This is a genomic window from Polynucleobacter sp. IMCC30063, assembly GCF_021395235.1.
In the GTDB taxonomy this organism is placed as follows: Bacteria; Pseudomonadota; Gammaproteobacteria; order Burkholderiales; family Burkholderiaceae; genus Polynucleobacter.
In genome coordinates, this window is the sequence record NZ_JAJVCQ010000006.1 from 1 (window position 1) to 57,671 (window position 57,671).

Genomic DNA, 57,671 nt, shown 5'->3' on the forward strand with positions numbered 1-57,671 from the left:
TTAACATCAACCGAGCTGCTTTGAATGAAATGGATTCAGGGTCAAAGGGCGCTAGGCCAGCGGCAATGAGATCGGCATTGATAAAGCGTAATGTTAAGGCTTTGACTGATGGCGTTTATGAAATGCGCGAGAAGTTTGGACCTGGTTGGCGCATGTATTACGTGGTGAGGGGAAAAACGATTATTGTGATGCTGGGTGGCGGGGATAAGTCCAGTCAATCGAATGATATTAAAGTGGTAAAAAAATTAGCCAAGCTATTGGAGGATTAAATGAAAACCGTAAAAACAGAAAAGAAAATAAAAGTTAGTGGTTTAGCTGAATTTGACATGACTCGCCATCTGAAAAGTAAGCGCGCGATGACTGAGTATTTGAATCAAGTTATTGCTGATGGTGATGATGCCGAATTGGCGACTGCCTTGGGACATATCGCTAGGGCAAAAGGCATGGCTGAGATTTCTAAATCAAGCGGCATTACTAGAGAAGCCTTATATAAAGCTCTAAAGCCTAATACAAAACCTCGCTTTGATACTGTATCCAAGGTCCTTGGTGCCTTAGGTATGAGAATCACAATCCATGCCTAATAGTTTGGAAAATAAAAAAACCCCTAGATCTACTCTAGAGGCTTGGTGGGTCGGGCGGGATTGGCTTCCACATAACTTTGCTACACAAAGTTAGTGTCCACCGCTTTTCGCTTTGCTCAAAGTCGAACCAAGGTTCTCATCCAACACAACATATCAAATAAAAATAGCCCCAGAAAGGGCCATTTGTACGACTCGACACATAGTTAACACTTTATACCGGACACATACTTTACAGTTTTAGGCATAGGGGTAAACCATAAGTATTTAATAACAAGAACAACAGATAGTATTTAACAAATGCCGATGCAATTTCATTGCTAAATTAAATACGGCATTTTTAGTTTCCCTAATTGATTTACATTGGAGGGGTAAATATGAAAATTTTTCACTTTTTGATTTTAATTGGCGCATATCTCATATCTGCAGCGTCTTCAGTTAGCGCACAAGAAGCCAAATTCAATGAATATGGGTGGCCAGCAAATCAAGATAAAAAAGTCTCAGCAAGTTCAGTAAAGTGGCTTCAAGATAAAGGTTGGTGGCCACTACAAATTGCTTATCAAGCCCCTTGGTCTGGGCAAAATACACCAAATATAATCATGGATAAAAAAGGTCTTTTGGTTAAAAGAGGTATCGAGGCTAAATTTCAATCATTTGGTTCTGGCCCAGCTATTAATGAGGTGATTATTTCAGGCCGTTTTCAATTTGGTAATGGCGGAAACTTTCCATTTACATCATTAATTGATAAAAATATTCCAGTTAAAACAATTGCGGTAATTAATACCAATGTTTTACATGCCACAGTTGTTCCAATAGATTCAAAAATCAAATCAATGAAAGATTTTAAGGGTTCAAATCCGCCCGCTACTATTGGTCTTGTCACTGGATCTGGGGCAGAATTTTATATTCAAGCCTCAGCCAAAACTAATGGCCTTGAGATTGGCAAAGATATTATTCTAAAAAATATGCCTATTAGTGAGCAACTGGGTATGCCAAAGGGGTTAGATGCAGCAATTCCATGGGATCCTGCCGCAACCATTATGACTCAAGAGCGAAAAAATTCTCGATATATTGACGATATCTATCCCTACAATATCTATGAAGGCACCTTTTATGTTCGACAGGAAATAATTGATAATGCTCCAGATGTTGTTCAGGCATTCACAGATGCAATTGCAGAAGCAACTTTATGGATACGAAAAAATCCTGATGCTGCTGCTGAAGTATTACAGGAAGAGCCAAATTTAAAGAATTATTCCAAAGAAATTTTAAAGCAACAAATATTGGCTTATAACAATTTATATAAGCCCACTTATATATACCCAATCCCTCTTTTTTGGGGTCAAGCAAATGAGCCTATTTATAATTGGCTCTACGAAAATAAAAGGATTCAAAATAAGCTTACTGCAGCAGACTTTGCTAAGGCAGTTGATACACGGTTTATGGACAATACCTTTGCTAAATTAGGTTGGGCCATACCCAAAAGACCTCCATTCTTGCCTGCTAGCTGGAATGCGCCATTAGATAAAACTCCTTACCCCCCATATATGACACCTATAAGCACAACACAGGCTCAAGCTTTTCCTGAAAAAGGGGACTTAGTGCGGGACTGGGAATTTGATGGCAAGAAATATAAAAAGTAAAAGTATTGAAAAATATTTTTGATATTTCTGGTAAGCGCATTCTTATTACTGGAGGAGCCAGGGGGATAGGATTTTCTTTGGCAAAAATGTTAGCGGAACAGGGCGCCCGAATTTTTATCGCAGATGTTCTTGATGATTTGGGTTCGAGATCTGTTAAAGAGATTCATGGCGGGAATCATCTATATTTTCATTTGGATATTACAAATGAAGCTAGTGTTCAAAATTTAATTAATGATATTGCGCATCTCCATGGAGGTGTCGATATCGCTTTAAATTGCGCAGGGATTGCCGTTTTTTCCCCAGCTTTTGAAATGTCTTACGCGGATTTTTCTAAAACACTTGAAATTAATCTTAATGGAGCTTTTCTCCTCTCAAAATATTTAGCTTTATATATGACTAAAAATAATGTAGCGGGGAAAATTATTCATTTGGCATCTGTTTCTAGTTATGTCGCAAATCCAAACTATGCCGCCTACTCTAGCAGTAAAGCGGGCCTATCTCAATTGGTAAAAGTTTTAGCTAGAGAATGGGCGGAAAAAAATATTACAGTTAATGCGATTGGCCCAGCTATAACGCCCACCTTGTTAACCAAGGAAATTTTTAAGGATAAAAATTGGGAGGCTAAAAGTTTGTCACAGATTCCTATGGGGCGGTTTGGTACGCCAGAGGATTTATTAGGAGCAGTTCTGCTTCTAGCGTCACCTGCAGGGAGTTATATTACTGGGCAAACTTTATTTGTCGATGGGGGGAGAACCTTAGTTTAATAGAGCAAAAATGCAGTCGTATTAATTTAATATCAGTATTTGGTGGGTAGCGGACTTAAAGCATTTGTCCATTACGGACCAAGTGTGCAACGCGCTTATCGACTCGAATACCAAGATCTATATGGGATTGATGGGTAAAACAGCGGATTAGTGGAAATTGTTCCAGGCTAGGATTATGAAACGGCCCGCAAAGCCCTATCCTATATGGTGGGTCGGGCGGGATTGGCTTCCACATAACTTTGCTACACAAAGTTAGTGTCCACCGCTTTTCGCTTTGCTCAAAGTCGAACCAAGGTTCTCATCCAACACAACATATCAAATAAAAATAGCCCCAGAAAGGGCCATTTTTATTTGGTGGGTCGGGCGGGATTCGAACCCACGACCAACGGATTAAAAGTCCGCTGCTCTACCGACTGAGCTACCGACCCAGAAAGAAAGAAATTATAGCAATTTGTTGCTGGACTTCTTGAAGATCGCTACCCACCCCAATGAATCAGGAGTTAACACGTCTTGCTACTGGTGGATTTTTGGCAAAGTAGTCTTTAATTCCCTTCAAAATGGCTTCCGCAATGCGATCCTGGTAGGCCTCATCATTCAGTCGGGCCTCTTCTTCTGGGTTACTGATGAAGGCAGTTTCTACCAAAATAGAGGGAATATCGGGCGCTTTTAAGACTGCAAAGCCGGCTTGCTCTACTTTGCCTTTATGCAGGGGGGCAAACCCACCGATTTGTTGCAGTATGGCCTGCGCTGCTTGCATAGAGTCTTTAATTTGTGCGGTTGTTGACATATCTAAGAGCAAATTGGCTACTTGAGCATCTTTAGTTTTGATATTGATGCCGCCCACTAAATCTGAGGCATTTTCTTTATTAGCCATCCAGCGGGCAGCAGTGCTTGAGGCTCCTTGTTGCGAGAGGGCAAATACCGAAGCGCCTTTTGCATGTGGTTGGATAAAGGCATCAGCATGAATTGAGACAAATAAATCGGCCTGTACTTGGCGTGCTTTCTGAACTCGTACGCCTAGTGGCACGAAATAATCGCCATCCCGAGTCAGGTAGGGGCGCATATAGGGAACATTCTCGATTTTATCTTTTAGACGCTTAGCAATTGCGAGCACTACTTGTTTTTCTTTTGAGCCCCGCGCACCAATGGCGCCGGGATCTTCGCCGCCATGACCAGGATCAATAGCAATAGTAATTAAGCGTTTATAGCGGTTATTGGCCGCTTCTTTATTTGTTAAAGCCGAACTTTTATTAGGCGGTAATTCTTTATTGGCAAATTCAGCAATTAAATCGGGCTGGGCATTCAATTGTTCGAGGGCTTTTTCTTTGCGGGCACTGTTTTTTACTAACTCCATTAATGGGTCGGGTGGGGCGGCTGAATAGAGATCAAACACCATGCGGTATTGGTATTCGGCAACTGGGTCAAGGGTAAAAATTTGTGGTTTGACGGGTTCTTTTAAGTCAAACACCAAGCGCACTACATTAGGTTGAAATTGGCCCACCCGGATTTGTGACACATAAGGGTCATTAGGCTTCACCTTGGCCACCAAATCCTTTAAGGTTGGATTCAGCTCTAGCCCTTGTACATCAACTACTAGGCGATCGGGATTCGTGAGCATCTGTTGGGTAATAGGCAACGGTGTATCAGACTCTAAGGTAATGCGAGTGTAATCTTCAGAGGGCCAAATTCGCACACCCATTATCTTGGCGCCGTAAGCGATTTCATTGATACCCAGCAGAATTAAAAATCCCGCCTTTTGTAGCCCCCCTAAACCCAAAACTGCTTTAGCAGACCGTCTTAAGGTGCGACGCTTAATCTGATTAACTGCAGAAGTTTTAGTCATCGCGTTTAACTTAGGCTTTCAAGCTTTAAGAAGATGATTTGCCCTGTGGGCGAGTGAGCGGCGATATGAATCTCGCGTTCACATTCAATCGGCAACGCTGTAATGCTAATAGAGAGATCAAAGACCGGTAAGGTATCTTCGGCTTTTTCTGGCCATTCAACTAAACAAAGGCCTGGTGTGGTAAATAAATCAGCAAAGCCAGCCTCTTGCCACTCTAAGGGGGAGCGCATGCGAAATAAATCAAAATGATGCACAGCAATCGAGTGTTGCGCTACCGCGATCGAGTAGGGTTCGCACAAGGCATAACTAGGGCTTTTCACTTTTCCCAGATGCCCCATGGATTGAATGAGGCTGCGGGCAAAGCTGGTTTTGCCAGCGCCTAGCTCGCCGCTGAGAGCCAAATTGACCTGCCCATCTGGTGACTCCTTGAAATATTGAGCCAGCGCTTGCCCTAGGGACCTAGCTAGATCACCCGTTTCGCTTTCCTGCCTACAATGTTTACTTAATTGATTCAATGTGTACTTTGATATGAATATTGCTTGGTTGCGTGAACAGGCTACTCTTTTCGGCTTTGACCGTTTGCGCATTACCGACACCTATCTTGGCGAGGCTAGCGAACGCTTGCGTCAGTGGCTGGCCGAGGGTCGCCACGGACACATGGATTATATGAGCCGTCACGCACTTTTGCGAGCCGACCCAAAATTACTCTTACCGGGTACAGTGCGCGTCATTTGCGTCAGTTTGAACTATCTACCCGACGATCATGACATAGACCAAGAATGGCGGCAATTAGCCAATCCACGTGCTGGAGTCATTTCAATGTATGCCCGCGGTCGCGATTATCACAAAGTTTTACGTGGCCGTTTAAATGATTTTGCCAAAGCAATTGAAGGTCAAATCGGTCCCTTTGGATATCGGGTCTTTACCGATTCAGCGCCTTTAATGGAAGTAGAACTGGCGCGTAAAGCGGGCTTGGGTTGGCGTGGAAAACATACCGTACTTTTAAATCGCGAATCGGGGTCCTTCTTTTTTCTCGGTGAAATCTTGGTTGATCTTGCTCTACCCGTTGACCCTGAGGAAGTGCAGCACTGTGGCACGTGCACGGCTTGCATTGATGTTTGCCCTACACAAGCAATTACAGCGCCTTATCAGCTTGATGCGCGTAAATGTATTTCCTATTTAACCATTGAAAATCCCGCCGCTATTCCGCTTGAATTTCGGCGACCGATGGGTAACCGTATCTACGGGTGTGATGATTGTCAATTAATTTGCCCATGGAATAAATTTGCTAAACGCTCCAGCGTGCCTGATTTTGTAGAGCGCCATGGCTTAGGCGAGCAAAGTTTATTGGCATTATGGTCTTGGACTGAAGCCGAGTTTGAGCAGCGGCATGAAGGCAGTGCAATTCGGCGCATTGGTTATAGTCGCTGGCGGCGTAATTTAGCTGTTGCCATGGGGAATGCGTTAGCTAATTCGGCATTAAATGAGATTGAACATGCTGAAATGAAAAGCGCACTAACGGTTGCCATGCCTATGGCCGATGATCTTGTGCGCGAGCATATTCAATGGGCATTACAGCCAGAATCTACAATCTAGCCATGACTGCTGCTGCGCCACCCCCACTTCCCCCCAAAGCCTTCCTGGTGCCGAATTCTGCAGAGCTAGATGGGAAAGGACCTCAGCGTTACACCAGTCGCAAACATGCGTTCTGGAGTGGCTTTCGGCATGCTGCTGGAGCTCCGGCAATGGTACTGTTCGCCGGCATGGTGGGCTTTGGGGCAATGGCTAAAACCAATAATATTGATATGTGGTTCACGTCTTTAAGTAGCTTGTTGATGTTTGCCTTACCAGGGCAAGTGGTGTTATTGGATATGGTACTTTCTGGTTCATCAGTAGTGGCAATTATCCTAGCTGTAACGTTGACATCTACTCGTTTCGTTACGATGACAGTTACTTTGTTTCCACAACTACATCCGCGTGATCGCAATCGCAAACTCTATGCTTCAGTGCACTTATTAGCAATGACCGCTTGGGCGGTATCGATGCGTGAGTTTCAGGCAATTGAGTCACACCATCGTCTCCACTATTATTTGGGCCTTGGCATTTTATGTTGGGCGATTAGTTTTCCGGCAACCATTTTGGGTTATTTGTTGGCTGGTTTAGTACCCAAGTGGATTGCCTTGGGACTTGTTTTTATTAACCCCTTATTTTTTCTATTAACGTTTACTGAGGTTAAAGCCACGATCAATCGCGTAGCAATTATTTTGGGGGGCGTCTTAGGACCCTGTTTTTATTTACTAGATCGCGACTCGAGCTTGCTCGTATCTGGTGTGGTTGCAGGTACGGTAGCCTACCTTATTGATCGCCAGTTTTTACGTCGTCGTTTTAAAGATCAATCATCATGAACACTGCCCTACAGGGTTGGGGTATTTGGCTAGCGCTTTTCGGTGCTTGTATTGGCACTTATTTATGTCGCGCCATAGGTGTTTTACTCTCAGGGAAGATTAATCAAGATAGCCCGATTTTCGAGTGGCTTTCCGCGGTTACTTACGCAATGGTGGCAGCGCTTACAGTGCGGATGATTATTCTACCTTTTGGCTTATTAGCAACTGTTCCAATGTATCTGCGCATTGGTTTATGCGGTCTATGTTTAGCAATAATGCTATCAAATCCTCATAAGCAGTTAGTGCCAGCCTTATTAACTGGAACCTTGCTGATGATGACTTACGGATTAATTTTTTGAAAACTATTTATCAAAATATCCATCTGCCAAGTCATTTTTTTCAATGTAATATAAGGAACCTACTGGTTTTCATTTTGTAACGCCCTGGAGATTGGAAATGACTTTAAATAGAAGGTTAGTACTTAAATCGCTAGTTGCCATTTCAGGCACACTTTTTTCTTTACGTAATTGGGCTCAATCATGGCCAGATAAGGCGATCAAACTTGTACTTGGCTATACCACTGGCGGAGCCTCAGATGCGACTGCACGCATTATTGTTAGGCCTTTAGAGCAAAATTTAAAACAAACTGTTGTGATTGACCATAAGCCAGGTGCCGGCGCATCGATAGGCGCTGAATTTGTGGCCAGAAGTACGCCTGATGGTTACACTATTGGCCTCACCGATACTGGGCCCTTGTGTATCATGCCGCATTTGCGCAAAGTGGCATATGACCCCCTAACTGACTTCACCCCCTTATCTTATGTATGCTCTACTGGGCTGGTCTTAATTGTAAATCCAGCATTGGATGTTAAAAACGTACAAGAATTAATCACTTTAGCGAAGGCTAACCCAGGTAAGTTTAGTTATGCAAGTTCTGGCGTGGGATCTGTACATCATTTAGCTGGCGAACTTTTTAAAGCTAGAGCCGGGGTTTTTATTGTGCACATTCCCTATCGCGGTGCTGGCCCAGCGTTAACTGACTTGATTGGGGGGCAAATTCCTATTATGTTTGCCACAATCGGGCCTGCATTACCCATGATTGCTTCTGGGAAAGCTAGGGCATTGGGAGTGACATCTATTGTTCGGTCTAGCTCTTTGCCGACTGTTCCAACCATTGCTGAGCAAGGGCTAAAGGACTATGAAGCAGTTTTACGATTTTATATGGTTGGCCCAATCAAAATGCCGGCGCCTGTTACCACCTTGTATCAAACTAATTTTAAGCAGATCATGCTTGAGCCCAATGTGATTAACGAACTTAAAAAATTGGGAAATGATGACATTGTTCCTAAAACCCCAGCCGAAATTCAGTCGATGATTCAGTCAGACTATCGAAAATGGGGGGCAGTGATTAAAGAGGCGAAAATTACACTTGACAGTTAATGGTGTCGTGAAGAAAAAGTTCCCATGAAAAAATGGAATACGCTTGAGCTTAATTTAGCTCAACGCCTCGAGCGGGCGCGCACAATTACAAATAATAAGTACGTTTCACAAGAGGATATAGTTCGCCTGCTTGAGCTGGTCATTGAACCTGGAGATAAAATTTGCATTGAAGGTAACAATCAAAAACATGCAGATTTTTTGTCGCAATCTTTGGCGGCGGTAAACACTCAAATAATCCACGATTTGCATATCGTGCAATCAAACATTGCCCTTCCTGCGCATTTAGATATTTTCGAAAAAAAAATTGCAAAAAAACTAGACTTTTGTTATTCAGGTGAGCAAGGTGTTCGCTTAGGAAAGTTAATTAAAGAGGGGCTAATTGAGGTTGGTGCGATTCATACCTATTTAGAGCTGTATAGCCGTTACTTTGTTGATTTGACCCCTCGCGTATCTTTTATCGCCGCTCAAAGCGCAGATTCTCAGGGCAATCTATATACCGGACCAAATACTGAGGATACGCCGCCAATTGTTGAGGCCACAGCATTTAAAAATGGCATAGTAATCGCCCAAGTAAATGAGATAGTTGAAAATGTACCGCGTATTGACGTACCTAGCGATTGGGTTACTTTTATTGTCAAGGCGCCTAAGAATCACTATATCGAGCCAATCTTTACGAGAGATCCCGCATTAATTACTGAGGTGCAGATCTTGATGGCCATGATGGTGATTAAGGGAATTTATATTCCTTATGAGATTAATCGACTAAATCATGGTATTGGATTTGATACTGCAGCCATTGAGCTAATTTTGCCGACCTATGGCGAGTCGCTTGGATTAAAGGGTAAGGTCTGTGAATACATGAGTGTTAATCCGTGCCCCACCTTAATACCCGCAATAGAGTCGGGTTTTATTAAAAATATTCATTGTGCGGGGTCTGAGCTCGGGATGGAGGATTATGTTGCGGCTCGCCCTGATATTTTTTTTACTGGCCCAGATGGATCGCTTCGCTCGAATAGGGCTTTTTGCCAACTTGCTGGCCACTATGCCGATTTATTTATTGGTTCAACTTTACAAATTGACACTGAGGGAAATTCATCTACAGCAACTTTAAATCGAATTGCTGGATTTGGTGGCGCACCTAATTTTGGATCAGACTCCAGGGGTAGACGCCATGCTAGCAAAGCGTGGTTAAAAGCTGGTGAGGAAAGTATGCATCCAGGAAAATCAGTAATACCACGCGGGAGGAAGTTGGTAGTACAAATGGTAGAAACCTTTAAAGACAAGATGCAAGCTACTTTTGTAGATAAATTAGATGCTTGGCAATTAATGGAAGATTTTCAGTTAAGCATTCCGCCGATCATGATTTATGGGGACGATGTTACTCACTTAGTTACCGAGGAAGGTATTGCACACCTTCATCGATGTCGTAATTTGGCTGAAAGAGAACAGGCAATTAGAGGTGTGGCAGGATATACCCCTGTAGGACTAGCTAGAAATAAAAAAGTCGTAGAGGAATTGATTAGCAAAAAGATTATTCAGCGACCTATAGATTTAGGAGTTGATCCGCGCATGGCAACGCGCAATTTATTGGCAGCAAGGTCGATTAAGGATTTAGTTTTTTGGTCTGATGGTTTATATAAACCACCTAAACGCTTTAGGAATTGGTAACTATGGAAGCTTTTGAATTTAAGTTTGGCCCTTGGTCAAACCCTTCTCAATTAAGCAATAAAAAACCGACTATTGTCGGTGTAGTTGGGTCGGGTAATTTAGAGGTTTTGGTGGAGGAGGTTGATTTAAATGGGTGCACTCAATTTTCTTTAGAGACTTCGATTGATGGTTTTAAGAAAACATGGCAAGCAGTACTTTCAGACTTTGCCGAACAAGAGCAATTTGCAAATACCATCATTACAATTAATGATGGTGGAGCAACGCCAGCAGTAGTGCAGCTACGTCTTGCTCAGGCGGCACAGCAATGGAAAGAAACCACATGAGATTAGAAAATATTTCCGGTCTTTATGAATCTTCAGCACGTGAACGTATTTCATTAATATTAGATAGAGCTAGTTTTAAGGAGATTCTGCCTCCATCTAAGCGGATCTCTAGCCCACACTTAAAAACGCTGGGTATGCCAATTGCATTTGATGATGGCATCGTCATAGGGGTTGGTTTGTTGGAGGGAGAGAAGGTATTTTGCGCAGCTCAGGAGCCCGGTTTTATGGGCGGCTCAGTTGGAGAAGTGCATGGTGCAAAATTAACCGGTTTACTTGAGCGAGCTGCGATAGAAAAGCCGGCTGCCGTTATTTTAATTTTAGATACTGGCGGCGTCCGTCTACACGAAGCCAATGCCGGACTCATTGCCATATCTGAAATACAAAGAGCATTATTTAAGGCGCGCTCAATGGGCGTAGTTGTAATTGCAATTTCTGCTGGTTCAAATGGAATATATGGCGGCATTGGAATTGTGGCGCGATGCTGTGATTACGTTTTAATTACTGAACAGGGCCGCTTATCTGTTTCGGGCCCTGAGGTAATTGAGTCGCAAAAAGGGGTTGAAGAATTCGACGCCCGTGATAAGGCCTTAGTGTGGCGCACCATGGGGGGTAAACATAGATACTTGCAAAATGAAGCGCAAGCCTATACAAAAGATTTAATTGAAAATATACGCGCGACCATCGCAGCCTATTTCAGTAAGTCAGTTCCGCTTAGCCTTGAAGAATTATTAAGGCAGCATAAAAGCCTGGGCCTGAGATTAGAAAAATTTAGTGACTGTGCTGATGCCCTTGATATCTGGGCCAAAATGGGCATTCAGAATCCCGATCAAATTCCTAGTCTTGATGATGAATCTTTTATTGCCATTGCTAATCGAGTAAGAGATCATGACTAATGCTAATTCTGCTTGTGAGCAATTATTCCCTTTGGGCTTTAATTTAGCGACTGCAGGGGAAATGATTTATGGTGAAGCAAAAACAAGTAGGGGCGTCGTTGCTTTACTTGGCACAATTAATAGCGCACCCATTGGGGTCGATTTGGCTTTTGGATTAGCTGGGAAAGTGCTTGAAATTATTCAAAATCATCCCCAAAGACCAATCATTATTTTGGTTGATACACAAGGGCAAAATTTGTCACGGCGTGATGAGTTGCTTGGCAATGCAGGCTACTTAGCCCATCTTTCAATGTGCTTCGAGCTTGCGCGAATACGTGGTCACAAGCTAATTAGTATTGTTTATAAGGAAGCTGTAAGCGGTGGTTATCTTGCATTAGGAATGATTGCCGACAGATCTTTTGCCTTGGAGAACGCCCAAATTCGCGTGATGGCACTTTCTGCAATGTCACGCATTATGCAAATTCCATTAGAAAGACTAGAGGAGCTATGTACTAGCTCACCTATATTTGGACCTGGAGCTAACAACTACGTTGCACTTGGGGCATTAGATGCGGTTTTGGTAAATGATTTATCGTCACCAATTGAGGGGGCCTTAGGTCAAAATGAGCAGCTTGATCAGCGCGCAAAACTCGGCCTTGAAAGAGGTGGCAGAACATTAGCCTTTGAAGTAATAAATTCAGTTATTAATACCCATGTATGAAATTGCCTCCCTAGCGCCGTGGCGACATCGGCAGATTTGGATTCGACCAGAAGATGCTGGCGAAGTTTTTTTTGAGCGCGACGAATCTAGGGAAAAAGTTAACTATTTAGTATCTTGGATCAAGCAAAATAAGCCTTTAGTAGGTAGAGCTTTTGGGCAAGCTAATCTAGCCTCAACGGGCTTGAGACCAATTGGTTTGCTGCAACTTGGATCACCCAAGAGCAAGCAACGCCTTTATCTATTAGTTAAAAACACAGTTATCGATAAGGTTGAGCAACCCCTTTTATTAGCCTCAGTTCTAGCGTATTTGCCTCTCCAGCATTGTTTATGTGCCACCCATTTATTGGCTTTACTTCAAGGAGTTGAGGTTGAAATTAGGGTATATGGATCTGCATTCTGGAGTCATGCACAAAAATCTACATGCATGACAGAGGAGTCAGATTTAGATTTAATCATCCAAACACATGGTCGCAATAATATTGAAAAGACTTTTGTTGCGCTCAATAAATGCAGTAATTTATATGCCATTAGACTCGATGGCGAATTAGAGTTGCCCGATGGTAATACTGTTGCTTGGCGTGAACTATCGATCATGCCAGACAAAATATTAGTGAAGTCAGATCACGGACCTTCACTGCAAAATTGTAGTGAAATTTGGGCGCAATTAGCATGAGGCCATTAAGTCTCAAACAGGCCCTGCATGAATCTATTGGCCCACTAGTAAACGCGCAAACAACTATTAGAGATGCTTGTTTATGGGCTCTTTGGCATGAGTTAATTACCTTTCCTAAACCTGGTTTAGTTAGCCTTGAAGACTCTGGCAGCCATTCTGATATGTCGGCTAGCCACTTTTCAAGCAGCATAGTTGCCTTGCGCTTTTATTTTTATCAAATTGCCGAAGCGGGTTCTAGGGGGCTTAAATTTGAAGTATTACGTGAATTGGGAATCTCGGGCGAGCAAAGAATGCTGGCCGCCACCAGTGGCCGCAATACCCATAGGGGAGCTATTTTTAATTTAGGCTTATTGGCTGCCGCAGCTGGCTATCAATTAAAGAATAATATTCAATTGAAATCCCTTGGTGAAATTGTGACTGAGCTTTGGGGTGAGGAATTAATCAAACATCAGCGGAGCAGTGATAGCAATGGCTTCAAAATCTTTAAAAAACATGGTACGGGCGGAGCATTAAGTGAGGCGCAGAGTGGTTTTAGAACTGTCTATCAAATTGGTTTACCAGCCTACCAGAAGCTTTTATTTCAGACCCAAGATCCTGAATTAGCCCGCATCCACACTTTTTTTAAACTACTTTCAGTTACTGAAGACACGAATTTATTGCATCGGGGGGGATTAGATGGACTTTTATTTGCCCGGAATGAAGCCCTTTCTTTCTTAAGCGAAGGTGGCGTTTTAAATCCCGGGTGGCATCAACATGCTGTAGCTATTCATCACAAATTCATAGCACGAAAACTAAGTCCTGGAGGCTGCGCTGATTTATTAGGAGCCTGTCTTTTGATTGATTATCTTGATCTGACCCTTGATGTCTAATTTTGCGCCTAACTTTGCAATTGTCTGTTCAGGCCAAGGAAATTTAAGTGCAGACACCTTAGCATTTTCAAAGATACAGCACGACGGCGCAGAGGTAATAGAAATTTTTTCCTCAATTTTTAGTTCTAATCTTTATGCCGAAATAGGTAAGCTATCACAGCAAGGCTTTAATCCGCTATCGCAGCCACTCGCGGTGGCCTCGGCGATTGCTAATTGGCGCATTCTTCAAGAAGCTCTGCCAATTCCCAAGATGTTTGCTGGATATAGTGTCGGTGAGGTTTCTGCATGGGGATGCGCAACATCATTACCAATTGAGCAGATTGCCCAGATTGCCTACAACAGATCATCCTTGATGGATCAATATGCTCCGCCTAATTCTGGCATGCTCGCAGTTCGGGGAATAGATTTACTCAAGCTTAATCAGCATTTAAATGGTGGTTTAATATATGTGGCAATTATTAATGAAGATACCCATTTTGTGGTTGGTGGCAATAAAGATGAGTTAAAGAAGCTTGCTGAGGTGCTAACAGCTTCGGGCGTTTGGTCAAAATTATTGGATGTCTCTGTTCCTTCTCATACTCCCTTGATGGTAAAAGCCAGTAGTGAAATGAATATCTATTTACGAAACTCCTTTTCAACAACTGTCGTACCCTGCAATTCTCCAGTTTTACTGGGCATTAATGGCGCGCGTTGTACAGATTTTGTAGTGGGGATGCAATCTTTAGCCAGAGCAATTGCTGAACCCATTTATTGGCAACATGCTATGCAAACTTTATCCGATAGTGGCATCAAAGTAGTTTTAGAGCTTGGCCCAGGCGGATCATTGGCGAAAATGATTACTGAAGTTCACCCGCATATTGCGGCAAGATCTATAGCTGATTTTAGGACCCCCAAAGGCGTTGTAGATTGGGTCTTACGGCAATTGGATGAAGGCTAAGAATTTATTTTCAGTGCCTTATCGCCTATTTAATTGAGGGCTTTACTAGCTATTTTTTAGTTGATAATCATTCTCATTTAAACTAAGCACTGGCGTTTTGCGGTGCAACCTTTGGGGAGGGGGCACCGCTTTTTTATCTGCACTCAATTACCCAGCTAAATCAAAGGTGGGCTGCCAGAATGCGTGCAATATGCACCGCCTCTCGTTGTACACCATCTTGAATTTGATGGCGACAACTCGTACCATCGGCAACGATCCATGCATTCGGTACTTGTCGAATCGCAGGTAACAAAGTAAGTTCTGCCATTTTTTTTGAAGCGGTAATGTGTTCAACTTCATAACCAAAACTTCCAGCCATGCCGCAGCAAGAAGATTCAATCAGTTGGGGGTTGGCATTGGGAATTTGTTTTAATAGTTCTAATGTTGGCGTCAATTCAGCAAATGCCTTTTGATGACAATGTCCATGTACTAAGACGGGCTTTATGGCTGTCTGTAAATCAAAGTGACAACGACCTGCTTTTAATTCTGCAACTAAAAATGTTTCGAGTAACTGTGCTTGTTGACTTACGGTAATCGCTTGCTCGCCAAAACCCATGACTAAAGCCTCATCTTTAAAGGTGAATAGGCAGGAAGGCTCTAGGCCAACAATTGCAATGCCGCGCTCGGCATAGGGATGTAAATGCGTTAACAGGGCGCTTAGTTGTTCTTTTGCTTCATCCACCATGCCTGCAGCTAAATAAGTTCGTCCACAGCAAAATTGCTTGCCGCAACCTGCTTGCTTGGCCCGAGCTGCTTTAGTGGATTGCGGAATATGAATGCGATAACCCGCGGTTTCAAGTAAACGAATTGCCGCTTGGAGATTTTCATTTTCAAAATACGCATTAAAGGTATCGGCAAATAAGACCACGCCTTTACCATCACCTTGAAGCAATGCATCAGGTGAATGCGTATATTTCTTTTGCAGAATGGCTTGGTTTTTCCATAATGTTTTAGCGCTCCAGACTGGCAAGCTGCGGGCTGCAGAAATTCCTGTGAGCCATTGTTGCAGTTTGGCGATAAAAGGAATTTGATTACGTAAATTGAGTAGGGCTGGCAAGCCTGGTATTGCGCTGATGACGGGGGCATAGCGTGGTAAATAAGCAACCAGTAAATCGCGTACGGAATGACCGACCCGTTTTTTATAGCGCTGCAAAAATTCAATTTTCATTTTCGCCATATCAACCCCGGTGGGGCATTCGCGGCGGCAGGCTTTGCAACTCACGCATAAATCCATGACTTCTTTAACTGCATCACTGGCTAATGGGTCGCTTAAACTAATCTCATCTTGCTCCAATTGACCCGACATCGCTAAGCGCAAGGTGTTGGCGCGCCCGCGGGTCAAATGTTTTTCATCCCTAGTAACCCGATAACTTGGGCACATCACCTCGGCGTCAAACTTACGGCAATGGCCATTGTTATTACACATTTCAATGGCTTTTGTTAAACCTAGAGCTGGATCGCCACCCGTGCCTGGAGCAGAGATTGCCTCGGTAACGGGATTATTTTGCACATCCCAGGCCGACCAATCGAGCGCAGGTTTTAGGGGAATGATGGCGTAGTTAGGTGGATATCGAAATAGAATCTGCTCATCCATTTTGGGCGGATCAATGATCTTGCCGGGATTAAATAAATGATGTGGATCAAAAGCAGTTTTGATGGCGCCTAAAGCGGCTGTTATTTTGGGACCAAATTGCCAAGAAATCCATTCTCCACGACACAAGCCATCGCCATGCTCACCGCTATACGCGCCTTTATAGCGCCGCACTAATTCTGCAGCCTCTTCGGCTACTGCGCGCATTTTTTGCGCTCCGTCACGGCGCATATCTAAAATTGGCCGCACGTGTAATGTGCCAACGGAGGCATGTGCATACCAAGTACCGCGTGAGCCATGTTTAGTAAAGACTTCAGTTAGGGCTTGGGTGTAATCCGCTAAGTGTTCTAGGGGTACTGCGCAATCCTCAATAAAGCTGACGGGTTTGCCATCACCCTTTAAGCTCATCATGATATTGAGACCGGCTTTACGCACTTCCCATAAATTCTTTTGCAAACCAAGATCGATCATTGGCACAACGGTATTGGCTAAACCGAGGTCACCCATTAAATCTTGCAGGCTTTTTAATTGCGCTAGCAAAGGCGCCTGACTTTCCCCTGAAAATTCAACCAACAAAATTGCTTCTGGGGTCTCGGCTTGGGAGTCGACTAAGGCAGTTTCGATTACTTGCTTGAAGCTAGGATTGCTGCGGGCTAAATCGATCATAGTGCGATCGACTAATTCCACTGCGCTGGGGCCTAACTTTACTAGGTGCTGCGCACTTTCCATCGCGCGATAAAAGCTCGTGAAGTTGATTACTCCCAGCACTTTATGTTGCGGCAAAGGGGCTAGCTTTAAGCGCAGGGACTTGAAATAGGCGAGGGTACCTTCGCTACCCACCAGCAAATGCGCTAAATTGACACTACCGTCATTGGTATAGGGCAATTCACTTTGGGGATGAAAAACATCGAGGTTGTAGCCTGCTACGCGGCGTAATACCTTGGGCCAATTGGCTTCTATTTCAGGCTGAAGTTGCTCAGCCAGACCTTTGACAAAGATGCCCAATTCTTTAGCGACGCCTGAGCTTTGGGCATAAGGTCCAAATTGGCCAAGCTTGCCATTAGCCAACCAAGCTTCGATACCAATTACGTTATGCACCATATTGCCGTAGGCAATTGAGCGACTGCCGCAGGAATTATTTCCAGCCATGCCGCCAATCGTGGCTTGGGCACCGGTTGACACATCCACTGGAAACCACAAGCCACTCGTTTTGAGTTTGGCGTTGAGGTGGTCTAGCACCAAGCCCGGCTCGACCTCCACCTCTGCTCGCTTTAGATCTATTTCAAGGATATGGCGAAAGGCGTGGCTATTGTCGATTACCAGCGCAGCCCCTGTGGTTTGGCCGCATTGACTCGTTCCACCACCACGGGGCAAAACAGGAATAGCAAATTCTGCGGCTACTGCCAAGGCAGTTTTAAGGTCTTCAGCGTCTTCTGGAATAAAGACAGCCAGAGGAAATTGCTGGTAAATCGACGCATCGGTAGCGTACCGACCCCGATTGGCCATATCGGTCAATAAGGCGCCCTTGACGTTTTTACGTAGGCGGGCGGCAATTTCAGGGGGAAATGCAGGTTTTATCAGCATATGGCAAGATATGGGAGAATGCTGCAAAATACGGTATTTAGCAATTTATCAATAGTATTAATAATAATTTTATTTCGGAGACTTCATGTTGAAACTTGATTCACACCCTTCGGGCCACCATTTTCTCAATATTCCTGGGCCGAGCCCAGTACCACCCCGTATTTTGCGCGCAATTAGCTTTCAAGTCATTGACCATCGCGGCCCAGAATTTCAAGCTTTAGCTTTAAAGGTCTTAGAAGACGTTAAAAAAATCTTTAAAACTAAGCAACCCGTCATTATTTACGCTGCCTCAGGTACTGGCTCTTGGGAAAGTGCTTTAGTCAATGTTTTAAATCCTGGCGACAAAATCTTAGGCTACGAAACGGGTCAGTTTGCGCATCTTTGGATGGTGTTAGCAAAAAAACTCGGCTTAAATGCCGAAATCATTTCTAAACCTGGCGATGCTGCTTGGCGTTGGGGAGTTGATGCCAACTTAATTGAAGAGCGTTTAAAGCAAGATACTAAACACGAAATTAAAGCAGTGTGCGTGGTTCATAACGAAACTGCCACTGGTATTACTTCCAACATTCCTGCAGTGCGCAAGGCCATTGATAACGCCAAGCATCCGGCCTTACTATTAGTCGATACCGTTTCGGGTTTAGGTTCTGCTGATTACCGTCACGACGAGTGGGGCGTTGATGTCACCATTGCGGGTTCACAAAAAGGCTTAATGCTGCCGCCAGGTTTAGGCTTTAATGCAATTTCGCAGAAAGCCATTGAAGCTAGCAAGAAAGCGACCATTCCTCGGGCCTATTGGGATTGGGCCGATATTATGGAATTTAATAAACAAGGCTTTTGGCCCACCACGCCTAATACCAATTTGCTTTATGGTTTGCATGAGGCCTTAGATATGATGATGACCGAGGGCTTGGATAATATTTTTGCGCGTCATCAACGCTTAGGTGAAGCTTGTCGGCGTGCTGTGGCAGCCTGGGGTCTTGAAAATCAATGCTTAGATGCAAGCGCTTATTCACCAGTAAACACTGCTATTTTGGCCCCGGAGGGTATGGATTCCGATGCCTTGCGCAAACATATTTTAGAGCGCTTTAATATGGCCTTAGGTACTGGTTTAGGTCGCGTTAAGGGTCGTGTATTTCGCATTGGTCACTTGGGCGATTGCAACGACTTAACTCTCATGGCAGCCTTAAGTGGCGTCGAAATGGGCCTACAAACAATGGGTTACAAACCCAAAGCCAGTGGCGTAGTGGCTGCGCAAGATTTCTTAAAATCCGCTGTTTAATCAGATCAAAAGCGCAGCTATTAACCCTATTCTTATTTGAAAACAAATTACCATGCTTGCTAAAAAGCCCTATCTCACTCAAGCTGATGTGCAGAAAATTTTGAATGCGGCAGATGTTTTTGCAGCGGCTGGTAATTTTGCGGTGACGATTGCCGTATGTGACGATGGGGGTCATCTCTTAGGCTTAATTCGTCGTGATGAATGCGCCCCTGTTTCAACCTATATAGCCGAAGAGAAAGCTCGTGCTGCCGCAATGGGCAAACGTGAAAGTCGCGTCTATGAAGAAATTATTAATAATGGACGCATTTCCTTCTTATCAGCGCCGCATATTGGCGGTATGTTAGAGGGTGGGATCAATATCGTCGTCGATGGGTTTACTATAGGGGCTGTAGGCGTATCTGGCGTTAAATCTGCTGAGGATGCTAGCATCGCCCAAGCCGGCATTGCCGCTCTTTCGTAAGCCGCTAATTTAAAAGGGCTTTTTTGTATTTTATAAGGTATTTTGATTAATTCTGCTCCTGAAGTAAATTCCCCTGCCAATTCCCCGCCCAATGGCGGATCTGAAGACTCTCCCAATGCCCCAGTGGCAGCCTTTACTGATTTTGCTTTAGATCCCCTCATACTGAAGGCGATTGCTGAGCAGGGCTATACAACCCCCACCCCAATTCAGGCAAAAGCTATACCAATTGTGTTGACTGGGCAAGATGTGATGGGCGCAGCACAAACAGGTACAGGTAAGACTGCTGCTTTTATTTTGCCGATTATTCAAAAATTATTACCCCTATCAAGTAGTAGTGCTTCCCCAGCACGTCACCCAATTCGGGCTTTGGTATTGACCCCCACGCGCGAACTCAGTGATCAGGTTGCAGAGAATGCCGCCAATTATTCGCGCCATACCGATTTACGTACTGCGGTCGTTTTTGGCGGGGTTGATATGCAACCGCAGGTAGCAGCTTTACGTGCTGGTGTCGAAATTTTAATTGCCACCCCAGGGCGCTTACTCGATCACCTGGGTTCAAAGACCGCAAATTTATCGCAAGTAGAAATCCTCGTCTTAGATGAGGCCGACCGGATGTTGGATATGGGTTTCTTGCCGGACTTGCAGCGCATTATTAATTTGATTCCGGCTAAACGGCAAACTCTGCTGTTCTCAGCAACCTTTTCACCAGAAATTAAAAAACTCGCCCAAAGTTATTTGCGCAATCCCGTGACAGTTGAAGTAGCGCGCCAAAACGCTGCCGCTGATACGGTGAAGCAGGTGGCTCACTTAGTGGCATCTGAAAATAAGCAAGCAGCTATTGTGAGCATTATTCATGAGCGTACTCAAGCGGGCTTTCCGCGGCAATATTTAATTTTTACTAATAGTCGTTTAGGTTGCGCACGATTGGCTCGCGCCTTAGAGCGCGATGGCATTAAAACCGGTGCTTTGCACGGTGACAAAAGTCAAGGTGAACGCACCTTAACTTTAGATGCTTTTAAATCTGGTGTCATTGAAGCTTTAGTCGCGACCGATGTGGCAGCTCGAGGCTTAGATATTCCGGATATGCCTTGTGTTATTAATCATGAGTTACCCTTCAGTGCCGAAGACTTTATTCATCGCATAGGCCGCACCGGCCGAGCTGGCAGCAAAGGCGATGCGATTGCCTTAGTCGACTCTAGTGAGAAGCGTTTGCTTGATGATATTGAGAAGCTATTAAAACGGCAGTTGGATATCGCGCCCTTACCAGCGTCTGACTTTGCTCCAGCTAAGGCCCTGACTAGAGGGCGAAGCACCAAGTCGGTACCGCCGCCAAAGCAACCCGTTGACCCTTTCTTCTATCAGCCCTATCAAGCCTCGCCTAAAGCGAGTAGTGAGGCTGCTGCTGAACCGATGAATGAGGCTGGAATTACCCCTGCTAAGCCGCTCGTTGGCGCACTCTTGGGTGGCAGTAGAAAAAAATCTCACTAATCTAAACAAGCAATTCAGCGCTTTAGATTTTCTGCTCCCGCCAAGCGTGGGTGGCAGCGTGTAACCATTCGGCAATTGTGAGATGGTGGTGATTGGATAAATTAGCAAGGCCTAAATGATTTGCTGCTGCTTGCAGTGCTTGCAAAGTGAGTTGCGGATTTTCTGTGGCGATGGCAGTAGCCAGGGTTTGCTTGCTGAGCTTTTCCCCCCGCTGATCGAGCACTAAGGGTAAGTGCAGATAGTGTGGGGTAGGATATCCCAAAACGCCTTGTAAATAGACTTGTCGAGCCGTATTGCTGGCTAAATCGGCACCCCGCACGATATGCGTGATATTTTGGGCAGCATCATCTACCACTACGGCCATTTGGTAGGTAAAAAAGCCATCTGCACGCCGTAAAACAAAATCCCCTACGCTTTGCTTGAGCTCCTCTGCTTGAAGCGCAAGACGCCAAGCTACTGGGCTGGCCAAATTAAAGAATTCCGAGTTGGCTAGCGAGTGGGGAATCTGGGTTGGGCGACAAATACGCGGATAAATGAGCTCTTCATGCCGTTCAGAATGGCTACCCTGGGCTGCTAAGGCACTCATAATCTGCTGTCGCGAGCAGGTGCAGGCATAGGCCAAACCTGCTTGAAAGAGCTGCAGCAAAGCAGTTTCATAGTATGAAGTGCGTTGAGATTGGTAGATGAGCTCTTCGTCCCATTGCAGGCCACAGGCACTGAGTTGATGCAGAATGGTTGTCGTTGCCCTTGGTAATGACCGTGGCCCATCGACATCTTCAATTCTGAGCAACCATTTTCCTTGGTGGGCGCGAGCGTCAAGCCAGCTTCCTAGAGCCGTAGCAAGGGAGCCTAAATGCAAAGGCCCAGTGGGTGAAGGCGCAAAGCGCCCCCGATAGCTAGAGCCAAAAAATGTGGCAGGTTGAAGTGTAGACACAGCTAAAATCATCTCATGACCGCGCCCCAATTTGTTCATTTACGCCTTCACTCCGAATTTTCAATTACGGATGGCGTGGTGCGGATTGAAGAGGTAGTGGCTGCAGCCCAAAAAGATCAAATGGGCGCAATTGCCTTAACCGACCTGAGTAATATATTTGGCTTAGTCAAATTTTATAGTAAAGCTCGCGCCGAAGGAATTAAGCCGATTGCCGGTAGTGATGTGTGGATTAGTAATGCCCAGGAACCCGAACAAGCCTATCGGCTTTTATTGTTGGTGCAGAATCATGCGGGTTATCTCAATTTATGCCAACTCCTAACGCGTGCTTCCTTAGATAATCAAGCGCGTGGGCGGGCTGAAATTCAGCCGGAATGGTTTTTAGAACCTGCTGCAAAAGCGTCTGATCGAGCGGCAGGTAAAACCCTAGCTAGTGGTTTAATTGCCCTGTCAGGCGCACACCTTGGGGATGTGGGTCAAGCGCTTTTAAATGGCCAAGAAGCCATAGCTCAAGCAGCTGCTAAACGTTGGCAAGCTATTTTTCCTGATGCTTATTACATTGAAGTTCAGCGCGCCGGTCATGCCCAAGATGAGCAGCATCTGCAACTTGCTTGCCAGCTTGCTAGTGCAATGGCTTTGCCGGTCGCGGCAACGCATCCCGTGCAATATATGAAAAAAGACGATTTCACGGCACACGAAGCGCGCGTTTGTATTGCGGAAGGTGAGTTACTAGGTAACCCGCGGCGCCAGAAAAAATTTACTACCGAGCAGTATTTTTTAACCCAAGCTGAAATGGCTACTCGTTTTGCCGATTTACCTAGCGCTTTAGCGAATACGGTAGAAATTGCTAAGCGCTGTAATCTGTCATTGGTGTTGGGGCAACCGCGCTTACCTGAGTTTCCTACCCCGCCAGGAATTACCTTGGGTGATTATTTATTGCAACAAGCTGAAGTGGGTTTGGTACGCCATCTCGAGCGCAATTTTCCTCTGCCTGAAGAGCGTGCAGCGCATGAGCAGCGCTATCGTGAACGCTTAATTTTCGAAGTCAAAACCATTGAGCAAATGGGTTTTCCAGGCTATTTTTTAATTGTGGCTGATTTCATTAATTGGGCGAAAAATAATGGTGTGCCAGTTGGTCCAGGGCGTGGCTCAGGCGCCGGATCTTTGGTAGCTTATTCATTAGGCATTACTGATCTTGACCCCTTGCGATACAACTTACTTTTTGAACGGTTCTTAAATCCAGAACGGGTTTCCATGCCCGACTTTGATATTGATTTTTGTCAACATGGGCGTGACCGAGTCATTCAATATGTAAAAGATAAGTATGGTGCCGATGCCGTTAGCCAAATTGTGACCTTTGGCACGATGGCTGCGCGGGCGGCAATTCGTGATGTTGGGCGCGTGCTCGAGCAAGGCTATACCTTTGTCGACGGCATTGCGAAGTTAGTACCCAATAAACCAGGCCAGGTTGTCACGATTGAAATGGCTAAAAAAGAAGAAAAGCAATTAGCCGAGCGCGAAAAAAATGAAGATGAAGTTAAACAATTATTGGCTTTAGCTCAGCAATTAGAGGGCATCACCCGCAATGTGGGGATGCATGCTGGCGGCGTTTTAATTGCGCCAGGTAAGTTAACTGATTTTTGTCCGTTATATACACAAGACTCTAAAGACCAAGATAGCAATTCGGTCATTAGTCAGTTTGATAAAGACGATGTCGAGGCAATTGGCTTAGTGAAGTTTGACTTTTTAGGCTTAACTACCCTCACCATTCTGGCTGCTGCTGAACGCTGGATTCGTGCACTGCATGCTGACCGCAAGCACTGGAGTATTGGTGAAATAGTACTTGACGATCCTGCACCCTTTGATATTTTGAAAAAAGCCAATACCGTTGCAGTCTTCCAATTGGAAAGTCGCGGCATGCAAAGTATGCTGCGCGAAGCTAAGCCCGATCGCTTTGAGGATATTATCGCCCTCGTTGCTTTATATCGTCCAGGACCAATGGATCTGATTCCCGATTACATTAGTCGTAAGCATGGTAAACAAAAAGTCGAATATCCCGACCCTCGGATTGAGCCAGTATTACGCGAAACTTACGGCATTATGGTTTACCAAGAGCAGGTGATGCAAATGGCGCAAACCATTGGCGGATATTCTTTGGGTGGCGCCGACTTACTGCGTCGGGCGATGGGTAAGAAAAAGCCTGAGGAAATGGCACAGCACCGTAAAATTTTTAGCGATGGTGCAAAGCAGGGCGGCATTAGTGAGAGTAAAGCGCACGAAATTTATGATTTGATGGAGCGTTTTGCTGGCTACGGATTTAATAAATCCCATGCGGCAGCCTATGCCTTATTAGCTTATCAAACTGCTTGGCTTAAAGCGTATTATCCCGCTGAATTTATGGCTGCCAACTTATCGTTAGCGATGGACGATACAGACAAAGTCAAAATTTTGTATGACGATTGCTTGCAGAATCGAATTACTGTTTTGCCACCGAACATCAATACCGGAACGTATGAATTTACCCCTCTGCGCTTGGCTGAAGACGCTATTGACTTACCACTGCATCAAATTCGCTATGGCCTAGGGGCTGTGCGGGGTACCGGTGAAGCAGCTATTGCAGCTTTAGTGAAGGTGCGGGAAAACGGTGGCCCCTTTAAAGACCTGTTTGATTTTTGTGCTCGCATTGATCGGCGCCAAGTAAATCGGCGCGCGATTGAAGCTTTACTGCGCGCGGGCGCTTTTGATGTTTTATATCCTGTAGAGCAAAACTCGGGAGCAAAACGGTACGATATTCGGGCCACCCTTCTAGCATCATTAGCACGGGCAATTGAGGCGGCTGAACAGGCTGAGGCATCGATTCATCAGGTGAGCCTATTCGATTCGGTAGATGATGGTGATCGCCATTTACCAGAGTTAGTGCGTGAGCCAGTATGGCCTGAAAAGAAACGCCTCCAAGAAGAAAAAACTGCCTTGGGCTTATGTCTCACTGGTCATCTTTTTGATGCCTATCGGCTCGAGGTTGAGCACTTTGTGCGGCAACCTTTGCGTAAAATTACCGAAGGTAAGGATCAATTGGTGGCTGGCATTATTACTTCGGCGCGAATGCTAACTGGGCAACGTGGCCGCATGATGATTGCGACGATTGATGATGGGACCGCAGCGCTTGAGGTCACTTTATACAGCGAAGTGTATGAACCCAATCGACCTTGGCTCAAGGAGGATGAGTTACTTATTGCCAAAGTCAATGTGATGCCAGATAAATTTTCTGGCGGAATGCGGATTGTCGCGGAGCAAGTAATGGATATTGCTGGCGCCCGTTTACGCTTTGCCCGTAATGTTCATGTTTGCATTGATGCGGGCCTCGACTTAAAAATGTTACGCAGCCAAATGGACCCCTACTTAATTGCTAATCGGGTGAAACCCAGCAATGATATGGTGCGTGGCTTACCCTTGACTGCAGCAGTTACTGCACAAGGGGGTGCATGCTTAATGCAATTTCCTGATGAATTGCGTTTATATCCCGATGATGCATGTTTGCATAGCTTGCATCAGTTATTTGCTGCTAAGCAAGCCAATGCAGTAGTTGTACAGTATCAGTAACTTGCTTCGATTGCACTAATGACTTCACTTGGCTCCAAGAGGTCGAGACATTCGCTGCGGCTATCGGCGCGATCATCGCAACCTGCTTTACGGCAGGGCACACACTCTCCAGGCCCTTGCAAAATAGTCACGTTTGCCACAGTTTGACTGCGGGCCCGTAGCGCATAGGGCGTCGTACCGATAAAACCATTCGGCCATGGACCAAAATTACTCGGTGGGGTAGGCCCAAAAAGAGCAATCGTAGTGGTACCGCAGGCTGCGGCTAAATGGGTAATTGACGTATCAATACCAACATACAGTTTTGCTTGCCGCAATAAACTACCCATTTGGGGAATCGATAAAGCACCTTTGGTATCGACTACATGAGCTCGTATGCTGGGATCTAACAGAGATATTAAAGCCTCATTTAATTCTAAATCTTGGGGTGCAGATGATGCGCTTAATACGACTTGCCAACCTTGCTTTACTAAATAGACCACTAAAATTTGCCAATACGTTAGAGGCCAACGTTTGTAGGCCATTAGTGGACCGGTATGCAGTATCGCTAATTTATTAGTGCGCAGTCCTTCAGTAATTTGCGCTACAAATGCTGGGTTGAGATCTGCTGGTGAGGGTGGAATAACTGCAAGAGGATTGGCAAACAAAGTGGCATTACTTACAAAGGGCTCTAGTAAGCGCATTTTTTCAATGACGACATGCTGATGAAAATAATCAACCTCAATGTTTTGCAGACTAATCCATTTTTTCCACGCATTTTTTAAACTAGTTGATTTTTGGGTGATCTCGCCTTGCGGATGGTTGGCTACGACACCGACGCGTCGTGGAGCTGCTATCAGACTATAGAAATAAGCGCGATCGCTGGGCTGGGTCACTAAGGCTAAATCATAGCGTTGAAAGAGACGCTTAAAGAGGCTGAGATATTCCCTAAAATTAGGCCGATCAGCGGTTTCAATCCATTCTTGAATGTCTGCATTCCCTTTGAGCATATCCAATTTGCCGCGATATCCAAGAAAGTGAAATTCTGCTTTTGGCCATAATTCGCGTGCTTGTCGAATGAGGGGGGTGGTGACCAAAACATCTCCAATTTGGCGGGTAGCGATGAACAGCACGCGTTTGGGTGGTTTCAAATCAACGACCGCTTTCGCCATAATTTGCGCGCGCACATGCGCGGCATTTTCGGCAGCATTGGCTTGATCATGAATGCGATGAAATAAATGCAGCACCTCAGTTGACCATGAGCCAGATTTACGGATCACCCCATTTTTTTGTAAACGAAAGATAAAATCAGCATCCTCGTGACCCCAACCCGTCATGCTTTCATCAAAACCCTGAATGGCTAACGCATCGCTCCGCCAGCAGGCCATATTGCAACCCTTGATGCGGCGCCAGACAAATTGGCGGTAATGTCGCCAAGTGCCATCGGCGAATTTCAGATGCAAAGGTAAATACTTGTTAATTCCGTGGCATAAGCGGTAGACAAAGCTATGCGCTAAAAATTGGGAAAAATCCCATTGCGGCCACTGCAAAATGCGTTGGGTTAATTGATCGTTAACCAAGATGCGACTACCAGTCACTAAATATCCTGCTTGAGCAAGCTGACGATGGCGAGCGACAAAATCGGGTTGCACAATGCAATCGCCGTCGAGAAAAATAAAATAGTCGCCACTGGCAGCCTGAATTGCTTGATTTAGTATTTGGGTTTTGCGAAAGCCAATATCAGCTTGCCACAGATGCGTAATGGCCACTGGAAATTGTTTTTTTGCCGCATCAATAATTGCTCGTGTGCTGCCTTCCGAACCATCATCAGCAATAATAATTTCAAAATCAAGATCGGTTTGCGTGCGCAAAGAATCGAGGCAAAGCGCCAAGGCTTTAGGCCAGTTATAGGTTGCCAATAAAATGGAGATCATGCCTGCGGTGTTTCCTTGGCAACTGCTTGTTGTTGATTGAGGCGCCATAATTTGATATAGCGGTAGTAGGTGCCTTGCATATTCGAAATGGCTAGACTAAAGCCTTGCGAGCCATCGAGAAAACCAGCTTGCAAAATATAAGTACGGATGAAAGTCCATGCGCCATGTGTGATTGCTTTAAGTGGAGAACTTTTTTTACCTCGGGCAAAAGCCTGTTCAGCTGCAGCGGTGGCATAGCGCTGCATTTTTTGTTGCACCTGTGCTGCATTCATAAAGCTGTAGTGCAGCATCGGCTGCTTCAATTTGCCAATAGGTTTGCCATGGGTTGCGCTGCTCATTAACTGCTCATGGACTAGGTCATTTGAAAAGCGCGCAGTACCGCGTAAAAATAAGCGATTGACATAGTCTGGAGTCCAGCCCGAATGACGCATAAAGCGACCACAATACCAAGACGAGCGCGGAATGGCGAAACAGGTTTGGCCAAGGGGGTGCTCGATAGCCTGCTGAATTTCAGCTCGCAGTTCTGGGGTGAGGCGCTCATCGGCATCAAGGGATAAAACCCACTCGCTATTCGCAAGGTCAAGAGCCCGGTTTTTTTGGGGGCCAAAGCCTGGCCAATCGGCGGGTTGGGCGATGGTTGCACCAAACTCTGTGGCAATTTTTAGGGTCTGATCTACGCTATTTGTATCGACTACCACGATCTGCGTGGCTAAATCTCCAAGGGAGTTTAGGCAGTCGGCCAAATTGGCTTCTTCATTGCGAGTTATGAGTATGACTGATAAGGTGGGCATAATTCATTATATGAATGCTGAAGACCGTGTAGCCCTGACCCGTTTAGTTCAATATTTACGGCCCCATGCAGCCCTTATTGTAGGGGCGATTCTCTCTATGGCCTTGGTTGCAGGGTCAGAAACTGCCATTCCAGCTCTGATGAAGCCCTTATTGGACCGGGGCTTTACAGGACAGTTGAACGACAAATTATGGCAAGTTCCGGCCTTTTTAGTGGGTTTAGCCATTATTCGCAGTTTTGCCCAGTTTTTTTCCAATTACCTCTTAACCAGAGTCATTACTGAGGTTTTGCTCAAATTGCGTGAGCAAATGTTTAATCGCCTTTTACGGGCCAAAACCGATTTTTTCCAAAAAAACTCGGCCTCGAGCTTAATTAATGCAGTAGTTTTTGAAGTGAATAATGTCCTGTCTATTATGGGCGGCATGCTGATCAGTTTGGTTAGAGATTCGTTAACCGTGGTGGGGCTAATTGCCTATTTGATTTATCTCAATTGGCAACTGACCTTGTTAGTACTCATTATTTTTCCCATTATTGCTTTTATCATGGGGCGCATTAATCGTCGACTGCGCTCCTTAAATCGCCAGCAGCAAACCTTAACAAGTGATTTGGCTTATATCGTCGAAGAAACAGCTGGTGGTCACAAAATTATTAAAGTGCATGGCGGTGAAGATTATGAAATGCAACGCTTTATGGAAAAGGCCAATCGCTTGCGCGAGTTTGGTTTGAAGTCGGCAATTGCGGGTGGTTTAAATCAACCCATTACCCAACTGATCGCCTCGATGGCTTTATCAGTTGTTTTGGTAGTGGCTTTAATGCAATCGGCAACGGAGGGGGTCACGGTTGGTGGCTTTGCCGCTTTTATCACCGCAATGATGTTAGTCATTTCACCTTTAAAGCATTTGGCTGATATTAACCAACCTTTGCAACGCGGACTGACTGCAGCGGAAATGATTTTTGCTCTAATCGATCAGACGATCGAGGAGGACGACTCTCGACAGCTTGGGGCTACACCGCTAAATAAAGCCCGCGGTGAAATTCAATTTAGTCATGTTTCGTTTTCTTATGAGCAGGAAGAGGGGCGTCAAGACGCCTTAAAGCAAGTGGATTTTCATATTCAGCCTGGTGAAATTGTGGCTTTTGTTGGGCCTTCAGGCGGAGGTAAGTCGACGCTAGTTAATTTATTGCCACGCTTCTTTAGTCCTACGCAAGGGTCTATTACCCTCGATGGCATTCCCTTAGAAGAACTCTTGTTGACTGATTTACGACGCCAAATTGCCTTTGTTAGTCAAGACGTGGTTTTATTTAATGACTCGATTGCCGCAAATGTAGCTTATGGTTCTGCCGCTAAAGGCGGAATTGATCGGGGTCGGGTTATTGAGGCTCTGGAGGCAGCCAATCTTTCAGCATTAATCCGTGAACTGCCCGAAGGGATTGACAGTTTGATTGGTGATAATGGCAATCGTTTATCTGGTGGCCAGCGCCAACGCTTAGCGATTGCTCGGGCGATTTATAAAAATGCCCCCATTTTGATTTTGGATGAGGCGACTTCCGCATTAGATTCTGAATCCGAGCGTCAAGTACAAGACGCGCTTGAACGTTTAATGAGTGGACGTACTACTTTAGTGATTGCACATCGCTTATCGACCATTGAACACGCTAATCGCATCATTGTTCTAGAGCATGGCAAAGTCATCGAGAATGGAACCCATGCAGAGCTCATTGCACATAATGGCATGTACGCCAATTTACATCGCTTGCAGTTTGCTAATGCCTAAGGTAGCAAGAGAAGTTTTTGAGCAAACTTTAATTTAAGACAATATCGTACTGATCTTGGCGAAAGCTACCTTCTGCCTGTAGACGAATCGGTTTTTTAATAAAGTCACCCAGCATGGCTAAAAATTGATTTTCTTCCTCTAAAAAAAGATCAATCACATCGGGGGCAGCAACGATGCGAAATTCTTTAGGATTAAATTGGCGGTGTTCGCGAATAATTTCCCGCAAAATTTCATAACAAACAGTTTGAGGGGTTCTGACCTCTCCCTTGCCCGTACAAATTGGGCAGGGCTCACACATAATGTGGGCTAATGATTCCCGAGTGCGTTTGCGAGTCATTTCGATTAAGCCCAGACTAGAAAAATCGTTCACCGTAGTACGGGTATAGTCACGCTCTAAATACCGTTTCAATTCATAAAGCACCGCGTCTTGATGTTCCTTACTATCCATATCAATGAAATCAATAATAATGATGCCACCCAAATTACGTAAGCGTAGTTGCCTGGCGATTGCTTGAGCAGCCTCTAAATTGGTTTTATATACCGTGTCGTCTAGATTACGCGCGCCGACAAAACTACCCGTATTAACATCAATCGTGGTCATCGACTCCGTTTGATCAAACATCAGATAGCCTCCCGACTTAAGGTCAACTCGGCGCCCTAGGGCTTTATTAATTTCGGCGTCAACATCAAATAAATCAAACAGCGCACGTTCACCCCGATGGAGGACTAACTTATGGGTTAAATTGGGCGTGTAGGCGGTAGCAAACAAAGTTAATTTGGCAAAATTTTCAGCTGAATCGACCCGAATTTGGGTAGTAGTTTCTCCAGCTAAATCGCGTAAGACGCGTTCAGCTAGACTTAAATCTTGAAATAATAAAGCGGGCGCACTAGTTTGACTGGTGGCTTGATGAATGTTGTGCCAAGTTGTTGCAAGGTATTGAAAATCTAATTGAAGCTCGGCATCACTCGCATCTAAAGCGCTGGTGCGCACAATAATGCTACCTTTTTCATTCGCTGGCATTAGCGTACTAATGCGTGCCTTAATGGCTTCGCGTTGTTCGGGCTGATCAATTTTTTGGGAAATACCAATATGGGGTTCAGTTTGATCAGCTCGCCCCAGATCTGGTAAATAAACTAAATTACGTCCAGCAATACTGAGCTGGGTGGTGAGGCGCGCACCTTTAGTGCCAAGCGGGTCTTTTAAGACTTGCACTAATAAAGTTTGACCTTCAAATAACAGTTTCTCAATTTGCGTTTGGTTATTACTTTGATTGATATCGGCTACATGCATAAAGCCAGTGCGCTCTAGACCGATATCGATAAAGGCCGATTGCATGCCAGGCAAGACACGAGCAACTTTAGCGAGATAAATATTACCGACAATGCCACGTTGGCGGGTGCGCTCAATACGTAGTTCTTGTACAGCGGCATTTTGAATAATCGCTACCCGCGTCTCTTGGGGAGTGATATTTATGAGGATTTCTTCATTCATGCTAATTAGTGTTGGTGTAATTGAGGGCAAAGCTAACTTTAGCTTGAGTCAGTAGCTGAGCAGTTTCATAAAGGGGTAGACCCATGATACCGCTATAACTGCCAGCCAGCGATTCAATGAGGGCACCGCCGAGGCCTTGAATCCCATAGGCACCCGCTTTGCCAAAGGGTTCACCACTGGCAATATAAGCATCAATGGTGGCTTTATCGAGCTTGGCAAAACGTACCTGCGAAGTTTGTATGAGACAGTTAGGGGCTTGATCTGGTGCAGCTAAGACGCAAACTGCAGTGAGCACCCGATGCTCTTTGCCGCTTAGCATTTCTAAAATGCGTTGAGCGTCATAGGTATCTTGGGGCTTACCAATAATTTCTACTGCATCATGACTCACCGTAGTATCAGCACAAAGAATCGGCGCCCACGGTAGATTTTCACCCTGGTGCACACGGCTTTGCCAGCGTAATTGGGCGGCTCTGATTTTGGCTTGGGTAACTCGTTCAACATATGCATATGCAGTTTCATGGGGCAAGGGGATTTCTAAAGCCTCAACATTTTCATTGCTTGATGCTAATAGCGGCACAAAGCGAACTCCCAATTGAGTGAGCAACTCTTGACGGCGAGGACTTTGCGAAGCAAGATAAATAAAAGCAAACATGATTATTCGCGGTGGTAGGGATGGCCTTGCAGAATAGTCCAGGCCCGGTACAGTTGTTCGCTGAGTAAAACGCGGACGAAAGCATGCGGCAAAGTAAGACTAGATAACTTCCAGAGCGCATTAGCCCGCGATTTTAAGCTTGGGTCTAAACCATCAGCGCCACCAATGAGAAAAGTGATGTTAATACCATCTTGGCGCCATTGCGCCAAATGATTAGCCAAGTCTTGGGTACTAATATCTTGGCCACGTTCATCTAAGGCAATGACATGGGCGCCTTTAGGAATTGCTGCCTCAATCTGGATTGCGTCTTTAGCAGAATTTAGCGCCGGCTTCAGTTCTTTAATAGCAATACTGCAATCGGCAGGCATACGCTTGATGTAATCGTTGGTGGCCGCTGTAACCCATGCGGGCATCTTATGTCCTACCGAAATAATAGTGAGGTGCATCTAAATGAAGTCTGTTTACAGTAACTCGACTTACTCGCTAGCCTTAACTAATTTTTTAGTAGTGGCCAGCTTCACCCGCACAGGCTTGGCGCCCCACATACCCTCTAGTTGATAGTATGCCCGTAGCATGGGTTGCAAAATATGGACGATGACATCGCCACAATCGACTAAGACCCACTCGCCAGTTTCCAATCCTTCAATAGAAATGACTTCACCGCCATTGGCTTCAACCTCCTCCTGAACGGATAACGCTAGGGAGCGGGTTTGCCGATTACTCGCACCAGTAGCAATAACCACGCGGTCGAAGAGATCGCTAAGGCCACTAGTATCGAAGACGCGAATATCTTGGGCTTTTACATCTTCTAGGGCATCAATAATGATACGTTGTAGTTTACGCAGTTCCATGGGCTCTTAAGTCAGTTGAAGATAGTCGGTATTGCATTATCGGTGTTTATTGTTATTTGCTTTGATATAGGCCTAATTGCCTGATTAAGTCACTGATATTTTTTGGCAACCCAGAGGATAAATCGGGCTCAGTGATTTTCTGACGCAGGACAGAAGAGGATAAATCGACTGCAAATTGATCGTCGAGAAGAATTTTTCCTTTAGGCAGCTTTTCTAACTCAGAAGCTGAATGCGCTTCATGTGCTTTGACAAACTCAGCTAATGCGGGATTTCGTTCGAGTTCATAGGGATGGCCAGGCCGACTAGCAACAGCTAAATGTACATAATGCAGCAATCCTTGCCAATCGTGCCAAGTGGGTAATTGCATCAAGCTATCAGCTCCCATCAACCAAATAATACTAAGCTCGTTACCAAGCACATGGCGTAGGGCTTGCACGGTATCGATCGTATAGCTAGGCCCGCCTCGTTCAATTTCCATTGGGTCGACAGTAATTACAGTGTTGATTTGCTTGGTTGCTAACTCTGCCCTTAAAGTAAGCGCTGCTGCCTCGGCTAATTGCAGTCGGATAGGTGCTGGGGTAATTTGCACACTTTTTTGCCAAGGCTGACCACTTGGTATCAAAATGAGTTCATCGAGATTAAATTGTGCGCAAAAATATTTGGCTAGCTCGAGATGACCCCAATGTGGCGGATCAAAGGTGCCACCCAAAATACCAATAACTTGCTGCAAGCGACCATTTTTTTCTGATGACATAAATTAAGCCAACCAATTACGCGGTTGTAGATAATAGTCGTAGAGCTTTGCTTCGGGAGTATTGGGCGTAGGGTGCCAATTATAGCGCCATTTAACAATGGGCGGCAGTGACATCAAAATCGATTCTGAACGCCCACCTGATTGCAAACCGAAAATAGTGCCGCGATCAAAAATGAGATTGTATTCAACATAACGTCCACGGCGATATTCTTGAAAATCTTTTTCTTCGGGAGTATAGGGCTCTTGATAGCGGCGTTGCAGGATCGGTAAATAAGCGTTGATAAAGGCATCGCCGACTGCACGCATCATTGCAAAGCTCTTGTCAAAACCCAGCTCATTAAAGTCATCAAAAAATATACCACCAATGCCGCGTGGCTCTTCACGGTGCTTAAGGTAGAAATAATCATCACACCATTGCTTAAAGCGGTGGTGTAAATCAGCACCAAAAGGATCTAGGGCATCTTTAGCGGTTTGGTGAAAATGACGGCAGTCTTCGTCATAGCCGTAGTAGGGGGTTAAATCAAATCCCCCGCCAAACCACCAAATAGGTTCTTGATTAGGTGCTTGAGCAATAAAGCAGCGCACATTCATATGGGTAGTCGGCGCTTTCGGATTATGCGGATGAAATACTAATGACACGCCCATTGCCTCAAAGCCGCGACCTGCAACCTCAGGACGATTTTGGCTGGCGGCACCAGGCATTTGGTCACCATGCACATGAGAAAAACCAACCCCACCTTTTTCAAGCACATTACCATTTTCTAAAATACAAGTGCGGCCTGAACCCCTCAGTTTGCTATCTGGAGGCTTCTGCCATTCATCTACGATAAATGCTTTGCCGTCTAATTCGCTCAGCGCTGAGGTAATGCGATTTTGTAGGCCTAAAAAATAGTCTTTAATAAGGGCGATATCGATTGTGGTGGTGGTCATATTGATTTAATGGCGTGATAACCAATGTCATGGCGATATTGCATGCCATCAAAGTGAATCTTGTCGATGGCTGCGTATGCTTTGCTTTGTGCTGCCCGTACTGAATCAGCGAGACCCACGACGCACAAGACGCGTCCGCCAGCAGTAAGAAGGGTATTACCGTTAAGCTTGGTACCGGCGTGAAAGGTAATATGCTCTGCAGAGTCAGCGGGAATCCCAGTAATAGTATCGCCGCCGCGCGGTGTATTGGGATAGTTATGCGCTGCTAAAACAACCCCTAGGGCGGTGCGCCGATCCCACTCAAATTCCACTTCGTTTAATTTGCCGTCGATGGCTTTATCTAATGCCGGCACTAAGTCGCTACGTAAGCGCGCCATAATGGGTTGGGTTTCTGGGTCGCCCATTCGGCAGTTAAATTCTAAATTTTTAATTTGCCCGTTGGGGCTAATCATCACACCTGCATATAAAAAACCGGTATAAGGTATGCCATCATCAGCCATTCCTTTAACGGTTGGCATGATCACTTCACGCATGATGCGCGCGTGAATTTCTGGAGTGACAACGGGCGCAGGCGAGTAAGCCCCCATGCCACCTGTATTGGGACCTTGATCACCATCCAGCAATCTTTTGTGATCTTGGCTCGTCGCTAAAGCAAGCATATTTTTTCCATCAACCAGCACAATAAAACTCGCTTCTTCACCGCTTAAAAATTCTTCAATAATGACGCGCGCACCGGCATTACCAAATTGGTTATCGGCCAACATCATTTCGACTGCTGCATGTGCTTCGGGAAGGGTCATTGCTACCACTACGCCTTTACCTGCTGCAAGACCATCGGCTTTGATCACAATGGGGGCGCCTTTAGCGTCTAGATAAGCATGCGCAGCAGCTAGATCGCTAAAAGTTTGGTAGTCGGCGGTCGGAATGCCGTGGCGCTTCATGAAGGCTTTTGAAAAATCTTTCGAGGATTCAAGTTGAGCAGCGAGTTGGCTAGGGCCAAAAATACGCAAACCCTGTTGCCGAAAGAGATCGACGATGCCAGCAGCTAGCGGTGCTTCTGGTCCCACGACGGTAAAGGCGATATTTTCACGTTTGACAAAATCAGCCAACGCTTGGAAATCGCTAATGGCAAGATTTTCAATGCCAGCTTGTTGTTGAGTGGCCAGCGCAGTGCCGCCATTTCCAGGGGCAATAAAGACTTTTTGAACCAGTGGTGATTGCGCCATTTTCCAGGCTAAAGCATGCTCGCGACCACCTGAACCAATGAGTAATAATTTCATGCGTAGGATTTCATAGTTCAGTGTTTGTATAAACGGCTTGCACGTCGTCCAAATTTTCAAGTGCATCGAGTAATTTTTGCATCGCTTCAAGCTGATCGCTGGTGAGGCTGATATCGGTTTCGGGGCGCATGCTAACAGCCGCTAATTCAGCCTTGAAATTGGCTTTTTGCAAGGCCTCTTGGATCTTGGAAAAAAGCGCCACCGAGCTGATTACTTCAAGGGCACCATCCTCATGACTAATCACATCATCGGCGCCAGCCTCTAAAGCCACTTCCATTAACTGATCCTCATTCGTACCTGGGGCAAATAAAAGCTGACCGCAATGCCGAAATAAAAAAGCCACCGAACCTTCGGCCCCCATATTGCCGCCATTTTTAGTAAAGGCATGGCGCACTTCCGCTACAGTACGAGTGCGGTTATCAGTGAGGCAGTCAACAATAATAGCGGCGCCATTAATGCCGTAGCCTTCATAGCGAATTTCTTCATAGTTCACGCCCTCAAGCGAGCCAGTGCCACGTTGCACTGCCCGCTGAACATTGTCATTGGGCATATTGGAGTCTTTGGCTTTATCTATCGCTAGCCGTAAACGTGGGTTCGTAGCGACATCACCCCCACCAAGTTTGGCGGCAACGGTAATCTCGCGAATTAGTTTGGTCCAAATCTTGCCGCGCTTTTCGTCTTGACGACCCTTGCGGTGTTGAATATTGGCCCATTTTGAGTGACCTGCCATGCAGAAGTATCCTTTTTAGGGTATTTTACAGTTCCTACGGCGTATTTCAGCTGGAATAGAATAAAAGCAAGAAACGCAGGCTTTTGGCTTACAGCCATAATCCTCGGTAATTAAACGCGACATCAATGAAGAAAAGTGGGTAATAGCATGGCAAAAGAAATGGTAAAGGCAATACGTGTAGACGAAGCAGGTGGACCTGAAGTAATGAAATATGTTGATGTGGAATTAGGTGAGCCTGGACCTGGAGAAGTATTAATTCGTCAGCATGCCTGCGGCTTGAATTACATCGATGTGTATTTTCGGATGGGTTATTACCCGCAACCTCTGCCTGCTGGCTTAGGTATGGAAGGGGCTGGCGTAATTGAAAAAGTAGGCGCCGGCGTAACCCATGTCAAAGTTGGCGATCGAGTGGCATATGCTGGACGACCCACAGGTGCTTATGCCGCGGCCCGAGTAATGCCCGCCGATATCTTAGTTAAATTACCCGATGCTATTTCGTTTGAAACTGGCGCAGCGATGATGTTGCAAGGTTTAACGGTAGCCTATTTATTAACTAGTACTTATAAAGTGCAAAAGGGCGACACCGTTTTGTTTCATGCTATTGCTGGCGGAGTTGGTTTAATTGCCTGTCAGTGGTTAAAGGCGATTGGTGCTACGGTCATTGGTACAGTTGGTAGCAAGGAAAAAGCTGAGCTGGCCAAATCGTACGGTTGCGATCACATTATCTTGTATCGTGAAGAAAATTTTGTCAAACGTGTGCAAGAAATTACCGGCGGTAAAGGCGTACCAGTAGCGTACGATTCAGTTGGTAAAGATACATTTATGCAAACACTCGACTGTATTTCACCCTTGGGCTTGGCAGTTTCTTTTGGCGGTGCATCGGGCTCGCCTCCCTTGCTTGATTTGAGTATCTTGGCTGGTAAGGGTTCGTTAAAAGTGACTCGTCCGACGGTGTCAACTTATGTTCTGAACCGTAGCTTGCTTGAACCTATGGCTGCTGAACTATTTAATATGGTACAAAGTGGCAAAGTCAAAATTGAAATCAATCAAAAGTACCGTTTGGCTGATGTGGCTCAAGCCCATACTGATTTAGAAGGGCGCAAGACTACAGGATCGACGATTTTGATACCTTAGTTTGTTAAACTCTAGCCTCTAAAGCGTTTTCACCAGCCTCGGTGATGGAATTGGTAGACGTGCCGGACTCAAAATCCGGTGCCGCAAGGCGTGTCGGTTCGAGTCCGACCCGAGGCACCAAGTTAATAGCATTATCCCCATAACTTAAGGCTACGCAGTTTCCTTAGAGTTTCATCTTAGGTGCTATGAGCTTAGGTGAAGAATATACAAATTTACTCATTTATCATTCATGGGCCTCATGAATCCCCCAGCCTACCTAACAATCGTCCCAGTTTATAAAGTAACGCCTTCAAAAAGTGAGGCATTCTCTTTTATGCAGCTGCGTGAGCTCCAAATTCAAAATGTCACTCTGATGTGTCCAGAAGGACTTGATATTGGGGCTTATGAAGCACTATGGCCAGAGATTAAAATAGCGCGGTTTGCGCCTGAGCACTTTTTAAGCGTTCAAATTTATAACAACTTCATGTTAGAGCCTAGTTTTTATGAAACCTTTGCCGCTCGTTATCAATGGATGCTGGTCTACCAACTCGATGCTTTTGTCTTTAGCAATCACGTTCAAGAATTTTGTGAGCTAGGGTATGACTATTATGGAGCGCCTTGGCGAGTGGGTTATCCAAAACTAAGTTTTTTATTTAATCGCTTTCCTATCCCCCTTAGTACCCAACGCTTTTATGTCGGTAACGGTGGATTCTCTTTAAGAAATATCTCCAAGACCATTGATTTGCTCCACCCCACTCAGGGTCATATCTCGAGAAGCTATTTCATGGAGGATGTCTTCTTTGGATATTGGGGGTCAATCGATTCCCAATTTCATGCCTGCCCTGCGGATATTGGCGCTCGCTTTTCTTGTGAGACTTATCCAGATCATTGGCTCAAAATCACCAAACAATTTCCGATGGGTACGCATAATTTCGAAAGGGTGGGTCCCGAGTGGGCTACTGAGTTCCTTAAACCTTACATTCAAGAGGCGTGCACTAAGCTTTTGCATTCCTTTCCGGAGCTTGGCAGATTTTAAGGCGTTAAGATCTCATCTAACTGCCAAGTAGGCCAATCAGAGCCCCTTAGGGTTTCGATTACGCCTAGAGTTCCACTTAAATTTGATAATTTTCTGCGGTACTCGACATTGCTTGTTCAACAATTTTTTTCGTTAAGGTTGGGGAAAATAACTCAATGAAGGTGTAGATGAATGAGCGTAAGTAAGCACCTTGCTTAACCCCTAAATGGGTCACATTATTCCCAAAGAGATGGCCAACCGCAAGGGCTTTTAAATTGCGATCGCGCTCAGAGTCGTAAGCTACACCCGCCATAATGCCAATTCCCATACCCGTTTCTACATACGTTTTAATGACGTCTGCATCAATGGCTTCCAGAATAATATCGGGCTGTAAATTCCGCGAAGCAAAAGCTGCATCGATTTTGGCGCGGCCAGAAAATGCTTTGTCGTAAGTAATTAAGGGGTATTTGCATAAATCATCGAGCGTAATTACAGTTGCATTTAAAAGTGGGTGACTTAGCGGTACGATTAAGACATGTTGCCATTGAAAACCTGGCAGCGCTAAGATGCCAGGTGTATTGGCAATACCCTCGGTTGCAATGGCAATGTCGGCACGATCGTGGATTAGCATCTCAGCAATTTGACTAGGATTACCTTGCTGCAAACTAACGCGTACCTTAGGAAAACGTTTCGTAAATTCGCTTAATACTTTAGGTAAGGCATAGCGCGCTTGAGTATGCGTGGTGGCAATGACAAAATTACCTTGGTCTTGACTAGCAAAATCTTGGCCAACGCGTTTAAGGGTTTCTACTTCGTCAAGAATATGCTCAATTGAAGCAAGGATGCGTTTACCTGGTTCGGTTAAGGAGCGTATCCGCTTACCATGACGACGAAAAATTTCTACCCCTAACTCATCTTCGAGTTCAATGATCGCTTTGGATACGCCTGGTTGTGAAGTAAAGAGTACTTTGGCAGCAGTAGTTAGGTTAAAGTTTTGCCTTACTGCCTCACGGACAAAGCGAAATTGATGCAAGTTCATCGTTGGTCTTGCCTAACCCTTAGCCTATATACAACTTATGGTCTTAAACCTTCATTCTAAATGAAGTAGGGTAATAAAAGGACGCTATGAACGAGATACCCGCTGCAGGGCAAACAGAGCCAGCCCAAAGTAAATGAGTGGCGGTATAACTGCCGTTAGTATGGCGGGCCATGAGCCTAATAAACCCACATTGGAAAACAGCGAATTAAAAAGCTGGAAACTCATACCGAGCATGATGCCGCCAAATACTTTAATACCGACGCTACCCGAGCGCACTCGTAAATAAGCAAAGGGCAGTGCTAACGCGAGCATGACAAAAATGATGAAGGGGTAAACTAATTTTTTCCAAAATGCAATTGAGTGGCGCTGAGCATCTTGTTTATTTTCATTTAGGTGATCAATAAAGCGGCCTAAGCTTTGAATTGACATTTTCTCGGGGTTGAGTAACAGCACCTCGAGTATCTGCGGAGTGACTTCAGACATCAGCTTTAAGGTGGGATACGTTTTGGTTGTGGCGGAATAAACAGCATCAAGCGGGTCTTTATTTTTGGCCTCTTTAAAGCGAGTTTCGGTAACTTGATTTAAATCCCAAATACCAGCGCTGTCGAAGCGGCCTGAGAGGGCATTGCGAATCGATAAAAGGTGATAGTTGACGTCAAACTCGTACATGCGAATATTTCGAATTTCATTATCGTTTTTAATTTCTCCCACATTTACATAACGAATACCCGGGCGAATGGGACCAGAACCATCTTCATCGCGTAAGCGGTCTTTCACCCATACCCCAGAGCGAAACTGAGATTCAAAATTGGCTCCTAGTGCGCGCGAGCGAATTTGATCGGAAACCGACTCACTGTAAGGCCCCAGCCATTCACTAACGACTAAGGTGAAAATAACTAAAGGTAAGGAAATTTTTGCTAAGGTTATGAGACCCCGTTTTACATCTAAGCCTGCCATGCGAAAAATGGTGAATTCAGATTGACTGGCCATCATTGCAAATACATAAATGCTACCAATGAGTCCGGCAATTGGAATAATTTCAATCATCCGATTCGGGGCTTTTAAGAGCACATGAAGTAAAGCGATGGGGAGGGTATATTTTGAATTCACTGAGCTTAACTCGCCCAAGATATCAAAAAATAAAAATAGAGCTACTAAGGCAAATAAAATAAAGCCAAAGGCCACATAGATTTGCTTAGCAAAGTAACGCTCGTAAATATAAGGGAAAATTAATTTCATTGCCGACCAAACAGCGCAGGTAATTGTCTACGCCACCACGCAATAGAGGGGTTAACACGATTGCGTATCAGTATTAGCGCAATGACTAGAGCAATAAAGTGAATTGGCCAAATGGCCATGAAAAAATTTAATTTGCCTTGAGCTACAAAATTTTGCGCCAAGTTTAATAGATTGCTATAAATTAAATAAATTAACACGGCATAAAATAACGCAGTGTAATTGCCTAAGCGGGGATTGACATAAGCCAGTGGTATGGCAATAAGTACTAATCCTAAAGCCATCAATGGCAAGCCTAGGCGCCATAAGATCTCACCTTTATTTTGATTGGTAGGGGTAGCGAGTAATTCAAACAGGTCTTTTTCTCGATCCCGCGGAGGTGGAGCTTTGATTTCTTTACTCCGTATTTTGGTACGGTACTCCGCAAATTCAAGAATGCGAAAATTAGGTTGAGTTGGCTGGCCATCATAGCGGCGCCCATTTTGAAGGACGACGGTTTTTTCTCCATTGGGCGAGTTCTCTAGATAGCCCGATTCAGCAACCGCAATACTAAGGCGCTGATTGCGAGTATCGGCAACGAAGATATTTTTGATGATATTTTTATCGACATCAATTTGCTCGATAAAGAAAACGCGCTCAGCTTTAGCTGATTCTCGAAATTGACCCGCAGTTACCATTGAGACATCATCACGTTGTTGAAACCGCTGACTAATGACAGTAGATTCTCGATTAGCCCACGGCCAGACAAAAATTGCTAGGGCCCCAATAATGACAATTAGGGGGAGGGCAAAGCTGAGTATGGGGCGAATTAAACTCATAATGCTTAAGCCGCTAGAAAACCACACAATCATTTCTGAATCTTTATACCAGCGCACCAACACGATTAAGACCGCAACAAATAAAGAGACAGTGAGTAAAACTGCGGTGTAACCGAGAGTGGCAAGCGCAATTAACACCAAAGCATCTTCAGGATTGACTTTGCCATTAGCCGCAAAGCCAAGAATACGAATGACTAAGGTCGTAATCATGATCGTAACGAGGATCAGAAAAACACCGCCAGTAGTAAAGCTAAGCTCGCGTCTGAGTGAGCGTTGAAATATCATGCCTGAGAAAATCTTTCGACCTAAATGGTTTGTTTCAAGGATCAGATTGCGTGTCGGAGGATAATGATAAAACCTCTTTTATTCCATCACATCATGACAATCCAATTTAGCACGAAACTATTTGCCCAGGCCGACTTTAGAGCGACGAAAAACCTGAAATCAGCTTTTGCGCTCCTAGTAAAACAGGATAGCGATTGCCTGGTCATGGCCTATTCCAAAGCCGATTTGGTCAATTTACAGGGCCAGACTACTGGGAAAGGGGGCTCTAAGAAAGCCCATCAACGCCTAAATTTAGGTAACCTAGGGCCATTAGCGGTCCTCGACAGCTTTCTTGGCGGAGCCATTTTACGGGCGTCTACTTTTGGCGATTTAGAGGCTAAAGAGGCTACTGTGACCCTTTTAAGGGCCGACTCTAGTTGGCTAGCGCAGGGCGTCAAACTTAAACGAGTTTTATTGGTGGGTTTAGGTGACGCGCAGCAAAAATCGGGTGACGATATTCTGGGCTATGCCAAATTAGCGCGTTCTGCAATTAAGGCCTTGAGTGGCGGCGCAATTGAAACCGCCCTGTGGCTAATGGCTAGCTTTATGGAAAAACCGCATCCGCAAAGGCTTGGCGAATTAGCGCGACTGACCATGCAATTGGCTGGAGATCAGGTTTATCGCTTTGGCGTGCGCCAACCAGCGATGCGCTTTAAGGTAAAAGATACACCCGACCCATTGAAGTCATTTATTTTTATTGGTGGGGGCAAAGAAGCGAGCGCCTTGAAGATAGCAGTGGCCGAGGGCACGGCTTTGGTCGAGGGCATGAATTTAGCTAAAGATTTAGGTAATTTGCCCCCCAATGTTTGCACGCCCACTTATTTAGCGCAAACCGCCCAAGCCTTGGCTAAAAAAACCACTTTGAAAGTAGAGGTGCTAGATCGTAAGCAAATGGAAACTTTGGGAATGGGTTCTTTTCTTGCTGTTACACAAGGGTCTGAGTTACCGCCCCAATTTATTATCATGCGCTATCTTGGCGGTAAGCCCAGTGCAGCACCAACGGTATTAGTTGGGAAGGGCATTACTTTTGATACGGGTGGAATTTCATTAAAGCCTGGCGATGCCATGGACGAGATGAAGTATGACATGTGCGGTGCAGCCTCGGTAATGGGCACAATTTATGCAGCGGCACTGCTTAAATTAAAACAAAATGTCATTGCCGTTATTCCCACTTGTGAAAATATGCCATCCGGTAAAGCCACTCGACCCGGCGATATTGTCAAAAGCATGTCGGGTCAAACTATCGAGATCTTAAATACAGATGCTGAAGGCCGTTTAATTTTATGCGATGCCTTAACTTACGTAGAACGCTTTAAGCCCCGCGCAGTTATTGACGTGGCCACCTTAACAGGCGCTTGTATTATTGCTTTAGGCAGCGTACACAGCGGTTTATTTTCCGACGATGAAAATTTGGTCAAAGAACTCAGTGAGTCTGGCAAAGCGGTACTGGACACGGTTTGGCGTTTGCCATTGGATGCCGCATATCAAGAGCAATTAAAATCGAATTTTGCTGATGTGGCTAATATTGGTGGGCGACCCGCAGGGAGCGTGACAGCCGCATGTTTCTTAAAGCGCTTCACCGAGAAATATTGTTGGGCGCATTTAGATATTGCTGGTACAGCTTGGAAAAGTGGTGCCATGAAGGGCTCTACAGGGCGCCCCGTGCCTTTGTTATTTAATTATTTAGTGACCTACGGAGCACCTTAAGCGAGTTTACGTATGGCAAGAATTGATTTTCATAGCAATGTGGGCGATAAGCTAGATTATGTGTGTCGGCTCACACGCAAAATTTGGAGTTCAACGGCAGAAGGCCAGCCTGTGCGGCCCATTGTGATTGTGGCAAATAAAGCTGAGCTGAAGCGCCTGGATGAGCTACTCTGGACTTTTAGTAAGACCGATTTTTTACCCCATTGTTTTATCGATCATGAGGCGGCTGCAGAAACCCCGATTGTCTTAACTGAAGATTGCGCAGTGAATAGCTTACAAGCGATTCCGCATGCGGATATTTTGATCCAATTAGGCCAAGAGATGCCTAGCGATATCACAGCCCTAGTAGAACGTTTCCCCCGCATCGTCGAAGTGGTTACAACCCATGAAGCAGAGCGCTTAGCTGGACGCAATCGTTTTAAAACTTATCGTGACTTAGGTCATGAGCTACACAATTTTGACCAAACTAAAACCTGAGTGCCTGCCGTGCTAATTCATCCTAACTTTGATCCGGTCGCTATTCATCTGGGCTCTTTTGGTATTCATTGGTATGGTTTAACGTACTTGATGGCGTTTGCGCAGTTTATTTTACTCGGCCGTATCCGCATTCGTATGCCGCAATTTAAAGCCTTGGGCTGGACCAATAAAGAGCTTGAAGATTTACTATTTGCTGGAGTTTTGGGAGTGATTATTGGTGGACGTTTAGGCTACGTTTGCTTTTATATGCCCGCATTTTATTTGTCACATCCCCTTAATATTTTTAAAGTCTGGGAGGGCGGGATGTCCTTTCACGGGGGTTTACTTGGAGTAATTACCGCGATGTTCTGGGTTGCCCATAGGCGACATACTAGCTTTCTTACGGTGAGTGATTTGGTTGCCCCCTTGGTGCCATTTGGATTAGCCTTTGGGCGCCTAGGAAATTTTATTAACGGCGAGCTCTGGGGTCGTCCCACAGATGTTCCTTGGTCAATGGTATTTCCAGCTGTTGACAATTTACCGCGCCATCCCTCACAACTCTATCAATTGGGTGGAGAAGGTCTGCTTTTGGGTATGGTGCTTTGGCTTTATGCCAGGCATCCTCGCCGGCTAGGACAGGTATCTGGATTTTTTCTAGTGGGGTATGGCATCTGTCGCTTTCTCGCTGAATTCGCCCGTGAACCTGATGCTTTTTTAGGTTTATTGGGGCTGGGTCTGTCGATGGGTCAATGGTTGTCCTTGCCTATGGTTGCCTTTGGGTTATATTTGCTGCTTAGACAAAAAAATAGCAAACCCTGAAGGAAGTAGCATGCTCGAGAAACTGACTAAGTCACGGTATTTGGCGCGTGCTATTGGCGCAGTTAACCGCCTGATTTCTGAGCGCGGGGAATCGAATGCGGTCAGCATGGCTGATGAGTTAATTCATAATTATCGTAAATTAGATAAAGATCAGCACATAAAGTTTTTCACCGCATTAGCTGAAAAATATAATCCTGACCCCGATAAAGTATTAAAGGCTGCGCAAAGTTTTGCTGCTGATCCAAATACACGCAACTATGTGCGTTTACAGCGAATTACCGAATCGCCACGCCAAGAACTACTACGCCGTCTTAATCGCGCTCGCGCAGGTACTGCAGCGGTGGTAGAAATGCGCCGCGATTTGTTGCAGTTACTCGATAAAAAACCCGAACTAGCAACAGTTGATTTTGATATGCGCCATCTACTTTCCTCTTGGTTTAATCCAGGATTTTTAAAGATGCACCGAGTCGATTGGAAGTCGCAAGCTGAAGTGCTAGAGAAAATTATTAAACATGAGGCTGTGCATGCGATTGATGGCTGGGATGATTTACGCCGTCGTTTACAGCCCGATCGTCGCTGCTTTGCTTTTTTTCATCCCCAATTACCTGATGAACCCTTAATTTTTGTAGAAGTCGGTTTATTACCAGATATTCCCATAGCCATTGCCCCGTTAGTAGACAAGAAGGCTGAGGCAGTAAGTCAGCCAAAAGAATATAAAGTGGCCGCCTTTTATTCTATTAGTAACTGCGAGCCAGGCTTGCGCGGCGTTTCGATGGGTAATTTTTTAATTAAGCGGGTTGCTGAACAATTGCATGCGGAATTTCCGTCGCTTAAAACATTTATTACTTTATCGCCTATTCCAGGTCTTGTAGATTGGATTGCTGCGGGTGCAAATTTAGCGGATCAAATGCCGATGGAGCAAATTAAGCCAGCACTTCGTACTGCCCGTGATCAGGCCTTAGCAACTCTAAATTTAACGGATCATTCTTGGGCAGAGCGTTTAGGCGGAGGATGGCATCCTGATACTGCTACGGCAAAGGAAAAAAGTGCATTACTCTGTTTAACAGCGCTATATTTGGCTCACGTCTCAACGGGACGCAATGGCAATCCTGTAGCTAAATTTCACTTAGGTAACGGTGCGAAGTTGCATCAAATTAATTGGGCGGGTGATTTATCGCGTAAGGGTTTACGCCAATCAGCGGGCATTATGGTCAATTATCTATATGATTTAGCTAGCGTAGAAGAGAACCACGAACGCTTTGTCAATGGTGAGGTCATGTATTCGCGTTTGATCAGTCGCTTAATGGCCTCTTAGCTTAAAATAACCAGCACATAAATAAAGGAGACTTAGCATGATGGTTCAATCAAATAGTTTATCCCTACTGGCGCAACAACTGCGCTTGGCTTTTGTCTTAGCCTTAATGGCATTTGCTGGCGTAGTTGTAGCTCAGACGTGGCCTACCAAACCTATTACTTTATTAAATCCCTTTCCTGCTGGCGGCGGTACTGACGCTTTTGCTCGTCCTTTAGCCGCTCAGTTAGGCGAGCAATTGGGCGTACAAGTATTAATCGATAATCGTGGTGGAGCTGGTGGCACAGTGGGTGCTTCGGTTGCAGCCAAGGCACCCCCTGATGGGTATAGTTGGTTTATTGGCGCTTCGCACCACACTATTGCACCTTCGATGTATAAAAATCTTGATTACGATATTGAGAAGAGCTTTATCCCCGTTGCTCTCATTGCTAGCCCACCACAAGTTTTAGTAGTTAATCCACAAAAAGTGAGTGCGCGTGATTTAAAGCAATTTATTGAGCTCTTAAAAAAGAACCCTGGTAAATATAATTTTGCTAGTGCTGGTAGTGGCACCGTGCATCATTTAGCGGGCGAATTATTTAAAATACAAACGGGTACCTTCATTACGCATATTCCTTATCGGGGTGCAGGCCCAGCGATGAATGATTTATTGGCAGGGCAAGTTGATCTTGAGTTTGATGGTTTAGGTACTTCAGCGCAGCAGATTAATGGTGGAAAACTATTTGCTATTGCGGTTGCTTCACCTAAGCGCTCACCAGCAATTCCGAATGTACCGACCTTCATGGAGGCTGGTCTACCGAATTATGAAGTGTCAACGTGGTATGCCATGTTTGCCCCCAAAGGTACGCCAAAGCCCATTGTCGACAAAATGATTGCAGAAGTGGAGAAAGCGCTAAATACACCAAAGTTAAAAGCCATTTGGGCTTCCAACGGCTCGGATACCCCAAATTTATATGGCGAAGCGTTTGGAAAATTAGTTAATTCAGATGTTAAGCGTTGGGCTGGGGTAGTTAAAAAATCGGGCGCCACTCTCGATTAATTGTTATGCAGTAGATCATTTTGAGGTTCGTATGAATTTGTATTCAGTATTGGAAAAGGGTTTTCCAAAAGATCGCAAAGCGTGTGCAATCGAAACTCAAGATGGTTTGTATTACTCGTGGAGAGATTTAGAGCGCGCTTCAGCAATGTTGGCCAACCTCTTAAAAAGTCTTGGCTTGCCTCAAGGGGCTCGGGTTGCAGTTCAAGTAGAAAAGTCGCCCGAGGCCCTATTTTTATACTTAGCCACTATTCGGGCGGGCTATGTTTACCTGCCTTTAAATACCGCTTATCAGGCTGCTGAAATTCAATATTTCATTGAAAATGCTAAGCCTGCAGTCATGGTCTGTAGCAGCAAAAATTTTGCTTGGGTTTCTAAGGTTGCATTTAAGGCGGGCACGAATCACGTATTTACCTTAGATGACAACCGCTCGGGTAGCTTACTTGAGCGCGCTACTGGTCAAAGTGATCAATTTAAAACGGTGGCCTCTAAAGACGATGATTTAGCTGCCATTCTCTATACCTCAGGTACTACTGGACGTAGCAAAGGAGCGATGCTAACGCATCGTAATTTAGGCAGCAATTGTTTAGTATTAAAAGATTTTTGGCAATGGCAAAAGGGTGATGTTTTATTACATGCCTTGCCGATTTTTCATGTACATGGTTTATTTGTGGCGGTCCATGGCGCTTTAGTGAATGGCAGCAAAATGATTTGGCTACCCCGCCTCGATACTGCCCAACTAATTCAGCAAATGCCCCGCGCTACTGTCATGATGGGAGTGCCTACCTTTTATGTGCGTCTAACGGCTGACAAGACCTTTACGAAAGCAGTATGTCGCAACATGCGTTTATTTATTTCTGGTTCTGCACCCTTGCTAACTGAAACCTTTAACGAGTTTAAAAAGTTGACTGGACATACTATTCTAGAGCGTTATGGCATGAGCGAAACCATCATGCTGACTTCTAATCCATATCAAGGTCCTCGGGTTGGTGGGGCCGTTGGCGTGCCGTTACCCGGAGTGAGCGTCAGGGTGGTGAGTGATGACGGGCAAATTTGTCAGGTAGACGAAATAGGCGGTGTACAAGTAAAGGGCCCTAATATTTTTAAGGGTTACTGGCACATGCCTGAAAAAACCGCTGAAGAATTTACTGCTGATGGTTGGTTTAAAACAGGTGACGTGGGTCGCTGGGGCGGAACAAATATTAGCGGTAAAGTTCCAGATCATTATTTATCGATTGTGGGCCGTAGTAAAGATTTGATTATTTCTGGGGGCTATAACGTTTATCCCAAAGAGATTGAAAGTTTTATTGATGACATGGCCGGCGTCGCAGAGAGCGCCGTCATTGGTATTCCGCACCCCGATTTTGGTGAGGCTGTGTTGGCAGTAGTTGTACCAAAAGCAGGAGTGAAATTAGATACCCAATCCATGATTGATTCGCTCAAAGGGCAAATCGCGAATTTTAAAGTACCTAAGCGCATTGAAATCATGAAGGATTTACCTCGGAATGCAATGGGCAAGGTACAGAAAAATATGTTGCGTCAGCAGTTTGCGAGCTAAGTGCTAAGTAAAAAATCCAAATGCTTTACGGCTTTCGTTCAACATAAAGCCAGCTATAAAAAATAATAGCACTCCGAAAACCCGCTTTAGCTGGGCAACATTGAGTTTGCGCGCCATTTTTGCGCCCAGTGGGGCAGTAAATATACTGATCACCACAATACAGGCAACTGCAGGAACATAAACAAAGCCCAAAGAGCCGGCTGGTAAATTAGGTTGTCCCCAACTGCCATACATGTATCCCAGCGTAGCTGCCGCGGCAATAAAAAAACCTAATCCAGAAGAGCTGGCCATGGCAATATGGGGTTTGACGTTGCACCACAACATAAATGGCACGGTAATAAAAGCGCCACCTGCTCCAACTAGGCTAGAAAGTACTCCCGCAAACGAACCAAAGGAAAAAAGCCCCAGAGTTCCCGGTAGCTCTCGCCCCGCATGGGGTTTTTTGTTGATGAACATTTGAATGGAGCTATACACAATAAAGATAGCAAAAAAGAGCGATAGCCAAGCTGTTTTTAAAGCTTCAAATAATTCACTACCGCCAATCAGGCCGCCGACAATCATTCCAGGGCTTAGTGCCGCAACTAATTGCCAATCGATTGACTGATGCTTGTGATGGGCCAATATAGCCGATGCTGAGGTAAATAAAATAGTCGCCATACCTGTAGCGATGGCCATATGCACAATGAGACTTTGATCAAAATTTAAATGGTTAAAAACGATGATCATAAATGGTACTAAGATCATGCCGCCACCAATGCCGAGTAAGCCTGCTAAGAAACCCGAAATACCGCCGCAGACTAGCAGTAGCAGAATGTCATTAAATGACATAAAAAAGATTCCCCACCTTAGCCGCTAGGCCCTCATCCTGAACCCTAAGGTTCAAGTTGGAGCGGCAGTTACGCTTCGGGTGCATTAAGATGCACAGGGAGTATCAAGCCAGAAGCCGACACTGTGAAACATCGAAACGCTCACGCCCACGTAGCAAAGACCGCTCCGTATGCTTTCGCATCGGTTCAAGGAGCTATTGGCCTTGGCGAACCAGGCAGGGAAAGGGTTTTCAACAAGGCATCGACTTGATCTTCCAGCGCATTCACTTCGCTTGCTAGACGTGAGATCTCTGCACTATTTTCTGGGGCAGTGGTTGGTGATGCCTGAGGAATATTTAGGGCAGTCTCTTTAGCAGTGATGAGATCGCCCGCTAATTTTAAGGCAGCCATCAGGGTGGCACGTTCGAGACTGCGATTGCCGCTAGCAATGGCTAGCTGTATGTGATCATCTACTAATTGGCAAGCTGAACGAAGTAAAGGCTCATGTTCATCGCTGGTTGCCAGGGTAATTTTCTGGCCAGCAATAGTTACATCAATGCGTCGTTGGCTCATGGTCATCATTATCTAAATTAGGGGGGCTTGTAGAGCTAGCCGACTCACCAAGTAAATTGAGTTGGCGTGTATCGCCTTGATCGGGAAGGCGGCTTAAGATGTGCTGAATCCGTTTTTGAGCATCTTCTATTTTGCCTTCTAGTGCTAGGCGATTTTGGCACATGGCTTCGGTCGCAGTTTGGATGGCGGCGATTTTATGCTTAATGCGTTCAAGACTGGCTTGAAAATCAGTCAGCAAATTTGAAGTTGTTTCACTGGTTTCGGGACTCATAAGATCCATTGTATATCGAGCTGTAATCTAATAGAAAGAGCTCAATTACGAGCCCATTTCTAGGGTTTGGTGACACCCCACCGAAATGACGTCGATGGGCCAATCACTGGCTTGGGTAATGAATTTTTTAGCGTGCAATAAATGGCTTGCGCGAATTACACCGGCATGGGTAATCCAAGCACAATTAGTAGAAAATTTTCGGTAACTTTGATTGACTCTTGCCATAAATGTGCTTACAGATTCTCCGCCTCCAGGCGAATAATGCAAAAAGTTGTCGGTCCATGCTGCAATTTCATTCTGCGGTATATCTTGCCATAACTTTCCTTCCCAGCTACCAAAATCCATTTCTTGTAGGTTGGGATCAAGCTCAATTTGGAGATCCTTGCGAAGCGCTAAAAGCGTTATTGCTAAATGGTGACAGCGTTGGAGTGGTGAGCAATAGATTATTATGTGATCTGGCAAAGTTGCAGCTAAGGACTGTGCTTGAGTAGCATTGCTTGCGGGGTCACTAGCGATATCTAGCTGTCCATAACAAGTACCTGATTTAATCAGCACTTGAGGGTGACGAATGAGCCAAAGTTGTTTCATGGGCAGCTGTTTAGACGGCAATGAGAAAGCCGATGTATAGGCCAATTTCACATAATTGTTGTGCCGCCCCGAGTCCATCGCCGGTATAACCCCCTAAGCGTGATTGCAAACGGGTTTTAAGATAGAGCCAAATTAAGCCTGAAAGTAGTAGGCCAAGCAAAAGTTGTTGCCATTGAATTAACTCCAATCGAAGCAACCCAAAACAAATGACCAGAAGAATACTACTGAGAATTAGCAGTTGTTTACTCGAGATGAAACGCGTGATGTAATGGGTTTTGGATCCCGCTAAATCGCCTACATTCGGTAGCAAATAGACTAAACCTAATGGCCAGGCTCTTGAGATGATATTAACCAAACAAATTGCGACGATCACATGAGCTGGATTAAGTAGTGCCTGACCTAAGGCGCCAATTAACAAAATACGAATCAAGGTGGCAAGAATTAGCGCTAAGCCACCATAGGTGCCAATACGTGAATCCTTCATAATTTCTAGGGCTCTGGCGCGATCGGGTGAGCCACCTAACCCATCAATTAAGTCAGCTAAGCCATCCTCATGCAAAGCCCCGGTTAGCCAGATGCTACTAGCTACACAAAGAGCGGCAGCTAATAACGTGCTGGCACTACTAGTGGGAAAAAGAAGCATCGCTAGTAACCAAACTAATGAACAGCAGATGCCGACAATTAAACCTACTGCAGGCGCATAAATAAGGCTATCACTTTCTTTTTGAGGACACCAATCAGCCCAGCGCATCCAACTTTTAGGAATAGGCAAACGGGAAAAAAACTGGACTGAAATTAACAGGTGGCGAATGAAATTCATGATTAATTTAATTAATATTTTTTGTGCTTACTTGCGCACTAGAAAAACTTGCCATTTCATTTAAAAGATAACAGGCTGAGATGAGTAATGGCCAAGCGAGCGCCGCCCCTGATCCCTCACCTAATCTTAAGTCTAAATCAAGCAGGGGCTTCACATTTAAATGGTTTAAAAGTTGAGCATGCGCTTGCTCATGAGAGCAATGGGAAAAAATACAATACTGCAATACATTGGGGTCAAGCGCTTGCGCAATTAAGACAGCCGAGCTAGTAATAAATCCATCAACGACAATCACGCGGCGTTGCGCAGCAGCTTGTATGATCGCGCCTACCATTGTGGCCATTTCGAAACCGCCAAAAGCGCAAAGCACCTCAATTGCCGAGTTAGCCTGAGAATGTCGTTGTAATACTTTTAGTAACACGCTGATTTTTTTTTGTAAGCCAGCGTTATCAAGACCAGTTCCAGCGCCTGTGCATTTTGCAATGGGTATGCCTAATAGACGACTCATGATGAGTGAAGCAGCAGCAGTATTCCCAATACCCATTTCACCGAGTAAAAGTACGTTGCCCGGTAACCCGCAAATAATCTCCTGACCATTTTTGATGGCCTGCAAGCATTGTGATTGCTGCATAGCGGGCGTTTGACTAGAATCGGCAGTGCCAAATGCCACCTTCTTAATAATTAAACCTTTGCGCGGTAATATTTCTTTGGCAACGCCAGTATCGACTATGGTCAAATCTAGCTGGTGTTGGCGCGACAGCACACTAACTGCAGCACCGCCAGCTAAAAAATTCTCGACCATTTGCCAAGTGACATCACTCGGAAATGCAGAGATACCCTGCGCAGTTAAGCCATGGTCACCTGCAAATACGACTAACTGTGGTTGAACTAGGATAGGGTTTGAGCTATTTAAAATTAAGCCCAATTGTTTGGCTAATGATTCAAGTTGACCTAAAGAGCCAAGCGGCTTAGTCTTATTGTTGAGTTCTGCTTGAATTAATTCACCTAATTCGACATTGTTAAGTGGGGCGATGAGGGGTAATTCTATATTCATCCGATGCTTTCATTCAACCAAGGAGAGTAAGGTTTCTTTTGGAATATGGTGCCCAATTAAATCAGCGAGATTATTAAATACCGTATCTAGAGTTTTAGCTTCTTTGCCAAAGAGAGATTTGATAACGGCCGGATCCTCAAATAACCCATGTATATAAATACCAAGCACGTTACCAAGCGAATTTTGCCAAGCTAAGTCAGCAATAATTTCTTGCGCCATTAGCGCTTGTTTTTCATTGTCTGCAGTTTTGTGAGAGGACTTGCCATGATGAATTTCATAGCCAAATACCTCTAGGTAAGATAAAGCAGACCAAAGGCCCTTAACTTGACCGAAGCGAACAGTGATTTTATTTACTTGTTTATCCTTAGCAAAAGTCGTTTGAATTGCTAAGTGCCCTAGGCCCGTTGCCGCACCATCAATATTAAATGGATCGTGCAGCACTTGGCCAAGCATTTGTAGACCCCCGCAGATACCCAGAACCATTTTCCCCCGCTGGATATGTTTCTCAATAACCCGCTCAAAGCCGCATTGTTTTAACCAGGCTAAATCAGCGCTGGTCTGTTTTGAGCCAGGCAAAATAATCCAGTCGACATCTTCTAAAGAGCTTGGCTGACGAGCCCAAATTAGTTCTAAATCTGTAATATTTTTAAGTGGTTGAAATTCATCTAAATTACTAATGCGGGGATAGACCAAAACTGCCACTTTTAGGGCGCCAGCTTTTCTATCAAGTGTGCGCTCATCGAAAATTCCATCCTCTTCAGGAAGGCCATGATTAAACAACATGGGGATGGTGCCAATAATTGGAATTCCAGTCAATGATTTCAATTGCTCTGGGGCTGGAGCAAGTAGGGTGGGGTCCCCCCGAAATTTATTTAACAAAAACCCCTTGATACGTTGCTGGTCGGGTTTAGGCAGCAAAGCCCAGGTGCCATAAAGATGCGCGAAAGCACCGCCACGATCAATATCGGTTACTAAAATACATTGAGCGTTTGCATAACGTGCTACTCGTAAGTTGACAATATCACTAGCCATTAAATTAATTTCAGCTGGCGATCCTGCACCCTCTATTACTAATACATCATTTTCTGCTATTAAGTAATCGAGGGATTGTTGAATATGTGGCCAAATTTTTTCGCTGCGCTCGCGCCATGACATAGTGCTTAATTCAGTATTGACTTTGCCTAATAAAATTACTTGGCTACGGGTATCCGCTTCGGGCTTAAGTAGCACTGGATTCATGTTGACGTTGGGTTCAGCATTGGCAGCTAGGGCTTGAAAATATTGCGCCGAGCCAATTTCACCGCTAGCTTGGTCAGCATTGCTAAATTCAGTTACTGAACTCTGGCGCGTATTCACGACACGCGCATTATTGCTCATATTTTGCGCTTTGAAGGGCGCTACTTTATAGCCCTGTCGAGCATACCAGCGGCATAGCGCTGTGCTTACCCAGCTTTTACCAGCACCGCTTGAAGTGCCTAGGACCATGACACATTTAGCGGGCATACAATTTTTCAGTAGGCGGGGATATTGACTGCCAAGCTTGACAGAGTCGAATTTGTGAGGCGGGCGGTAATACAGCTATCCGCACGCAGTCAGCTAAGCCAAAGGATAAGGTATCGCGTAATTTAATACCACTTTGCCTTAGTTGAAACAATAAGTGACAAAGATCATTTACGGGAGGTTTAGCGCAATAAAAATTGGTTTCACTAGGATAGATTTCCCAACCCATTGCTTGGCATCGCTGCAGTTGCTGCACTTTCCATTCACGCAAGCTGTTTAGGCTTTCTTGTAACCACATGTGAGTTTCGTATTTTGCCCAACTTGAGAGTAAGCTGACACCGTCAACGCCAAGCGGCCAAGAGGGCGCCAGTAATTCAAGTTCAGCAATAAGGGCAATGGCTGCTTTCGGGGCGATGGCATAGGCGGCTCGAATACCGGTTAGACCCAATGCTTTGTTAGGCGACCAAAGTTGCCACACTTGGTCTAACTGGGTTTGATTTAATGCACTTTCTCCACTTAAGCGTAAGGGATCATAAGCACGATCAAGGACGCAGATTTGCTGCGCTTTTAGTGAGTCAATTAAAGCGCCAATAGAGCGGGAAGTTTCTCCGAATGGAGTTGATGGATCGCATACCCAGATCAGATTAGCATCTTGGCTAGTAGTGACCGTCGCCAAGCTCCAAGCTTCCGCTGCATTTTTATAATCGCTATAACTGTACCGAGGTAAATATACTTGCGGTCTGATAGATACTTGATTATTTGCCTGTTTGGCAATGTGCGCGCTCATGCGATAAATAAATTCACTAGCACTAGCCGCCAATACAATGCGCTGAACAGGCACTTGATGCCATTGCGCTAACAGTTCTTTTAGTGCTGTGTAGTTTGGGTCGGGATATGCTGTATGAGTAGTGTTGATTAGTGCTTCTAAGGTAATTGGGCATGGCCCAGCACCATTTGCATTGGTAGAGAAATCATCAGTAATAGGCCCCAATGAGTCAGGGCCACCATGGGTCTTATATAAAGTCATTGATTAGCCATTTAGACCTGAAGTCATGAGCAGATAAATTACAGGAATTAAACTGCTGATTAAACAGAGGAAAATCAATTTATTCATTAGGCGCTGTAATAATGTACAAGCACGACCAATGTCCGTAGACATTGCTAAGCAAGCGCCTTTATTAAGACTATAAATTGTGGGCTTACTCAGCTGAATATGTAAGGCTAGCGCCATTGAGCCCATTGGCCAGCCACCATTGGGCGATGGCGTTTTTTTTGCCTCGCGACATAGTTGTTCAAAGGTATATGTTGGCTCATGTTGTTGTCTTGCCTGCATTAAAATCAAAAGGCCACTGATGCGTGCTGGAATCCAAGATAAAAGATCATCAATTTTGGCGGCAAATTTACCAGCCCATTCCCAATGTCTTCCATTGCGTTGATCACGATATCCCCACATGGCATCTGCGGTATTCGCATAGCGATATAGGGCTGCAGCTGGAAGGCCGCCAAGTACTAGCCAAAATAGCGGCGCAATTACAGAGTCATTAAAATTTTCAGCTAGCGCCTCAATCGCACTTTCCCTTACTTGGATCGGATTGAGTGCTTGTGTATCGCGACTCACAATCATGGCTAAGCGTTGACGCCCTTCAACTAAAGAACGGCTTAAGGCGGCGTTCACAGCGTAGACCTCTGCAGATAAAAATGCCCAAGAAAATAGGGGCTTAATTAGTAAGCCCAGAAATAGGCAAGCAACAATTGGAGACAAAGAAAAGGCCAGTCTTTGTATATAGACTGCGCAAACCACGACTATAACTGCACCCATTAGCCATGCGGCCATTCCTATAAAAAAATAAGCTAGTTTTTGATGCTTTTTGTAGATTACGACTCGGGGCGAAATAAGTTGTCCAGTTATTTTTAAATACTGGCCCATCCATACAACTGGATGCAAATAGTAATAGGGCTCACCAAAAAAACGATCAATCATGAGAGCAATAAATATAGCGCCGCCCAGAATTCCCCATCCTAGGACAGAGTTGTTGAACATAAATTCAAGCATGAGTATCCATGCGTGCGTTAATCCTCAATGCCCCGTTGTGCTGGAACACCTGCGTCGAAAGCATGTTTAATTTGCTGCATTTCGCTCACGGTATCGGCAATATCAATAATCTCCTGTGGGCAGCGTCTACCAGTTAGGCAAACATGCACATGGCTAGGCCGTTTTTGCAATGTTTCAACTACATCGGCTAAGGGTATCCAGCCATAAATAAGGGGATAAGTGATTTCATCCAAAGCAATTAAAAAATAGTCACCGCTCAGAATGCTTTGCTTGGCTTTTTCCCAGCCATTACGCGCAAGTTGTGCCGAATGTTCTAAATCTTTACTTTTCCAGCTAAAGCCATCACCTAAGCCTTCAATGGGTATACCTAATTTTTCAAACATGCGATGTTCACCAAAACGGGCACTGGGAACTTTCATGAATTGGTAAATTTTGACCTTTTTATCTCGACCATGGGCGCGTAGAGATAAACCAAATAAGGCAGTACTTTTTCCTTTGCCGTTGCCGGTATAAATGAGCACTAGCCCACGGCGTTCGCCGGGAGATTTTTCATAGGGCTTGTCTGTTGGAGGCGCTTCAATTTGCATATTAAATCCTTGCGATGGTGTTAGCGGTTTTGGGGCATGACAACCCAAGATCCTTGTAGGGGATGAATTTTGATGCGGTTGGAGAATACAGTTTCAATTTGTGCATGGGTTTGCTGGTGCGTGGTGGCACCTTCATAA

54 protein-coding genes, 2 tRNA genes, 1 other RNA gene and 2 pseudogenes (1 of these 59 running past the window's edge) are annotated in these 57,671 nt (G+C 45.1%); 29 read left to right on the forward strand and 30 right to left on the reverse strand.

The features are described 5' to 3' along the window. The first annotated feature begins 29 nt into the window (after positions 1-29). The 4 genes from LZG75_RS10805 (at position 30) to LZG75_RS10820 (ending at position 2,985) form a co-directional block, all read left to right on the forward strand. Positions 30-269, forward strand: a complete 240-nt coding sequence (locus LZG75_RS10805; protein WP_233937607.1) for a type II toxin-antitoxin system RelE/ParE family toxin — start codon at positions 30-32, stop codon at positions 267-269. Beyond that, complete coding sequence (locus tag LZG75_RS10810; RefSeq protein WP_233925158.1) at positions 270-581, forward strand: addiction module antidote protein; 312 nt, start codon at positions 270-272, stop codon at positions 579-581. 374 nt (positions 582-955) lie between these two features. Next, positions 956-2,221: an ABC transporter substrate-binding protein gene (locus LZG75_RS10815; protein WP_233937524.1), complete on the forward strand. Its 1,266-nt coding sequence runs from the start codon at positions 956-958 to the stop codon at positions 2,219-2,221. Positions 2,222-2,226: 5 nt separating this feature from the next. Further along, complete coding sequence (locus LZG75_RS10820; RefSeq protein WP_233937525.1) at positions 2,227-2,985, forward strand: SDR family NAD(P)-dependent oxidoreductase; 759 nt, start codon at positions 2,227-2,229, stop codon at positions 2,983-2,985. Between the two features lie 352 nt (positions 2,986-3,337). On the opposite strand, the gene LZG75_RS10825 is transcribed toward LZG75_RS10820, so the two are convergent. From LZG75_RS10825 to tsaE, 3 genes are all read right to left on the reverse strand, one after another. Then, positions 3,338-3,413: transfer RNA gene (locus LZG75_RS10825), tRNA-Lys, on the reverse strand. 65 nt (positions 3,414-3,478) lie between these two features. Further along, positions 3,479-4,828 (reverse strand): N-acetylmuramoyl-L-alanine amidase, encoded by a 1,350-nt coding sequence (locus LZG75_RS10830; protein WP_233937526.1) that lies wholly within the window; start codon positions 4,826-4,828, stop codon positions 3,479-3,481. A gap of 5 nt (positions 4,829-4,833) precedes the next feature. Then, entirely contained in the window at positions 4,834-5,343 is a 510-nt protein-coding gene (tsaE, locus tag LZG75_RS10835) for a tRNA (adenosine(37)-N6)-threonylcarbamoyltransferase complex ATPase subunit type 1 TsaE (protein WP_233937527.1), read from the reverse strand. Between the two features lie 13 nt (positions 5,344-5,356). Here tsaE and queG point away from each other — a divergent pair, with 13 nt between their 5' ends. The 11 genes from queG (at position 5,357) to LZG75_RS10890 (ending at position 14,715) form a co-directional block, all read left to right on the forward strand. Beyond that, a complete protein-coding gene (queG, locus tag LZG75_RS10840) occupies positions 5,357-6,424 on the forward strand; it encodes a tRNA epoxyqueuosine(34) reductase QueG (protein ID WP_233937608.1) in 1,068 nt (355 codons plus the stop codon). A gap of 2 nt (positions 6,425-6,426) precedes the next feature. Next, a complete protein-coding gene (locus LZG75_RS10845) occupies positions 6,427-7,233 on the forward strand; it encodes an AzlC family ABC transporter permease (RefSeq protein WP_233937528.1) in 807 nt (268 codons plus the stop codon). Continuing rightward, complete coding sequence (locus LZG75_RS10850) at positions 7,230-7,571, forward strand: AzlD domain-containing protein (RefSeq protein ID WP_233937529.1); 342 nt, start codon at positions 7,230-7,232, stop codon at positions 7,569-7,571. Before LZG75_RS10845 ends, LZG75_RS10850 begins: the two co-directional genes overlap by 4 nt. 97 nt (positions 7,572-7,668) lie before the next feature. Beyond that, positions 7,669-8,652, forward strand: coding sequence for a tripartite tricarboxylate transporter substrate binding protein (locus tag LZG75_RS10855; protein ID WP_233937530.1), 984 nt, complete (start codon positions 7,669-7,671; stop codon positions 8,650-8,652). Positions 8,653-8,676: 24 nt separating this feature from the next. Further along, entirely contained in the window at positions 8,677-10,320 is a 1,644-nt protein-coding gene (gene mdcA / locus LZG75_RS10860; RefSeq protein ID WP_233937531.1) for a malonate decarboxylase subunit alpha, read from the forward strand. Positions 10,321-10,322: 2 nt separating this feature from the next. Continuing rightward, entirely contained in the window at positions 10,323-10,643 is a 321-nt protein-coding gene (gene mdcC, locus LZG75_RS10865; RefSeq protein ID WP_233937532.1) for a malonate decarboxylase acyl carrier protein, read from the forward strand. Continuing rightward, positions 10,625-11,536: a biotin-independent malonate decarboxylase subunit beta gene (locus LZG75_RS10870; protein ID WP_233937533.1), complete on the forward strand. Its 912-nt coding sequence runs from the start codon at positions 10,625-10,627 to the stop codon at positions 11,534-11,536. The genes mdcC and LZG75_RS10870 overlap by 19 nt, the downstream gene beginning before the upstream one ends. Beyond that, positions 11,529-12,236: a biotin-independent malonate decarboxylase subunit gamma gene (locus LZG75_RS10875; protein ID WP_233937534.1), complete on the forward strand. Its 708-nt coding sequence runs from the start codon at positions 11,529-11,531 to the stop codon at positions 12,234-12,236. Before LZG75_RS10870 ends, LZG75_RS10875 begins: the two co-directional genes overlap by 8 nt. Further along, positions 12,229-12,909 carry a malonate decarboxylase holo-[acyl-carrier-protein] synthase gene (mdcG, locus tag LZG75_RS10880; protein ID WP_233937535.1) on the forward strand — a complete coding sequence of 227 codons (681 nt, stop codon included), beginning with the start codon at positions 12,229-12,231 and terminating at the stop codon, positions 12,907-12,909. Before LZG75_RS10875 ends, mdcG begins: the two co-directional genes overlap by 8 nt. Continuing rightward, positions 12,906-13,778, forward strand: coding sequence for a triphosphoribosyl-dephospho-CoA synthase MdcB (locus tag LZG75_RS10885; RefSeq protein WP_233937536.1), 873 nt, complete (start codon positions 12,906-12,908; stop codon positions 13,776-13,778). Before mdcG ends, LZG75_RS10885 begins: the two co-directional genes overlap by 4 nt. Continuing rightward, the gene (locus LZG75_RS10890; RefSeq protein ID WP_233937537.1) at positions 13,771-14,715 is read left to right on the forward strand and encodes an acyltransferase domain-containing protein; all 945 of its coding nucleotides are present in this window, start codon (positions 13,771-13,773) and stop codon (positions 14,713-14,715) included. The genes LZG75_RS10885 and LZG75_RS10890 overlap by 8 nt, the downstream gene beginning before the upstream one ends. Before the next feature lie 160 nt (positions 14,716-14,875). Here LZG75_RS10890 and LZG75_RS10895 read toward each other — a convergent pair whose 3' ends face one another. Beyond that, positions 14,876-17,929 carry an FAD-binding and (Fe-S)-binding domain-containing protein gene (locus tag LZG75_RS10895; protein WP_233937538.1) on the reverse strand — a complete coding sequence of 1,018 codons (3,054 nt, stop codon included), beginning with the start codon at positions 17,927-17,929 and terminating at the stop codon, positions 14,876-14,878. Positions 17,930-18,014: 85 nt separating this feature from the next. Here LZG75_RS10895 and LZG75_RS10900 point away from each other — a divergent pair, with 85 nt between their 5' ends. From LZG75_RS10900 to LZG75_RS10910, 3 genes are read left to right on the forward strand one after another with little or no spacing between them, the layout of a single operon-like run. Next, positions 18,015-19,208, forward strand: a complete 1,194-nt coding sequence (locus LZG75_RS10900; RefSeq protein WP_233937539.1) for an alanine--glyoxylate aminotransferase family protein — start codon at positions 18,015-18,017, stop codon at positions 19,206-19,208. A 52-nt stretch (positions 19,209-19,260) separates the two neighbouring features. Further along, positions 19,261-19,668, forward strand: coding sequence for a heme-binding protein (locus tag LZG75_RS10905; RefSeq protein ID WP_233937540.1), 408 nt, complete (start codon positions 19,261-19,263; stop codon positions 19,666-19,668). 45 nt (positions 19,669-19,713) lie between these two features. Beyond that, positions 19,714-21,156 carry a DEAD/DEAH box helicase gene (locus tag LZG75_RS10910; RefSeq protein WP_370635408.1) on the forward strand — a complete coding sequence of 481 codons (1,443 nt, stop codon included), beginning with the start codon at positions 19,714-19,716 and terminating at the stop codon, positions 21,154-21,156. A gap of 22 nt (positions 21,157-21,178) precedes the next feature. Here LZG75_RS10910 and gluQRS read toward each other — a convergent pair whose 3' ends face one another. Continuing rightward, complete coding sequence (gluQRS, locus tag LZG75_RS10915; protein WP_233937541.1) at positions 21,179-22,090, reverse strand: tRNA glutamyl-Q(34) synthetase GluQRS; 912 nt, start codon at positions 22,088-22,090, stop codon at positions 21,179-21,181. Positions 22,091-22,105: 15 nt separating this feature from the next. On the opposite strand from gluQRS, the gene dnaE reads away from it, so the two are divergent. After that, the gene (dnaE, locus tag LZG75_RS10920) at positions 22,106-25,687 is read left to right on the forward strand and encodes a DNA polymerase III subunit alpha (RefSeq protein WP_233937542.1); all 3,582 of its coding nucleotides are present in this window, start codon (positions 22,106-22,108) and stop codon (positions 25,685-25,687) included. Here the strand turns inward: dnaE and LZG75_RS10925 are convergent. Together LZG75_RS10925 and LZG75_RS10930 are read right to left on the reverse strand one after the other, a co-directional pair. Then, a complete protein-coding gene (locus LZG75_RS10925) occupies positions 25,681-27,645 on the reverse strand; it encodes a glycosyltransferase family 9 protein (RefSeq protein WP_233937543.1) in 1,965 nt (654 codons plus the stop codon). The genes dnaE and LZG75_RS10925 overlap by 7 nt on opposite strands. Continuing rightward, complete coding sequence (locus LZG75_RS10930) at positions 27,594-28,388, reverse strand: glycosyltransferase family 2 protein (RefSeq protein WP_233937544.1); 795 nt, start codon at positions 28,386-28,388, stop codon at positions 27,594-27,596. The genes LZG75_RS10925 and LZG75_RS10930 overlap by 52 nt, the downstream gene beginning before the upstream one ends. Positions 28,389-28,398: 10 nt before the next feature. Here LZG75_RS10930 and msbA point away from each other — a divergent pair, with 10 nt between their 5' ends. After that, a complete protein-coding gene (gene msbA / locus LZG75_RS10935) occupies positions 28,399-30,162 on the forward strand; it encodes a lipid A export permease/ATP-binding protein MsbA (protein ID WP_233937545.1) in 1,764 nt (587 codons plus the stop codon). A 28-nt stretch (positions 30,163-30,190) separates the two neighbouring features. On the opposite strand, the gene rng is transcribed toward msbA, so the two are convergent. The 8 genes and pseudogenes from rng to LZG75_RS10975 all read right to left on the reverse strand — a co-directional run bounded on the left by rng (position 30,191) and on the right by LZG75_RS10975 (position 36,851). Continuing rightward, positions 30,191-31,654, reverse strand: coding sequence for a ribonuclease G (gene rng / locus LZG75_RS10940; protein ID WP_233924788.1), 1,464 nt, complete (start codon positions 31,652-31,654; stop codon positions 30,191-30,193). Position 31,655: 1 nt separating this feature from the next. Next, on the reverse strand, positions 31,656-32,306 hold the full coding sequence (locus LZG75_RS10945) for a nucleoside triphosphate pyrophosphatase (protein ID WP_233924786.1): 651 nt from the start codon (positions 32,304-32,306) through the stop codon (positions 31,656-31,658). A 2-nt stretch (positions 32,307-32,308) separates the two neighbouring features. Continuing rightward, positions 32,309-32,752 (reverse strand): 23S rRNA (pseudouridine(1915)-N(3))-methyltransferase RlmH, encoded by a 444-nt coding sequence (gene rlmH / locus LZG75_RS10950; protein WP_233924784.1) that lies wholly within the window; start codon positions 32,750-32,752, stop codon positions 32,309-32,311. Between the two features lie 33 nt (positions 32,753-32,785). Next, positions 32,786-33,157, reverse strand: a pseudogene (gene rsfS / locus LZG75_RS10955) (ribosome silencing factor); the annotation flags it as partial. A 52-nt stretch (positions 33,158-33,209) separates the two neighbouring features. Next, complete coding sequence (gene nadD, locus LZG75_RS10960) at positions 33,210-33,911, reverse strand: nicotinate (nicotinamide) nucleotide adenylyltransferase (protein WP_233924782.1); 702 nt, start codon at positions 33,909-33,911, stop codon at positions 33,210-33,212. Positions 33,912-33,914: 3 nt separating this feature from the next. Beyond that, a complete protein-coding gene (gene hemF, locus LZG75_RS10965) occupies positions 33,915-34,841 on the reverse strand; it encodes an oxygen-dependent coproporphyrinogen oxidase (protein WP_233937547.1) in 927 nt (308 codons plus the stop codon). Then, a complete protein-coding gene (gene purD, locus LZG75_RS10970; RefSeq protein WP_233937548.1) occupies positions 34,838-36,121 on the reverse strand; it encodes a phosphoribosylamine--glycine ligase in 1,284 nt (427 codons plus the stop codon). Before purD ends, hemF begins: the two co-directional genes overlap by 4 nt. A gap of 10 nt (positions 36,122-36,131) precedes the next feature. Then, positions 36,132-36,851, reverse strand: coding sequence for a YebC/PmpR family DNA-binding transcriptional regulator (locus LZG75_RS10975; protein ID WP_233924776.1), 720 nt, complete (start codon positions 36,849-36,851; stop codon positions 36,132-36,134). A gap of 159 nt (positions 36,852-37,010) precedes the next feature. On the opposite strand from LZG75_RS10975, the gene LZG75_RS10980 reads away from it, so the two are divergent. The 3 genes from LZG75_RS10980 to LZG75_RS10990 all read left to right on the forward strand — a co-directional run bounded on the left by LZG75_RS10980 (position 37,011) and on the right by LZG75_RS10990 (position 39,000). Next, positions 37,011-37,985, forward strand: coding sequence for a quinone oxidoreductase (locus LZG75_RS10980; protein WP_233924834.1), 975 nt, complete (start codon positions 37,011-37,013; stop codon positions 37,983-37,985). Positions 37,986-38,020: 35 nt separating this feature from the next. Beyond that, a tRNA-Leu gene (locus LZG75_RS10985) sits at positions 38,021-38,105 on the forward strand. Positions 38,106-38,298: 193 nt separating this feature from the next. After that, positions 38,299-39,000 carry a DUF5672 family protein gene (locus LZG75_RS10990; protein WP_233937549.1) on the forward strand — a complete coding sequence of 234 codons (702 nt, stop codon included), beginning with the start codon at positions 38,299-38,301 and terminating at the stop codon, positions 38,998-39,000. Between the two features lie 76 nt (positions 39,001-39,076). Here LZG75_RS10990 and LZG75_RS10995 read toward each other — a convergent pair whose 3' ends face one another. The 3 genes from LZG75_RS10995 to lptF form a co-directional block, all read right to left on the reverse strand. Beyond that, positions 39,077-40,018 carry a CysB family HTH-type transcriptional regulator gene (locus tag LZG75_RS10995; protein WP_233924774.1) on the reverse strand — a complete coding sequence of 314 codons (942 nt, stop codon included), beginning with the start codon at positions 40,016-40,018 and terminating at the stop codon, positions 39,077-39,079. A gap of 84 nt (positions 40,019-40,102) precedes the next feature. Further along, positions 40,103-41,257: an LPS export ABC transporter permease LptG gene (gene lptG, locus LZG75_RS11000; protein ID WP_233924773.1), complete on the reverse strand. Its 1,155-nt coding sequence runs from the start codon at positions 41,255-41,257 to the stop codon at positions 40,103-40,105. Then, positions 41,254-42,357 carry an LPS export ABC transporter permease LptF gene (gene lptF, locus LZG75_RS11005; protein WP_233937550.1) on the reverse strand — a complete coding sequence of 368 codons (1,104 nt, stop codon included), beginning with the start codon at positions 42,355-42,357 and terminating at the stop codon, positions 41,254-41,256. Before lptF ends, lptG begins: the two co-directional genes overlap by 4 nt. Positions 42,358-42,450: 93 nt before the next feature. Between lptF and LZG75_RS11010 the strand changes: the two genes are divergently transcribed. The 6 genes from LZG75_RS11010 to LZG75_RS11035 are packed head-to-tail and all read left to right on the forward strand — an operon-like array spanning position 42,451 to position 49,284. Then, on the forward strand, positions 42,451-44,103 hold the full coding sequence (locus tag LZG75_RS11010) for a leucyl aminopeptidase (protein WP_233937551.1): 1,653 nt from the start codon (positions 42,451-42,453) through the stop codon (positions 44,101-44,103). A gap of 12 nt (positions 44,104-44,115) precedes the next feature. After that, positions 44,116-44,580, forward strand: a complete 465-nt coding sequence (locus LZG75_RS11015; protein WP_233924770.1) for a DNA polymerase III subunit chi — start codon at positions 44,116-44,118, stop codon at positions 44,578-44,580. 9 nt (positions 44,581-44,589) lie between these two features. Next, positions 44,590-45,378 carry a prolipoprotein diacylglyceryl transferase gene (gene lgt, locus LZG75_RS11020; RefSeq protein ID WP_233924833.1) on the forward strand — a complete coding sequence of 263 codons (789 nt, stop codon included), beginning with the start codon at positions 44,590-44,592 and terminating at the stop codon, positions 45,376-45,378. 10 nt (positions 45,379-45,388) lie between these two features. Continuing rightward, complete coding sequence (locus LZG75_RS11025; RefSeq protein ID WP_233937552.1) at positions 45,389-46,693, forward strand: malonyl-CoA decarboxylase domain-containing protein; 1,305 nt, start codon at positions 45,389-45,391, stop codon at positions 46,691-46,693. Between the two features lie 40 nt (positions 46,694-46,733). Continuing rightward, a complete protein-coding gene (locus tag LZG75_RS11030) occupies positions 46,734-47,729 on the forward strand; it encodes a Bug family tripartite tricarboxylate transporter substrate binding protein (RefSeq protein ID WP_370634826.1) in 996 nt (331 codons plus the stop codon). Between the two features lie 31 nt (positions 47,730-47,760). Then, on the forward strand, positions 47,761-49,284 hold the full coding sequence (locus tag LZG75_RS11035; RefSeq protein WP_233937553.1) for a malonyl-CoA synthase: 1,524 nt from the start codon (positions 47,761-47,763) through the stop codon (positions 49,282-49,284). A gap of 3 nt (positions 49,285-49,287) precedes the next feature. Here the strand turns inward: LZG75_RS11035 and LZG75_RS11040 are convergent, their stop codons facing one another. The 12 genes and pseudogenes from LZG75_RS11040 to LZG75_RS11090 form a co-directional block, all read right to left on the reverse strand. Beyond that, a complete protein-coding gene (locus LZG75_RS11040; protein ID WP_233924766.1) occupies positions 49,288-50,112 on the reverse strand; it encodes a sulfite exporter TauE/SafE family protein in 825 nt (274 codons plus the stop codon). A gap of 5 nt (positions 50,113-50,117) precedes the next feature. Further along, positions 50,118-50,336: non-coding RNA, 6S RNA (ssrS, locus tag LZG75_RS11045), on the reverse strand. A gap of 105 nt (positions 50,337-50,441) precedes the next feature. Further along, a pseudogene (locus LZG75_RS12345) lies at positions 50,442-50,672 on the reverse strand (cell division protein ZapA); the annotation flags it as partial. Continuing rightward, complete coding sequence (locus LZG75_RS11050; RefSeq protein WP_233924764.1) at positions 50,644-50,934, reverse strand: hypothetical protein; 291 nt, start codon at positions 50,932-50,934, stop codon at positions 50,644-50,646. The gene LZG75_RS11050 and the pseudogene LZG75_RS12345, both read right to left, overlap by 29 nt. 45 nt (positions 50,935-50,979) lie before the next feature. Then, positions 50,980-51,522: a histidine phosphatase family protein gene (locus LZG75_RS11055; protein WP_233937554.1), complete on the reverse strand. Its 543-nt coding sequence runs from the start codon at positions 51,520-51,522 to the stop codon at positions 50,980-50,982. A gap of 10 nt (positions 51,523-51,532) precedes the next feature. After that, positions 51,533-52,342 carry an adenosylcobinamide-GDP ribazoletransferase gene (locus tag LZG75_RS11060; RefSeq protein ID WP_233937555.1) on the reverse strand — a complete coding sequence of 270 codons (810 nt, stop codon included), beginning with the start codon at positions 52,340-52,342 and terminating at the stop codon, positions 51,533-51,535. A 7-nt stretch (positions 52,343-52,349) separates the two neighbouring features. Further along, on the reverse strand, positions 52,350-53,393 hold the full coding sequence (gene cobT, locus LZG75_RS11065; protein ID WP_233937556.1) for a nicotinate-nucleotide--dimethylbenzimidazole phosphoribosyltransferase: 1,044 nt from the start codon (positions 53,391-53,393) through the stop codon (positions 52,350-52,352). Positions 53,394-53,402: 9 nt separating this feature from the next. After that, on the reverse strand, positions 53,403-54,896 hold the full coding sequence (locus tag LZG75_RS11070) for a cobyric acid synthase (RefSeq protein ID WP_233937557.1): 1,494 nt from the start codon (positions 54,894-54,896) through the stop codon (positions 53,403-53,405). Further along, positions 54,886-55,920, reverse strand: a complete 1,035-nt coding sequence (locus LZG75_RS11075) for an aminotransferase class I/II-fold pyridoxal phosphate-dependent enzyme (RefSeq protein ID WP_233937558.1) — start codon at positions 55,918-55,920, stop codon at positions 54,886-54,888. The genes LZG75_RS11070 and LZG75_RS11075 overlap by 11 nt, the downstream gene beginning before the upstream one ends. A 3-nt stretch (positions 55,921-55,923) precedes the next feature. Then, the gene (cbiB, locus tag LZG75_RS11080; RefSeq protein ID WP_233924758.1) at positions 55,924-56,946 is read right to left on the reverse strand and encodes an adenosylcobinamide-phosphate synthase CbiB; all 1,023 of its coding nucleotides are present in this window, start codon (positions 56,944-56,946) and stop codon (positions 55,924-55,926) included. Positions 56,947-56,963: 17 nt separating this feature from the next. Next, positions 56,964-57,533 (reverse strand): cob(I)yrinic acid a,c-diamide adenosyltransferase, encoded by a 570-nt coding sequence (gene cobO / locus LZG75_RS11085; RefSeq protein ID WP_233937559.1) that lies wholly within the window; start codon positions 57,531-57,533, stop codon positions 56,964-56,966. A 20-nt stretch (positions 57,534-57,553) separates the two neighbouring features. Beyond that, positions 57,554-57,671, reverse strand: the 3' end of a protein-coding gene (locus LZG75_RS11090; RefSeq protein ID WP_233937560.1) for an ABC transporter ATP-binding protein. Its footprint extends 647 nt past the window's final position; the window shows 118 of its 765 coding nt (coding positions 648-765); the start codon falls outside the window, past its right edge — the gene reads right to left on this strand; the stop codon is at positions 57,554-57,556.

Coding starts and splice junctions, on each gene's coding strand:
- LZG75_RS10805 (WP_233937607.1), top strand. CDS start 30: ATGGATTCAGGGTCAAAGGGCGCTAGGCCAGCGGCAATGAGATCGGCA.
- LZG75_RS10810 (WP_233925158.1), top strand. CDS start 270: ATGAAAACCGTAAAAACAGAAAAGAAAATAAAAGTTAGTGGTTTAGCT.
- LZG75_RS10815 (WP_233937524.1), top strand. CDS start 956: ATGAAAATTTTTCACTTTTTGATTTTAATTGGCGCATATCTCATATCT.
- LZG75_RS10830 (WP_233937526.1), bottom strand. CDS start 4,828: ATGACTAAAACTTCTGCAGTTAATCAGATTAAGCGTCGCACCTTAAGA.
- queG (WP_233937608.1), top strand. CDS start 5,357: ATGAATATTGCTTGGTTGCGTGAACAGGCTACTCTTTTCGGCTTTGAC.
- LZG75_RS10845 (WP_233937528.1), top strand. CDS start 6,427: ATGACTGCTGCTGCGCCACCCCCACTTCCCCCCAAAGCCTTCCTGGTG.
- LZG75_RS10850 (WP_233937529.1), top strand. CDS start 7,230: ATGAACACTGCCCTACAGGGTTGGGGTATTTGGCTAGCGCTTTTCGGT.
- LZG75_RS10855 (WP_233937530.1), top strand. CDS start 7,669: ATGACTTTAAATAGAAGGTTAGTACTTAAATCGCTAGTTGCCATTTCA.
- mdcA (WP_233937531.1), top strand. CDS start 8,677: ATGAAAAAATGGAATACGCTTGAGCTTAATTTAGCTCAACGCCTCGAG.
- mdcC (WP_233937532.1), top strand. CDS start 10,323: ATGGAAGCTTTTGAATTTAAGTTTGGCCCTTGGTCAAACCCTTCTCAA.
- LZG75_RS10870 (WP_233937533.1), top strand. CDS start 10,625: ATGGAAAGAAACCACATGAGATTAGAAAATATTTCCGGTCTTTATGAA.
- LZG75_RS10875 (WP_233937534.1), top strand. CDS start 11,529: ATGACTAATGCTAATTCTGCTTGTGAGCAATTATTCCCTTTGGGCTTT.
- mdcG (WP_233937535.1), top strand. CDS start 12,229: ATGTATGAAATTGCCTCCCTAGCGCCGTGGCGACATCGGCAGATTTGG.
- LZG75_RS10885 (WP_233937536.1), top strand. CDS start 12,906: ATGAGGCCATTAAGTCTCAAACAGGCCCTGCATGAATCTATTGGCCCA.
- LZG75_RS10890 (WP_233937537.1), top strand. CDS start 13,771: ATGTCTAATTTTGCGCCTAACTTTGCAATTGTCTGTTCAGGCCAAGGA.
- LZG75_RS10895 (WP_233937538.1), bottom strand. CDS start 17,929: ATGCTGATAAAACCTGCATTTCCCCCTGAAATTGCCGCCCGCCTACGT.
- LZG75_RS10900 (WP_233937539.1), top strand. CDS start 18,015: ATGTTGAAACTTGATTCACACCCTTCGGGCCACCATTTTCTCAATATT.
- LZG75_RS10905 (WP_233937540.1), top strand. CDS start 19,261: ATGCTTGCTAAAAAGCCCTATCTCACTCAAGCTGATGTGCAGAAAATT.
- dnaE (WP_233937542.1), top strand. CDS start 22,106: ATGACCGCGCCCCAATTTGTTCATTTACGCCTTCACTCCGAATTTTCA.
- LZG75_RS10925 (WP_233937543.1), bottom strand. CDS start 27,645: ATGGCGCCTCAATCAACAACAAGCAGTTGCCAAGGAAACACCGCAGGC.
- LZG75_RS10930 (WP_233937544.1), bottom strand. CDS start 28,388: ATGCCCACCTTATCAGTCATACTCATAACTCGCAATGAAGAAGCCAAT.
- msbA (WP_233937545.1), top strand. CDS start 28,399: ATGAATGCTGAAGACCGTGTAGCCCTGACCCGTTTAGTTCAATATTTA.
- rng (WP_233924788.1), bottom strand. CDS start 31,654: ATGAATGAAGAAATCCTCATAAATATCACTCCCCAAGAGACGCGGGTA.
- LZG75_RS10945 (WP_233924786.1), bottom strand. CDS start 32,306: ATGTTTGCTTTTATTTATCTTGCTTCGCAAAGTCCTCGCCGTCAAGAG.
- rlmH (WP_233924784.1), bottom strand. CDS start 32,752: ATGCACCTCACTATTATTTCGGTAGGACATAAGATGCCCGCATGGGTT.
- nadD (WP_233924782.1), bottom strand. CDS start 33,911: ATGTCATCAGAAAAAAATGGTCGCTTGCAGCAAGTTATTGGTATTTTG.
- hemF (WP_233937547.1), bottom strand. CDS start 34,841: ATGACCACCACCACAATCGATATCGCCCTTATTAAAGACTATTTTTTA.
- purD (WP_233937548.1), bottom strand. CDS start 36,121: ATGAAATTATTACTCATTGGTTCAGGTGGTCGCGAGCATGCTTTAGCC.
- LZG75_RS10975 (WP_233924776.1), bottom strand. CDS start 36,851: ATGGCAGGTCACTCAAAATGGGCCAATATTCAACACCGCAAGGGTCGT.
- LZG75_RS10980 (WP_233924834.1), top strand. CDS start 37,011: ATGGTAAAGGCAATACGTGTAGACGAAGCAGGTGGACCTGAAGTAATG.
- LZG75_RS10990 (WP_233937549.1), top strand. CDS start 38,299: ATGCAGCTGCGTGAGCTCCAAATTCAAAATGTCACTCTGATGTGTCCA.
- LZG75_RS10995 (WP_233924774.1), bottom strand. CDS start 40,018: ATGAACTTGCATCAATTTCGCTTTGTCCGTGAGGCAGTAAGGCAAAAC.
- lptG (WP_233924773.1), bottom strand. CDS start 41,257: ATGAAATTAATTTTCCCTTATATTTACGAGCGTTACTTTGCTAAGCAA.
- lptF (WP_233937550.1), bottom strand. CDS start 42,357: ATGATATTTCAACGCTCACTCAGACGCGAGCTTAGCTTTACTACTGGC.
- LZG75_RS11010 (WP_233937551.1), top strand. CDS start 42,451: ATGACAATCCAATTTAGCACGAAACTATTTGCCCAGGCCGACTTTAGA.
- LZG75_RS11015 (WP_233924770.1), top strand. CDS start 44,116: ATGGCAAGAATTGATTTTCATAGCAATGTGGGCGATAAGCTAGATTAT.
- LZG75_RS11025 (WP_233937552.1), top strand. CDS start 45,389: ATGCTCGAGAAACTGACTAAGTCACGGTATTTGGCGCGTGCTATTGGC.
- LZG75_RS11030 (WP_370634826.1), top strand. CDS start 46,734: ATGGTTCAATCAAATAGTTTATCCCTACTGGCGCAACAACTGCGCTTG.
- LZG75_RS11035 (WP_233937553.1), top strand. CDS start 47,761: ATGAATTTGTATTCAGTATTGGAAAAGGGTTTTCCAAAAGATCGCAAA.
- LZG75_RS11040 (WP_233924766.1), bottom strand. CDS start 50,112: ATGTCATTTAATGACATTCTGCTACTGCTAGTCTGCGGCGGTATTTCG.
- LZG75_RS11050 (WP_233924764.1), bottom strand. CDS start 50,934: ATGAGTCCCGAAACCAGTGAAACAACTTCAAATTTGCTGACTGATTTT.
- LZG75_RS11055 (WP_233937554.1), bottom strand. CDS start 51,522: ATGAAACAACTTTGGCTCATTCGTCACCCTCAAGTGCTGATTAAATCA.
- LZG75_RS11060 (WP_233937555.1), bottom strand. CDS start 52,342: ATGAATTTCATTCGCCACCTGTTAATTTCAGTCCAGTTTTTTTCCCGT.
- cobT (WP_233937556.1), bottom strand. CDS start 53,393: ATGAATATAGAATTACCCCTCATCGCCCCACTTAACAATGTCGAATTA.
- LZG75_RS11070 (WP_233937557.1), bottom strand. CDS start 54,896: ATGCCCGCTAAATGTGTCATGGTCCTAGGCACTTCAAGCGGTGCTGGT.
- LZG75_RS11075 (WP_233937558.1), bottom strand. CDS start 55,920: ATGACTTTATATAAGACCCATGGTGGCCCTGACTCATTGGGGCCTATT.
- cbiB (WP_233924758.1), bottom strand. CDS start 56,946: ATGCTTGAATTTATGTTCAACAACTCTGTCCTAGGATGGGGAATTCTG.
- cobO (WP_233937559.1), bottom strand. CDS start 57,533: ATGCAAATTGAAGCGCCTCCAACAGACAAGCCCTATGAAAAATCTCCC.